This is a genomic window from Marinobacter sp. HL-58 (assembly GCF_001314605.1).
Lineage (GTDB): Bacteria > Pseudomonadota > Gammaproteobacteria > Pseudomonadales > Oleiphilaceae > Marinobacter.
In genome coordinates this window covers 1-57671 of record NZ_LIHP01000012.1, presented here as the reverse complement: position 1 = coordinate 57671, position 57671 = coordinate 1, and the positions used below count along the sequence as shown (strand labels likewise).

Here is a 57671-nt window from a genome sequence, read left to right as displayed (position 1 = left end):
ATGGCCAGTATCATTGTGAGATACTCTCGCAACTGGCGGGTCAGCAGGAAATTTTCCCGCACGAACTGGCGCGCCTTTCCGCCTATCTCAGTCACCCTGCCGGGCCGCTGCAGCAGATAGCGAATTCGCAACGCTGTGCCCTCGGGCGTGTTTACCAGAAAACCGGTGTGGTAGTTGACCACCTGCAGCCGAATGCCACCAGTGTCGCCCCCGATAACCGGTTTACCCTTCCACATGGCTTCGGCGACAGTCAGGCCGAAGCCTTCCCGCAGGGATTTTTGCAACACGATATCGGCACTACGCTGGAGAGCATTAATGGTTCGGTGGGCGTCCGGTTCCAGCAGCAGCAAATGAATATCGGTGTCGCCGTTGGCAGCATTTTCGGCCTCACGATAGACTGCTTCACCTTCCGGGTCGTCACTGGCGGTGCCGCCCGCCAGCACCAGTTGCAGGCCCGGTATGAATTCCCGGGCCAGCCGGTAGGCCTCAATGACACCAAGAGGGTCCTTGAAACGGTCAAAGCGGGATACCTGCAGGATCATCGGCCGATGGGAGTCCAGACCGAATTGCTTCTGAACCGCGGCTATTTCATCCTGGCTCAGTTCCATGTTTTTGTCACTGAGGGGATCGATACTTGGCGGGATCAGGTATTCCGGGTGGGGGAGGGCCTGGGCGAAGCCGGCTAGAGAGAAGACACTGGCGTCATAGCCGGTAAGAAATCCCCGTAAATATCGCCAGATATGGCGATCCGGATGGCTGATGTCGATATGGCAGCGCCATATCCAGGTGCCTTTTCGTGCCGGACACAGCTCCATCAGAGGGGCCGGCTGCGGGTCGTGAATAAAGACAATATCGGCGTCTTCCAGTACCGGCCGCAGCCGCTCGGCCGTCCGGGCGTTGGTCTCTTCATAGGCCCGCAACAGATGTTCCGGGATCATCGTGCGATGGCCCTGCAGGCCATTATGGAAAGACTTGGTGCATTGATAGAAATCACTCTCACCGGTGATCACTTCCCAGCTGGTATCCAGACCGAGTTCGCACATCAGCGGCACAAGCTTGTCGAGGATTTCCGCGACGCCCACGCCGACCCGCGTGGAATTGACATGAACCACCTTCATGCCGCGCAAGGGCTCGGCGAGCTGGCGGAGCTGGTCGACGATATCCGCGCCCACAACTTCAGCGTAGGACTCAAGCAGGTTTGACATGGGTGGACCTCCCGTGGAATTCGGAGAACAGGGCGGCAAGTTGCTCGCGCAGTTCGTGAAGTGAGGCGAAGTAGGGGTCGATGGATGCCAGCCCCTGGCACAATCCGGCGTAGCGTTCCCCCTCTGGTGAGAGCCAGGCCCGGAAGTCGTCTTCACCCCGGGGCGAACGCTGGCGGGCATCAATAAAGTGATAGAACACGCTACCGGGAGACAGGTCGGGAATCACCTCGGCGAGTTGTTCCGGCTGCAGGACACTGCGACCGGTGCCGAACACCACGATCTGGGAACGGATAAACTGAAAATGCCTGTCTGCCGGTCGCCAGAGGTCGGCGCTGGCTTCCTCCAGGCGTTGTTCCACTACGTCAAGCAGTGCCTGGCGCATGTCTTCCGTGTCGTCGAAACTGGAGGGATCGATGACGGCGAGTCTCTCCGCCAGGCTGGCATCGTGGAGGCCATGTTTGGCCCACTCCCCGAGATCGTTGCCATATTCCCGTTCCTCAAAACCCGGGTGCAGAAGGCCGCCCCAGAAATGGTAATAGAGGCTGCTATGAGGAACCACTTCCAGGTGATCCCGCAGTTCCTTGAGATTCTGCACCCTCTTCCCCGTGGCCAGGGCAATAAGGGCACAGTCCTTGATGATAAAGGGTGCCATGGTCGTGGTCGCTTCCCGGATCATGATTCTCTCCCTGTGCGGTTTATGATGGGTTTATCCCAAAATCGCTACGGATTCACCCGGCAGAATAATGTCTTCGTCCTCTACTACCACTCCGTTCCGGGAAGCGAGCAACAGCTGTGCAGACTTCAGCCCCCGATGATGGATTCTCTGTCCGGCCTGATTCAGGTTACAGGCAATGATGACCCCTGACCGTTCCAGAAGCAGCCAGCGGGCACCCTCATCAAAGCTGACTTTAATATTGTCGAAACGATCGTTGCTCAGTGCCGGTATGGTGCGACGTAAATGAATCAGTGCCTTGTGCCAGGCGAGCAGGCCGGCATGGCGCGGATGCTCCTGTTCCTGCCAGTTCAGGCGGCAACGTGCAAAGGTGTCCGGGGCCTGGGGATCGGGAATACTGGTGGTGCCTGCAGCCGCAAAATCTTTGCGCCGGCCCTCCTGCACTTTTTGTGCCAGCTCCGCGTCCTGGTGGTCGGTAAAGTACTGAAAAGGTGTACTTGCGCCCCACTCCTCTCCCTGGAACAACAGGGGCACAAAGGGGGCCGTCAGTACCAGTGCCGCACCTATACGGAGCAACTCCTCTGAAAGAAGGTGAGCACTACGCTCACCGTGGGGCCGGTTGCCTGTCTGGTCATGATTCTGCAGGAAGCCGATAAAGCTGCGCCCTGACAGCCCGGTGGCAGGTCGCCCGTGCCGCAGCTGACGGTATCGGGAATAGCGGCCATCGTAGACCAGTGCTCCGGACAGTGTCCTGGCCAGGTCGGCAATGGGGCCGAAATCCTGGTAGTAGCCGTGCCTTTCGCCAGTCAGCAGGCTGTGCAGGGCATGGTGAAAGTCCTCGTTCCACATGGCGTCCAGGCCGTAGCCACCGGCACCGGGCGGGTGCAGGAGCCGCGGATCGTTGAGGTCGTTCTCGGCGATCAATACCAGGTGTCGTCCCAGTTGTGCTTCCAGTGCCGTTACTGCCTGCTGGAGTTCTTCAAGGAAATGCAGAGCCGACCTGTCGAAGATGGCGTGGACGGCGTCTATGCGCAGCCCGTCAACATGGTAGTCCCGCAGCCACATGAGCGCATTGTCAATCAGGAAGTCGCGGACCTGATCACTGCCGGCCCGGTCCAGGTTGACGGCATCCCCCCAGGGAGTCGTGTAGGCATCGGTGAAGTAGGGGCCAAAGCGGGCCAGGTAATTACCGTCCGGGCCCAGGTGGTTATAGACCACATCCAGCAGCACCGCCAGCCCCTTGCGGTGACAGGCGTCCACCAGGCGCTTGAAGCCCTCGGGGCCGCCGTAGGCCCGGTGGGGAGCGTACAGGTCAACACCGTCGTAGCCCCAGCCGCGATCGCCGGGGAATTCCGCCACCGGCATCAGCTCGACGTGGGTAATGCCCAGGTCAATCAGGTGATCCAGGCGCCCGATGGCACCATCGAAGGTGCCTTCAGGGGTAAAGGTGCCGATGTGGATCTCCTGGATAACGGCCGCAGCAAGTGGTGGTGCGCGCCAGCCGCTATCCTTCCAGGCAAAACGCCGGTGGTCTACATGGCGGGAGGGGCCATGCACGCCCTGAGGTTGCCAGGGGGAACGTGGGTCCGGAAAAGGCCCTTCACCGTCCAGCAGGAAGGCATAGTCTGTGCCGTGGCTCAAGGTGGTTTGCAGTTGCCACCAGCCGCCATTTGCAGGTTGCATTGGCTTGCGGATGCCGGCGAGTTCCGCCTCGACCCGGCGGGCGTTGGGCGCCCATACGCGAAGGTTCACAGTTCCGGCTCCGCCTGGCTGAGCAGGGCCACCGGAAACCGGGCCAGTAGCCTGGCAACAGGAACACTACCCCCTTCAACGGTTTCTCCCGTCAGCAGATTGCGCCAGTGACCGGCAGGCACCCGGATATGAGTGCTGTCCCAGTCATTACCGAGCCCGATAACCAGGCGGGGTACCAGTGTCAGAGCGTTGTTCCCCCGTAAAAAGGCGATGACATGATTGGCCTTGCTGCCGGTAGCCTCAATGGGAGTGTATTCGCCGTTGGCACCGAAAGCCTGCGGACACCGGTGCCGCAGATGCAGTGCCTGGTGAACGAGCCACAGCTTGGGCAGGCCGACATCGGTGCGGGCCATGATCTGTTCGCAATCCAGGTCCGGCAGTTCCGACAGCAGCGCGGTGCGAGTCTCGAAATCTACTGGCCGGCGGTTGTCCGGGTCTACCAGGCTGTGCTCCCACAGCTCGGTACCCTGGTAGATGTCGGGTACCCCGGGTGCGGTGCATTTGAGCAGGGTCTGAGCCAGGCTGTTGATCCGCCCGGCGCTTTGCAGTGGTGCCAGAAAATCCTCAAGGTCAGTACAAAAGGCCTTGTCCGCGAGGATCGACTCAACAAAATCCTGCACCGCCGATTCATAGTCCGCCTGCGGGCAGGTCCACGAGGTATGTTTCTTGGCCTCGCGTACGGCCTTTTCCATGTAGAGGCACATGCGGCTGGTACTGATCGGCCAGGCACCGACCAGCGTCTGGTAGATCAGGTATTCAATGGCCGGATCGGGAAGGCCCTGGCGGCGATGTCGTCGGTTGTGGTGCATCCAGCGGTGCACGGCCTCGCCCCATTGCACGGGGATCTCCGACAGCAACATCAGGCGGGCGCGTACGTCTTCGCTCCGTTTGGTGTCATGGGTGGCCGTCGCCAGCATTGTCCTCGGGTGGCTGCTCAGTGCCTGCTGGCAGGCATTGTGGAACTCGGCCGGAGTGACGCCAAAATGGCTCGGGTCACCGCCCACCTCGTTGAGGCTCACCAGCCGGAAATGCCGGTAGAAGGCGGTGTCTTCCATACCTTTGGCCATGGCGGGGCCTGTCAGTTGCTGGAATCGCAGGGCCAGCTCGGCTTCCAGATCACCGGAATGTTGCAGTAGAAGCAGCTCGTGGAGGAAGGAAAAAAGTTCCGGGTCTATCTCCGGTTGACGGGCGCGTGCTTGTTCGACCGCCTTGAGTATATAGCGTCGGTCTGCATCCGATACGCTCCCGTTTCCACTGCTCACATAGGTGCGGTACACGGGAAAGCAGGTGGCCACCGCCAGCAGCGCCCGGTAGAGTTGGTCACGGGTATAGTCCCGGTGGCGACGGTGCCGCTCACAAATGTCTGTAAACAGAGACGTAAGCCGATTCAGCTCACTTGCCAGCGATTCCCGGAGGATCTGTTCCTTGCAGTCGAGAACCAGGCCGGGGAAGTCAGCGGAGTCGTCGGCTACTTCCCTGAACAGCCGGGTCAGATGCTGCTCCGCTCGGGGATCTACAAACAGTCCGCCAACCAGATTGAGAAAGTCATACCCGGTGGTGCCATCAATCGGCCAGTCGGCGGGCAGGCTTTCGCTTCGCCCGAGAATTTTTCCGCCACGATCCAGGTGTCCGGACAGCTCTGCCGCAGGCGATGAAAGTACTGACCGGGATCCCGCAGCCCATCGGGATGGTCAATACGAAGGCCCTGTACCGTACCCTGTTTCACCCAGGTGAGGGGGAGGGTGTGTACGGCCTGAAATACCTCTTCATCTTCCATCCGCAGACCGGCGAGTTCGTTGATATCGAAGAAACGCCGGTAACCGAGGTCATGTCGCGCGGCACGCCAGAAGGCCAGGCGGTAATTCTGTCTGTCGAGCAGTCCGTCCAGCAGGTCAGGGTCCGTATTGTAGCGGGTCACCTCGGCATCCAGGGCGGCTGTCGTATCTATATCCTCGATACAGAGGCGGGTAAGCAACTGCATGATGACCTGCTCGTCGCGATAGCGGCGCTGGGCAAGGCCCGGATTACGGACGTCGGGACGGGGGAGACGGTTGCAGGACTCGGCAATAAACTCCAGAAGTTCCGAGCCGGCCTGCTTGCCGGCGGCGCCCAGCAACGCCCCCAGGCTCGAAGGGTCCAGAGGAAAAGAATGTTCATGGTAATGGAGTGTGAACATGCCATTCCGCTGTTCCAGCTGCAGTTCCTTTGCTTCAAGGATTCGCCCGTAGTGATCGCCCAGTAATGGCAGCATGACTTTATTGGGCCAGCGCTCTTCCGATGCCATCCAGTCCACGTCAAAGAACCGGGCAAAGCGGCTTGAGGGGCCGTTCTTGAGGACATCCCACCACCAGGGATTCTGGTCACCGGCAATGGCCATATGCTCGGGAATAATGTCCAGCACCAGGTTCATGTTCCATTTCTCAAGTACAGAACACAGGTGCAGGCGACCCGCCTCTCCGCCGAGCTCAACGTCTACCCGAGTGGGATCAGTTACATCATATCCGTGCTCACTGCCTCTGACTGACTGTAGACAGGGAGAGAGATAGACGTGACTTATACCAAGCCGGGCCAGGTAGGGTACAACCCGGGCGGCGTGTTTCAGTCTGAACTGGGGACGAAGTTGCAGACGGTAGGTGGCAATCAGTTCGGTTGACATGTTTTTCATGTCATTCATCTTCGGTTTGGCTTTCTATCTGTCGATAGATATCCTCAACCAGCGCCAAGTTGCTGAGGTGATTGCCCGGTATCTGCACCTTGGCCGCTGCTGCTGCCACACCGTATTGATAAGCTTCCACCAGCGACTTCCCCCGGTGCAACTTGTATACAAGCACCGAAACAAAACTGTCCCCCGCTCCCACATGGCTTGCCACTTCTGTTTTTGGCGGCCGCACATGGAGCCTGTCGCCGGCGCGGGTTGCCAGTAAAGCGCCGTCTGCATCCAGGGTGACAATGAGTGCCTCGGCCATGCCGTCTGCCACCATTTCAGCCATGGCGGCAAGCATGCTCTTGTAGTCCTCGAGGCTGCCGGTATAACCACTGTCAACAAACTCACCACAATTGAGCTTGGCCAGATAGACGCCGGTCTTGAGTGGGGCAGCCAATGCCCTGCCGGAAGTGTCCAATATCGTCCTGATGCCTCTCTTCCTGGCGTCCAAAGCGATACGGCCATAAAAATCATCGGGGGCGCCTTCGGGCAGGCTTCCGCTGAGCACCAGATAACCCGGCGCCGGATCGATGTTATGCAGGAAATCAAGGCAGTTTTGCCATTCGGATTCGTTCAGTTGCTGTCCCGGAAATACCAGGTGGTACATCTTTCCGGTGGATGCTTCAGTAAGGCCGATGTTCTGGCAGGTGTCGTCGGCGATGTCCAAGCAATGAACGGGAACTCCCTCCTGCTGCAGGATTTCCCGAAGGTGTCTGCCGTTTTCTCCGCCGGCCGCGAAAACGGCCAGGACATCCGCCCCCATGCCGTGGAGGTTGCGGGCGACATTGATACCGCCACCGCCGGGCTCGCGGGCCGTAATCCGGCACCGACTCTTGCTGTCGTCGACCAGTCGCTCAGTTTCGCAAAACAGATCGATTGCGGGTTTTATGCAGAGAGTAACGATGGCGTTGATATCAGCTGCTCCTTATCGACAATGGTCTCTTATAAGATCAGGCATCCCGAATGGCGATGCCAGAGACTCAATCCCGGGTAAAGCTCTCGGTAAACCTGTAACGGTAGGCGCCATGCGCTACCAGGTCCTGGAACAGCTTCAATACCAGCGCTGTGCCGGATTCAACAGCACTGTTGTGCTGGCCCAGCTGTTCTCTCAGAGCCCTTTCGGCGGTGTGGCAAATCAGCATTGGTGGATGCACAGGCTGATTGGCTGTAAACAGGTGATTGCGCACTTCGTGCAATTCCTGGAGACAGTCTGCCGCCTCAGGAATATTGCCCAGCACCAGCCGGGTGCGGTTCCGGACATCCTCCAGTGAGTTGAACTGCCGGCAGTCGAGCAGAACCTCTATCTGATACATGACCAGCAGGGCTGTCCGGGCGCTGTACTCGTTTCGTTGCTCGGCCACTTTGAGAAGAGTGAAAAGGCTCTTGTCGATGCTTTTGATCGCAGTATAGGTCTGGCTGACTTCAGTGCCCTCCAGCCAGTTCCAGACTTCACCGAAAGCCAGATTCCGGAGTTTTGGCCACTCGTTTTCAATGGCAGTCTTGTAGGCGCCGTAAAATATCCTGGCGTCAAAGTGCTGTGCTTCATAGAGGTGCGCGTTTTCGCCAAGAAACCGGGCATTTAGGATCTGAAAAGAACCGGGGCAGGCAATGTGGGTAGCCATGACCAGTTGCTGAATAAAGGCTGTTGCTACCTGATAGCTTTCCTCTTCCGCCAGTTCCTGTTTTTCGCTGGCGATGGTAATGATCAGCCCCCCCTCCATGATTTTGCCGGCATCGTCGATGAAGGCTTGCTGATGCTCTGTAAAAGAACCTGACTCGGTTCTTGCGTTCTCCAGTGCCTTCAGCAATGGCCCGGCATCCAGGGTGACGTGATAATCATGGACGTCGCCTCTGAAGTCGCTGCGGCTTGAAAAAGACTTGTCAGCGAAAAAACCGCTGACCTCCTGCCACAGGGCGATAATATCACTGGTTTCTTTCTCGTTTCCCGGCGGGATAGCATTGGCTATATGCAGTTGTATCGAGGCTGATGATGTCATTGAACACTCCTTTATTTAAGTTCCTGACGCCAGAGTCTTTATGGCCTGCTTGACCATTTGGCTAGCATAGCCCCATTCATTATCGTACCAGGCGAAAACCTTGATCAGGTCGCCGTCGACAACACGAGTAGAACGGATATCGACAATGGCTGCACGGGGATCACCAATAGTATCAGATGACACGATGGGATCCTCGGCTATGCCAAGCACTCCCTGATAACGGGAAGTCTGTGCTTCCTGTATGAAGATATTGTTAACTTCTTCAACGGTTGTTTTGCGCCCGGTAACCAGGGTGAGATCAGAAAGGGACCCGGTGGCGACGGGCACCCGGACGGCGGCGCCGTCGAAACGTCCTTTGTGTTCCGGCAGGACATCACCGGTGGCGGAGGCGGCGCCCGTTGTAGTGACAATTATGTTGAGCCCGGCAGTGCGGCCTCTTTCCATGTTCTTGCCCGGCATATCGACAATACCCTGGCTGGCGGTATAGGCATGGACAGTGGTGAGCATCGCCTTCTGTATGCCGATATGACGGTGGAGAATTTCCACCACCGGAGCGATACAGTTGGTTGTGCAACTGGCGGTTGAAAAGCAGGCCGGCGCTCCATCCTCCAGTTCGTTGACTCCGTAAACCACCGATGGAATATTGCCACCTTTGCCCGGGGCGGACAGAATCACGCGTCGGGCGCCGGCCTTGATATGCTTCTCCAGGTCGCTCTGAGTGCGAAAGGCGCCGGTGCATTCGAGAACCAGATCAACATCAAGTTCGCGCCAGGGCAGGGTTGACGGATCGCCGTTTGAAAAGGCACGAACAGGCTGCCCGTCCACCTCAAGATATCCGTCACTGCTCCGCACTTCCTTGTGATACCGGCCATAAACTGAATCATAGCGTAGCAGGTAGACCAGATTGTCCAGCGGCGTCAGGTCATTTACGGCAACTACCTCCAGTTCTGGCTCGTCCATGATGATCCGGAGTGCCATGCGGCCGATCCGGCCCAGACCATTGATCGCTATCTTTTTCATCATTTAATCCTCGTTCCACATTATTTCAATGTTCAGTCAGCCCGCAAACGCCCACATTCCGCTATCAGACTGCGATAGTCAGCGGCCAGATTCCCGGGCATATCGGCCCACTGGAAACGCCAGGTCCAGTTGCCCTTTACAGTGCCTGGCGTGTTCATGCGGGCTTCTGAACCCAGTTTCAGCAGGTCTTGCATGGGAATAATGGCCAGCCTGGCCGGGGAATCCAGCGTGGCGTGGATCAGGGGGGCCGGCATTGCCTGTATCGGCTGATCCAGGCTGTCGAGTACAGTCGCCTGTTGTGCTTTGGATAACGAAAGCCACCACCCCAGTGTGGTGTCGTTGTCGTGGGTACCGGTGTAAACCACCGTGTCCGGGGTATGGTGTTGAAGGCGGTGGGGGTTGTCTGCATCCCCCTCAAAGGCGAACTGCAGCACGCGCATGCCGGGGAAACCCAGGTCCTTGCGCAGGGCAGTCACTTCCCGGGTAATGCTGCCCAGATCCTCCGCAACCAGTTGCAAGGGCCCCAGGGCGTCAAACACCGCATCGAAGAGCGCCCGGCCAGGGCCCGGTACCCAGTGCCCATGCTCGGCGGTATCTGCGTCTGCCGGCACCTCCCAGCAGGATTCGAAACCGCGGAAGTGGTCGACCCGCAGTATGTTGAACAGCATGCTCTGGAGGCGAAAGCGTTCGATCCACCAGCTGTAGCCATCGCTGGCCATTCGGTCCCAGCGGTAGAGGGGATTGCCCCAGAGCTGACCGGTGTCGCTGAAGGCGTCCGGGGGCACACCGGCCTGGGCCAGTTGGCGGCCATCGTCGTCGAAGGTGAAATAGTCCTGCCAGCACCACACGTCGGCGCTGTCGGCAGCCACATAGATCGGCATATCCCCGAAGAGCTCAATGCCATAGCGTTTGGCATAGGCAGATAACCGCGACCACTGGTCAAAGAACAGGAATTGCCCGAAACACTCCTGTTGCAGGGCATCCTCGTGGTCGTTGCGGGCGGCATCAAGCGCCGCTGGCTGCCGGCATCGGAGCGGCGCGGGCCAGCGGTACCAGGGCTGGCCGCCGTGTTGCCGTCGCAGAACCCGGAACAGCGCGTAATCCGGCAGCCAGCCGGCGTGATCCTGTCGGAACTGCTTATACCGGGCCCAGTCCCGGTGGCTGGCGTCGCGCTGGAATGTCTGCCAGGTGTGCTCCACCAGTTCCTGCCGACTGGTCTCATCGCCACCCTTGAATTCCGTGGTTTCCGGCAGTAGCCCGTCTTTCTGGAGCAATTGCGGGCTAAGCAGCCCGATGTGGCCGGCAAAGCTGGACTGGGCATTATAGGGTGACAGATCATCCTTGACGGGGCCGACCGGCAAAATCTGCCAGGTGGAAAAACCTGCGGCTGCCAGGAAATCGACAAAGCGGTAGGCATCGGGCCCCAGATTGCCCAGCTCACCGGTTCCCGGTAGCGACGTTATATGCAGAAGCACGCCGGCTCGCTTGCCCTGCAGCCAGCTTTTGCGGGCGCTCATTGTGTCCCCCGGCGCATAGTGCCACCGGCTTCGGGTTGCCCGGAGCCGTGACCAATTGGGTTGTCCAGGTTATCCGGCGGTGTTTGTTCCAGCAATTCGTAGAGCGCAACGAGTTGGCGACGGTAGAGCGTATCGAACTCTGTTACGGTCCCGGCGGGGTTGTAGTCCCCGAACCACCAGAACCAGTCGGAACCCTCGCACACCGCCAGTTGTCGTTCGACAGCCGCCTGCCGTTCCTCATCTTCTATGTCGGGAAGCGTCTTGTCGACGGCAGCCTTGGCCTGGCAGAGCAGGTCCCAGGCCCTGTTCTTGTCGGGATTGCCGATCCAGGTATCGAAGTTGCCATTGACCCAACTGCCGGCCACCAGTGTTGGTAGCTCATCGACCTGTCCCTCAAGCTCCTTCACGCAATCGGAAAAATGTACCAGCCGCACCTCCGGGCAATCCGCAAGGTCTGTGTACAGCTGCCGGAGAAAGTAAAATCCGTTCTGGGCATAGTGCTCCCAGGGGTTTTCACCATCAAGAATGATGCTGACCACCCGCCCCGGACGAGCCTTCTTGTTGCCGGCAATGGTTCGCAGGTGATGAATCAGGTCGGCAACCGCATCCCGGGCATGCCAGTTCTGATAAGTAAAACCGATCAGGTCAGACAGACCGTCATCCCGGAAAAAACACAGGGGCCCGCCAGCCTGAAGCCGCCGGGGGCGGTGCAGGTCGTCACCGGTGGGCTCCGGTTCTTCAAGACTGTGTCGCAGTACCCCCTGACCACTGGCCGTCCACTGGAAACCGGCCTCTCCAATCAGTGCCACCGTGCGCTCCGACAGCCCCCCCTCCGAGGGCCAGCAACCGGCGGGCTCGAGTTCAAAAAAATCCTGAAACGCTTCGCGGGCCCGTGCCAATTGCCAGATCGCCCGCTCCTCGCCACCGGGATAACAAGGTGACTCGGGTAGCTCGGCGTCGGGCTGGGCTTCGCGAGCGGATTGCAGATCCAGCAGCAGGGGCAGCATCGGATGGGAATAGGGACTTGCGCTCAGCTCGACGGTGCCCTGTTCGGCCAACAGTCGGTAGCGTTCTATCAGATTACCCATCAGTTTGCTGATCAGCGCCAGCAGGTCGCGTCGATTCTCCAGGGAATAGTCACTTTCCTGCTCCATGAGTTCGGCTACCAGAGGTTCTTGGCGCCGCACTGTCTCGCCGGTCCAGGCCAGGTGATACCACACCAGCAAATCCGCCAGTTGGGTGTCAGACAGATAGCGGGGGCCGGGTCCGGTTTCCAGGGCTGCCCGGGTCATGATGACCAGTCTGTCGAAGGCGGGGAGGGGCTCGATCATTCGCGCCTGGTGGGCTTGCAGACATCGCGTGAGCAGATCGTGGCGCTGCTGCTGGTCCTGGGGCAGTTGTTCTGTGATCAGGGCGTCCAGCAGTGGGCCGCCGATCGCGGTTCCGTTATCGAGGAACGACTGCAGCCGACCCCCATAATCCCGGATCTGCTCCAGAAGCACCGGAGGGAAATTGACCGCGACTTTCGTTCCCTCCGGGGCCTCCTCCAGGTGAGACGCCATGTCTGTATAGTCCTTGATGGCGTGAAGATAGACCCATGGTGAAAGATACTGGCCGCTGGCGGGGTCACAGTAGTCGGGTTGGTGCATATGCCAGCACAATACGAGCCGAAGTGGTTTGTCAGACATGGCCAGATTCCTGATTGAGCATTTCCATCATCAAATAAATGCCCGGGTCCCGACTTGACCATGGTCAACTGGGTAGCCTTGATCAGAGACCGAACGGGAAGGTCTCCGGCATACCCTTGCCCGCTTCCGGTCCCAGCGCATCCACCGCCCGGGTTTTGTCAAACCAGATATATTCGTCAAACTGCCTGGACAGGGATGCGATGAAGTAGTGACTGGCTATTTCCGTTTCCGGGCGATAGATCACGCCAATGGCCCGCTCCAGTCTTGGCCGCTGCAGTTCCTTCACAAGGTTCTTTTCGCCATGACGCAGAGGCAGGAAAAATGCGTTCAGGCCAGCGTCATGGCAAAGACGCTCATAACTGTCAGGCGTCGACGGCACAATGTTTTTGACTTCCATGGGTGCGCCCCAGTCAGATGCCGCCGCTACTGTACCCTGATGCGTGCCGAAGCCGATGAGATAGGCGGTCTCCCCGAAACGCTGGCGGCATAGAGAACCCACGTTGATCTCGCCACGAGACCCCATTTCTGTCGCCTCTGCGTTCCCCAGGTGGGAATTATGCGCCCAGACAATCGCCTTGCTGTCAGGGCCATGAAAATCAAGCAGGCTTTCCAGCGTATCGAACATGTGCTGGTCGCGCAGGTTCCAGGATTTGACCGAACCATCGTACATGGAACGATAAAAATGCTCGGCGTTCTTTACCAGACGGGCATTGGATACTGCATCGAGGAACCTGCGACCATCATGGGCTGAATATTCCAGCCGTTTCTGCATCAGCATGTTCAGCATTGCCACGACATCCTGTTCGCAACTCAGCTGTTGCCTGGTGAGCGCTACTCTGCCATAGGTTGCCGGATCCTTTTCCCAGGGTGTCAGGCAGCCATACCGCTCGCGGGCAACCGCGGCTGCCTCTGTGTCCACCTGTTCCAGGTAACCGATGATGGCATTGATGGAGGAATAGAGGCTGTAAAGATCCAGGCCGAAGAATCCCACCGCCTGATCCCCGGTATCTGCTTGCCGGTTATGGTGGCGTAGCCATTGCACAAAATTCGCAACCTGTCGGTTTGCCCACATCCACGTGGGGAAGCGGCTGAAGGTGAGCTCTTGTGTTGGCTCCTTTCGGGTTTCACGGACAAAATGATCGATCTGGGCGGCATCGGGCCAGTCCGCTTCCACGGCCACAAAGTGGAAGCCTTTTTTCTCAATCAGCTCCCTGGTGATGCGCGCACGCATCTCGTAGAACTCCGCGGTGCCATGGCTGGCTTCACCCAGCAGCACCAGGCGGGAATCTCCGATTCGTGACAGCAGGCCGCCGAGATCGACACTCTCTATGGAGGGAATGTGAATCGCCTGGCTCCGGATCTGCTCGGAAAGCGCAGCAGCGGGCTCGACCTTCCCCGGGGGCGGTCTGTTCAACCTGCCTTCCACATCTCGCCAACCCTCTTCACCGATCAATGGAACAAACCTGACCCCACCGAGTTCCTCGGTTCTGATGTCATCTTCGCTGACACGGGTAATACGTTGCAGCTTCTGATCATGCAGAGACTGGCCCACAGGAATGATCAGGCGGCCACCAATAACCAGTTGCCTGGTAAGTGACAGGGGCACCGAGGGCCCTCCGGCTGTCACAACAATGGCGTCAAAAGGGGCATGCTCCGGCCAGCCAAGAGTGCCGTCACCGCACCTGACCGAGACATTGTCATAGCCCAATGATGACAAGCGCTCGCGGGCCTGCTCTGCCAGTCCCCGGTGGCGCTCAATGGTATAAACCTGCTTCACGATCCGGGAAAGAACAGCCGCTGCGTAGCCGGAGCCGGTGCCTATCTCCAGCACAGTGTCTGACGGTCTGAGCTGCATTGCCTCGGTCATCAGAGCCACAATGTATGGCTGGGAGATTGTTTGGCCATTCTCTATGGGCAAGGGGGAGTCATCATAGGCCAGCTCAGCGAGATCAAGGCCGACAAATGCCTCCCGTGGAACAGTCGCCATGGCTTCCAGCACCCGTTTGTCCTGGATACCACGTTTTTTCAACAGATCCAGGAATGCTTGTTTTTTGCTGGAGCGTAGGTCGGTATCCACAATGGGCCTCCTCGATACACTTGTTTTGAGCGATGCACTATCAAGCGTGGCAGTAATCCGCACGGTGAAGTTGATGAGCATCAACTTGCCGCTGAATGTTGTCCTCAACATGCGCTGAATTTCTAGGGTTGTCTGTGCTTACCGGGCATGGGCTGCACATCCATTCCCGCCTTGTAAAGACGGTTGAGGACATCACGATTCTGGTGGTCGGCGAAGAAGTCCGCCACCGACTCTGCCGTCTCCTTGCCGATATCCGGAATATTCCCGATGTCTTGCTGTCCGGCTGCGGCCAGGCTTTCCAGGGCACCGTATTCATTGGCCAACTGACGTGCCACACGTTGCCCCACGTGACGAATGCCGAGGGCATAGAGAAATCGGTCCAGTGGCGGCTTTTTAGCCCCCTGGATGGCATCATGAAGCTGTTTCGCCGACCGCTCCGCGAACCCGTCCAGAGACTCAAGGTCCTCAACGGTGAGGCCATAAAGATCGGCAAGATCGTGCACCAGGCCCCGCTCTACCAACTGGGCCGCGGTGTGTTCACCAAGATGTTTGATATCCATTGCATCGCGGGAAGCGAAGTGCTGCAGACGGGTGACTAACTGTGCGGGGCAGGAAAGGCCTGCGTTGCACAGGTAATAGGCGCCTTTGCGCTGGACCTTCGAACCGCATGCTGGGCAGCGACGGGGCATGGAGAAGGGTGCCGCGCGCTTGCTGCCCTTTTGCCCGATGCGCTTTTCGATTTCCGGGATGACGTCACCGGCGCGTATCACACGGACGCAATCACCGACCCGGATATCCTTGCGCCGTACCTCGTTGGCGTTATGCAGGGTTGCACGGCTGACCGTGACGCCACCGACGTCCACCGGCTGCAGCAGCGCGACAGGTGTCAGTATGCCCGTGCGCCCGACCTGGACGACAATGTCCGCGACTGTAGTGACTTCCTCGCACGGCTCAAACTTCCACGCGATAGCCCAGCGTGGGTTGCGGTGCCGGTTACCCAGCTCGTCGCGCAGGCCATGATCGTCGACCTTGACGACAATCCCGTCGATCTCGTAATCGAGGACGTCCCGGCGCTTGGCCAGATCCTGATGAAAGGCCCGAATGTCCTCCAGAGAGCTGCCAGAGTCGTTCAGGGGGCTGACCCTCAGCCCCCAGCGAGACAACTGATCCAGGACTTCGCAGTGGGTGGGGGGGAGCTGGCTGTCGGCTGCCAGTATCTCGTAGAAAACAATATCGAAGGGCTTGCCGGCGACGTTACGCGATTCCAGCTGCCGCATCATTCCGGCCGCAGCATTGCGGGGGTTGGCAAAGGTATCCTGACCCCGCTCCACTCGTTGTCGGTTCAGTGCAACGAATCCTTCCCTGGACATGTAAACCTCGGCGCGGACCGCTACCCTGCCGGATGCCCCGTCAGCCTCCTGCAGGCAAAGTGGCAGAGAACGTATGGTCTTCAGATTGTGGGAAATGTCCTCGCCCACCATGCCATCGCCGCGCGTGCTGCCATGCTTGAACCTTCCATCGTGGTAGACGACCTCGACCGACAACCCGTCAAACTTCGGCTCCAGGCAGTAGCGGACGGATGTTGTTCCCGACTTGTCGCGTGCGGTTCTCAGAAAGGACTCGACGGCCTTGCACTCCAGGGTCGCCTGCAGGCTAAGCAGCGGTGCCGCATGCCGAATCTTGGTCAGTTTGCTCACCGGCTCGGCGCCGATGCGGACTGTCGGCGAATCTTCGGTTTTCAGGTCGGGAAAAGCGGCCTCCAGATCCTCAAGGCGCTGAAACAATTGGTCATAGACGGCATCCGATATCTTTGGTGCGTTTTTCACGTAGTACAGGTGGTCGTGATAATTGATTCCATCACGCAGGGCACGCGCCTCCTCCGCGGCTTCCTTCTCGGTCAGATCATCAATATTCCGGAAGTTCGTGTCCGGCTTGCTCCTGAAGTCCATCCTGCTCAATCTCCCCACCATGGACCTTGTTTATCGAATAAATGCCCGGGGACGGACTTGACCGGGATCAACTGAAGGCGGATTCGCCGAGAGTAGTGTATTGACATAATCTGGCCAAAAGCGTGAGTTGTTGGGATTTATGTCAATGAAAGTACCGACCGCAAAAAACACGTTCGACCACTCCGGCGAGCTCCGCAGGTCGCGTAGCAGCGGTCCGGCAAAGCGCCCACGGTTCGTGGTTCAAAAGCACGATGCTTCCACTGTGCATTACGATTTTCGCATTGAGGTGGGCAACGTGCTCAAGAGTTGGGCTGTTCCCAAAGGCCCCTCCACTGATCCTGGTAAAAAGCGCCTCATGATTCCTACCGAGGACCATGCGCTGGAATACGCTGATTTCGAAGGCGTGATTCCCGAAGGTAAATACGGTGCAGGGACTGTTCTCGTCTGGGACTGCGGTTGTTACCGCAACATCACCGAAAAGGACGGCGAGATACAGCCAATCGACGAGGCATTAGCGGCGGGTCATGTCTTGATCCAACTGTTCGGGAAAAAACTAAAGGGCGGCTACGCATTGCAACGCACCGGTTCCGGCGCTGATGCACGCTGGCTGTTGGTCAAGATGGATGACCAATACGCCGATGCTCGTCGCAACCCGGTTTCCACCGAGCCGAAGTCGGTGCTCACCGGGCGCACGATCAGGCAGATCGCGACGAATGCAGATGAGGACGCCGCCTCATAGCGTGAGGCGCGAGTTGCCGGGAGGCTTGAAAATGACGGATGCTGTATTGAAAGCGGGTGGACTTGATATTGCGATCGGCAATCCTGAAAAGCTGATGTTCAAGTCTCCGAACATCAGCAAGCTCGAACTGGCGAAGTACTACCTGAAGATCGCGGACGTGGCACTTCCCCATTACCGCAAGCGCGCTTTGACCATGCACCGCTATCCCGATGGCATCGGCGAGCGTGGCTTTTTCCAGAAGCATATTGCTGACTACTTTCCCGATTGGATCGATCGCGCCACTCTGCCCAAAGAGGGCGGTGAGGTGACCTCCGTGGTGGCCAACAATACCGCCACTCTCGTCTATCTGGCCGATCAGGCCTGCATCACTCCCCACCTTGCCCTTTCCCGGACGGACCGACACAACCACCCCGACCGGATGATTTTTGACCTTGACCCTTCTGACGATGACTTTGGCAAGGTCCGCACCACTGCCACTCACCTCAAGACGCTGCTGGACCGTCTGGGCCTGGTTTCATTCGTGCAGACCACCGGTTCCCGTGGCCTTCACGTTCTGGTTCCATTGGACCGAAAAGCCGATTTCCAGCAGGTACGCGCCTTCAGTCATCGCGTTTGCCGCAAACTTGCAGAACAGCATGCCGATTTAATGACTATTGAACAGCGCAGGAACATGCGTGGTACACGGGTTTTTCTCGATGATTTGCGCAACGGTTATGGCCAGACCGCGGTTGCACCCTATGCCGTTCGCGCACTCCAGGGTGCTCCGATTGCGACACCGCTGAAATGGGATGAGGTGGGTTGCGGGAATCTGACGCCCCGTAAATACCACATGGGCAATATATTGAGGCGCCTGGGGCAGACGGATGATCCCTGGGCAGATCTTGCCCGATACGCACAGGGTCTTGATCGCGCAGAACGCCGAATTGCTTGTGCCGATACGATGTGAGGTGACAGCAATGCTGAGAAAGGTCTGAGTAATAAGGTTATAAAATGAATGGACACGCAGGTACCTGTTCTGCAAGACCCTCTCTGGTTCCGCTGGATCCGGCGAAGATTGATGCGGTGATATTCGATCTCGATGGGGTCATTACGGACACCCGTCGTGCTCATGAAGCCGCGTGGAAGCAACTGTTCGATGACTACCTGAAAGAGTATGGGGCGGCACGACAGTCCGGTCTGGCACCATTCAGTCACGAGGATTACAGTGAATACCTGGACGGCAAGCCCCGGTATGACGGCGTGCGGGATTTCCTGGAATCCAGGCATATCCGATTGCCGTGGGGCGATCCTTACGACGCCCCTGACCGGGAAACAGTCTGCGGTCTTGGCAATCGCAAGAACCGGTATTTCCGCGAATGGCTTGAAAGCCATAGGGTGGATATCTTTCCCGATGCCCTGGAGATGCTGCAAAGCCTGAACGAGGCCGGTATCAGCGCTGCGGTTATTTCCGCCAGCAGAAACTGCGAAGCCGTGCTTGCCAATGCGGGAATCTCGGATTTGTTTGCGGTCAAGGTGGATGGCATCGACATGGCCGAGCAAAACCTGCCGGGCAAGCCTGATCCCGCCATCTTTCTGCAAGCTGCGTCCCGCCTTGGGGTTCGACCTGAACGGGCGGTTGTTATTGAGGACGCAGTGGCGGGCGTGGAAGCCGCCGCCGGTGGCGGTTTTGCACTGGTTGTGGGGGTCAGCCGTGGAGAGTCGAGCCACAGTCAGGCGTTACAAACCAGTGGAGCGCATGTCGTAACCGACACACTGGGTGAACTTCTGGAACACCAGAGACGCAGTGTATATGCTGCGCCCCTGCACGACATTCCCTCATTGTGGAAAGCCCGCAAGGACGTGAAAGAACGCTTGCAGGGCAAGCATGTCGCCCTGTTCCTGGATTATGACGGCACCCTGACCCCGATCGTCGAAGACTATCGCAAGGCCGAACTGAGCGGGGAAATGCGGACTGTTATCGACCAACTCGCTCAGACGTGCACAGTGGCTGTTATCAGCGGACGCGACCTGGAAAATGTTCGCGGGCTTGTAGGCCTGGATCAGATCTTTTATGCGGGTAGTCACGGATTCGATATCGCCGGGCCCGAGGGCTGGCATGAAGAGCTTCAGCAGGGAAAGGCATTCCTCCCTGATCTGGATTCCGCCGAAGCCAGCTTGATGAAAGAACTCGCTGATATCGACGGCGCCTCTGTGGAGCGCAAAAAATTCTCCATCGCTGTTCATTACCGACAGGTAGCAGACAATCGTGTGCCTGCAGTGGAGAAAGTCGTGGACCGGGTACTTTCCGATCACCCCCGCCTGCGCAAATCCTCCGGCAAGAAAGTGTTTGATGTGAAGCCCCGTACCGACTGGAACAAAGGACAGGCCCTGTTGTGGCTACTGGAACGATTCGGCCATGAGAAAGGTCCCGATGTGGTGCCGATCTATATTGGTGACGATACTACGGATGAAGACGCGTTCCGTGTCCTCAGGCAGGAAGAAGGGGGCTGTGGGGGCATCGGAATAGTGGTGCGCGACGACAGCGAACGGCAAACCATTGCCCATTACGCGCTGGAGGACACCGATGAGGTGGCGGATTTCCTGAAGTGGCTGTCCATGATCACTGCAACCGGAGGTAACGCATGAGCGACAAGGGCTGGCTGCTTGAGTACGAGGGCTATGAGCCGCAGCATGAGGGGCTGCGCGAGACATTATGCGCGCTTGGCAATGGTTACTTTTGCACCCGCGGCGCGGCCCCGGATGTCACCGCCGGCAAGTTCCATTATCCGGGGTCCTATCTCGCCGGAGGCTACAACCGGCTTACCACCGAAATTGAAGGCCGTGAGATCGAGAATGAGGATCTGGTCAACATTCCCAACTGGCTTGTGCTGATGATTCGCGTGGACGACGGGCCCTGGCTGAACCCGGACCAGTTGACCTTCATGGATTATCGGCAAGTGCTCGATCTTCGTCGGGGAGTGCTGAGCCGCACATTGCGATTTTGCGATGACCAGGACCGTATCACAAGAGTCGAGGAGCGGCGTTTTGTCAGCATGGTGGACGCACACCTTGCTGGCCTGGAGGTAACCATTACTGCGGAAAACTGGTCAGGCTGCCTGACCGTGCGTTCCGGCCTGGACGGAACGGTCACCAATATGGGCGTGGCACGCTATCAAAGTCTGAGAGGACGTCATCTCGAGCCTCTGGATGCGGGGGCGATGGGGAATGAGATCATCTGGCTGAGAAGCCGGACCGTGCAATCCCGGATCGAGATAGCGCAGGCCGCGCGAACCCGCCTTTATCATAACGGCAGAGTCATTCACCCGGATCATGCTGCGGACGTTTGCAAGGGCCTGGTTGCACAGGAGGTCTCGGTGGATGTCGCGCCGGGAGATACCACCAGGGTGGAGAAGATTGCCTCCCTGTTTACCTCCCGGGATCGGGGCATCTCCGAGCCACTGCTTGCGGCAAAGGAAAAGCTTCCTCCGGCCGGTGATTTCGATGCACTCCTTGCCAGTCATGAGAATGCCTGGCAGCACCTGTGGGAATTGTTTGAGCTGGAGATCGATAGCGACGGTGGCGTCGACCTCTCGATGAAACTGCGCCTCCATGTTTTTCACCTGTTGCAGACCGTAACGCGCCACACCAATGATCTGGATGTCGGTGTGCCCCCCCGGGGCTGGAACGGTGAGGCCTACCGTGCTCACATCATGTGGGATGAACTGTTCATATTTCCTCTTATTGTCGCCCATGCCCCCGCCCGTTGCCGCGCGCTTTTGCAATATCGCTATCGCCGATTACCTGCTGCGAGAAGCCTGGCCCGGGAAGCCGGGTTCAGTGGTGCGATGTTCCCGTGGCAGAGCGGGAGCAGCGGACGGGAAGAAAGCCAGGTTCTGCACCTGAATCCGGAATCGGGGCGATGGATTCCGGATAACAGCAACCGCCAGCGGCATGTCAATTCCGCCATTGTTTACAATCTCTGGCACTACTATGAAGTGAGTGGCGATTGTGAATTCATGGAGGAATACGGCGCCGAAATGCTGCTGGAGATCGCCCGTTTCTGGGCCGGCATCGTCTCCTGGAATGCACAGCGGGGTCGCTACGACATTTGCCGGGTCATGGGCCCGGATGAGTACCACACCGCCTATCCTGGCGCAGACCCTTCCACAGAGGGTGGCCTGGATAATAATGCCTACACCAATGTGATGGCGGCCTGGGTGCTCACTCGCGCCTGTCAGGTACTGGAAATTCTGCCACCGGACCGTGCGCGTCAGCTTTGTGAAGAACTGGGTATCACCGGCGAGGAAGTTGAACGCTGGCATGACGTCAGCCGCAAACTGTTTGTTCCTCTCAACGAAGAGGGGATTATCAGTCAGTTTGAAGGCTATGAAGACCTGGAAGAGTTCGACTGGAATGGCGCCCGGAAAAAATACGGCGATATCCACCGGCTTGACCGCATTCTTGAGGCGGAAGGTGATGACACCAATCGCTACAAGGCCTCGAAACAGGCCGATGTCCTGATGCTGTTCTATCTGTTCACAGCGGAAGAGCTGAAGCAAATTTTCGAACAGCTTGGCTATCCGTTTGACCCCCATACCATTCCGAGAAACGTGGATTATTATCTCCACAGAACCTCCCATGGCTCGACCCTGAGCTGGGTCCTGCACTCGTGGGTGCTGGCGCGAAGCGACCGACAGCATTCATGGCAACTGTTTCAGAACGCACTGGACAGCGACATCAGCGATATCCAGGGGGGCACGACACCGGAAGGCATCCATCTGGGGGCGATGGCCGGTACCGTTGATCTGATTCAGCGCTGCTATCTGGGCCTTGAAGTCCAGGGGGATGTGCTGTTTCTGAATCCCACCTTGCCGGACGAGATCCACCGGTTGAAAACATGCCTGTGGTACAGAAGACAGAAGCTGGACCTCGAGGTAACCAAAGACCGACTTCGGGTCAGCAGCCGCCAGTTGACAGCAGATCCTGTCACCATTGCATACCGGGGCCTGTTTCATGCGGTCAGCCCCGGCTCACATTACCAGTTCCGGCTGATCAAACACTGAACAGTCCACGAAGGAGTCAACGCCATGTCAGATGAACAGACCCTCGCTTTATGGTTCGCAGACCTCGGGCGCAGCGATGGCGATAAAGTGGGTGGCAAGAATGCCTCACTCGGAGAAATGGTCAGTCGGTTGCAGGCCTCGGGGGTGAAAGTGCCCTCGGGATTTGCCACTTCAGCAGCTGCCTACTGGCTGTTTATTGACCACAATGAGCTCCGTGAGAAGCTGACAGAGGCAATGGCGGGCCTGAAGAAAGACCACAGCAACCTTGAAGCGGTGGGTGATTCGGTTCGTAAAATGATTCTTAGGGGGAAATTCCCCGGTCCGCTGGCCGAAAGCCTGTGTCAGCATTATCGTGACCTTTCCGCCCACCTGGAGCGGGATGAACCCGACGTAGCCGTGCGCAGTTCCGCAACCGCCGAGGATTTGCCGGAAGCGAGTTTTGCCGGACAGCTGGAGACCTTCCTTAACATTCGCGGTGAGGAAGCACTGCTCGACGCCGTAAAACGCTGCTTTGCCTCATTGTTTACCAATCGCGCCATTGCCTATCGCGAAAACAACGGCTTCGACCACATGCAGGTGGCCCTGTCGGCGGGAGTCCAGCAGATGGTCCGGTCAGACCTCTCTGCTTCTGGAGTCATGTTCTCTATCGACACGGAAACCGGATTCCCCGATATCATCCTGATCACCGGCGCCTGGGGGCTGGGTGAAACCGTGGTGCAGGGGATGGTTGAGCCGGACGAGTTCCATGTCTTCAAGCCATTGCTGGAACAGGCCGGTGTGCGCCCTATCGTCGAAAAGACGCTGGGGGGAAAAGGCCAGAAAATGATTTATGGCACAGGCAAGTCCCCGACAAAACTGGTGGCGACCAGCAAACAGGAGCGCGCCAGCTTTGTCCTTGATGATGATGAAGTCCTGCAGCTGGCGCGCTGGGCCAGGGCCATCGAGGAACACTACGGGCAGCCCATGGATATGGAGTGGGCGAAAGATGGTGAAACAGGCGAGCTGTATATCGTGCAGGCCCGGCCCGAAACCATACAATCCCGCAAAGAGGCCGCCACCCTCAGGTCCTACCAGATGATGGAAGAAGGAAAACGCCTGGTGACCGGCCTGGCCATTGGCGACTCCATCGCGACCGGCAAGGTGCAACAGCTCGACAGCCCTGAGGAGATAGACCGCTTCGAGGAAGGCGCGGTGCTGGTCACCGGAATGACCGATCCCGACTGGGTGCCCATCATGAAGCGGGCGTCTGCTATCGTTACCGATCACGGTGGTCGTACCAGCCACGCAGCCATCGTCAGCCGCGAACTGGGCCTCACCGCATTGGTGGGCGCCGGCAACGCCATGGCAAATCTCAAGGACGGACAGGTTGTCACGGTTTCCTGTGCCGAGGGCGATGAGGGAGTGGTTTACGAGGGTAAACTGGCCTTTGAGGAACGCGAACTCAATCTCGACGACATTCCTGAAACCCGCACCCGGGTTATGGTCAACCTTGCGAATCCATCCTCTGCCTACCGCTGGTGGCGCTTGCCCACGGATGGTGTGGGGCTGGCGCGGATGGAGTTCATCATCGGCAACATGATTAAGATTCACCCGATGGCACTGGTGCATTATAAGACGCTTGAAGACAAGCAGGCCCGGCGCCGGATTGATGAATTGACCCTGGGTTATGAGGACAAGTCCGACTATTTTGTCGACACCCTGGCGCGGGGCATGGCCCGGATCGCAGCCGCGCACCACCCGCATCCGGTTATCGTGCGCATGAGCGATTTCAAAACCAATGAATACGCCCGGCTGATCGGCGGTGCGGCATTCGAGCCGAAGGAGGAAAACCCGATGCTCGGCTGGCGCGGCGCCTCACGCTATTACGATGAGGGTTACCGCGAGGGTTTTGCCCTGGAGTGCCGTGCGGTGCGGCGCGCCCGTGAACAGATCGGGATGGACAATATCGCCATCATGATTCCATTTTGTCGCTCCCCCGCCGAAGCGGACAAGGTGCTCGCCGTGTTGGCCGAGGAAGGTCTTGTGAGGGGACAGTATGGCCTCGATATTTATGTGATGGCTGAACTCCCGGCCAATGTCCTTCGTGCCCGGGAATTTGCCGAACGCTTCGATGGTTTCTCCATCGGCTCCAACGACCTCACCCAGCTGGTACTGGGCATTGACCGCGACAGCGACCGGCTCAAGGCCCTGTTCGACGAACAGGACGAGGCGGTGAAAATTGCAATCGCCGATCTTCTGGAAAAGGCGCAACGGTCAGGAACGCCCGTTGGATTCTGTGGTCAGGCCCCCAGCGACCATCCGGCATTCGCCGGTTTTCTGGTGGGCCAAGGAATCAACTCGATTTCGGTGACGCCCGACAGTTTCCTGGCAGTGAAACAGCAGGTTGCAGAGGCGGAAGAACGACCTGACACAGGTCTGCCCAGTCATTCTTCATGAGAGTATTCAAGATAGTCGTTTACAAAGACACAGATCGACTGAAGAGCCCGGTCTGGACTACGCGATGGGAGCATGCATGGAAGAGCCGACGAACCAATCTTTTCTTCAGGGCATCGAAGAGGTGCTTGACCACTGGGCGGTAGACCCGGAACAGGGCCTGAGCCAAAAGGAATCGGATAAAAGACTGGCACAGTTCGGTCCCAACCGCCTCGAAGCCAGCCGGCGCAAATCGACCTGGCGCATCCTGTTTGACCAATTCAGAAGTCTGGTCATCATCCTGCTGGTGGTGGCCTCGGCCATAGCAGCGGCTTTCGGGGAGTTCATCGAAGCCATGGCCATTGCAGTGGCCATTCTGATCAATGGGGCCATTGGTTTCGGAACAGAGTACGCCGCGACGCGGTCGATGGATGCATTGCGGCGTCTGGGACAGACCACCGCTAGGGTACGCCGGGAAGGCAAGGAACAGGAGCTGCCTGCTGGTCAGTTGGTGCCGGGTGATGTTGTGATTCTCGGCGAGGGCATGGTCGTGCCAGCGGACCTGCGCCTCGCATCGGTCGAAAACCTGCAGTGCAATGAAGCTGCTCTTACTGGCGAATCCGAGCCAGTCTCCAAAACGACTGAAGCCCTGGAAGATCGAGAAGCGCCTCTTGCTGACCGTGTGAATATGGCTTTCAAGGGTACCGCCGTGACCCGCGGTACGGCCGAAGGCGTGGTGGTCTGCACGGGGCAGGACACCGAGATCGGTCGGATCGCTGCCCTGGTTGAAGGCGCGGACAAAGATGCCGCCCCTCTCGAGCGCAGGCTCGAAAATCTTGGCAAGCGATTGATCTACCTGGTTATTATCGTCGGCCTGGTGGTGGCCGCATCCGGAATTATTGCCGGCCAGGAGGTCGGTCTGATGGTCGAAACTGCCATCGTCCTGGCGATCGCTGCCGTACCGGAGGGCCTGCCTGTTGTCGCCACGCTGTCACTGGGACGTGGCATGTGGCGTATGGCCAGACGCGGCGCATTGGTCAAGCGGCTCTCCGCCGTGGAAACCCTGGGCGCGACGACGGTGATCATCACCGACAAGACCGGCACACTCACCGAAAACCGCATGGTACTGAACCGCATAGCGCTGGCTGGCGGTGATATTCATGTCTCGAACCAGGACGATGCTTTCCTTGCGGATGATTCCCCGGTTGATCCGGAAGAGCGACCTGATCTGAAGGCGGCCCTCCGCACCATGGTTCTGTGCAACAACTCGGAGCGTGGAGAGAACGACGAGGAAGGCTCGGGTGATCCGATGGAGGTTGCGTTACTGGATGCCGGTGCACTGGCAGGACTGGATCGGAAGGAGCTTCTTGAGACCTGGCCGGAGGAGCGCGAGGTGAGCTTCGATCCGGATACCAAGATGATGGCCACTATTCACCGTGACGGCAGCGATTATCTGGCAGCGGTCAAAGGTGCGCCGGAGGCTGTTCTGGCAGCGGCGACCCGGTACCGCAACTGCGATTCGGACGAGGGCCTTGATGACGATGCGCGCGACCAGTGGCAGCAACGGAATGAAACATTGGCCGCGGACGGTCTGCGGGTGCTGGCTCTGGCTGAGAAATCCATGACGGACGTTGACTCCGAAGCATACGAAGAGTTGGTAATGCTTGGGCTGGCAGGGCTGTATGACCCTCCCCGGGTTGCCGTGGCGGATGCCATCAGGGCATGCAGAGAAGCGGGTATCCGCATCGTGATGGCCACTGGCGACCATGCTGCCACCGGGCTGAACGTCGCGCGGGAAGTCGGTATGGTGGACCAGGAAAAGGACGTTCTCGAAGGTGTGGACCTTGATCCTGAAGATATTGAACGAATCAGGGAAACCGAGATCTTCGCCCGGGTCAATCCGGAGCAAAAGCTGACCCTGGTGGAGGCTTTTCAGAAAGCCGGGGAAATCGTGGGCATGACAGGTGACGGGGTCAATGACGCGCCGGCACTGAAAAAGGCGGATATCGGTATTGCCATGGGCAAGCGAGGCACAGAGGTTGCTCGCGAGGCAAGCGACATAGTCCTCCATGACGATGCATTCGAGACCATTGTGATGGCCGTCCGCCAGGGACGGACAATCTTCGACAATATCCGCAAGTTTATTATCTTTCTTTTGTCCGGGAATCTTGGCCAGATTCTGCTTGTCTCCGGCGCCGTGCTGGCCGGATGGCCTCTGCCACTGCTGCCGTTGCAGATCCTGTTCCTGAACATGCTGCTGGACGTGTTTCCTGCGCTGGCGCTGGGTGTGGGCGATGACGAGCCAGTGGTGATGCAGAGGCAACCCCGCGACCCATCGGAACCAGTCCTGACCCGCAGTGGTTGGCTGGCGATCCTGGGCTTTGGCGCCACCATGGGGGCGTCTGTTCTGGCAACGTTCGCTATCGCCCGGTCGGTTTTTGACATGGACTATGAGGGTGCCGTGACCGTGGCCTTTTTGACGTACGGTATGGCGAGGCTCTGGCATGTGTTCAACATGCGTTCACCTGAAAGCCATTGGCTGCATAACAATGTGGTCACTAGCCGGTTCGTCTGGGGAGCGATCGTGATCTGCATCATTCTGCTATTGATCGCACTTTACTTTCCTCCGTTGAGCGGGCTGCTGGGGCTGGTACCACTCACGTCCATTTCGCACTGGCTACTGGTGCTGGCCGGCAGCCTGGTTCCGCTTCTGGTCGGCCAGATTGCAATCCAGGTGGCAGCAAAACGTTATGTGCAGAAGTGATATTTCAGCCATTCACAAGAGCGATCTGTTGCCATGAATTTTCCCTCAATAAAGCAAGTTGAACCGACCAGCGATGACCTGCTCTACTTGCGAGACGCACGCCACCATGCACCTCACAAAATTCTGGGGCCCCATTTCCGGGATGGCACGGCAGTTGTAAGGGTGTGGCTGCCCCAGGCGGTAACTGCCTGGTTAGAGGAAACAGGTGCCGCCATGAAAAATGAGGGCTGCGGTCTGTTTACGTGGGCCGGCGATGCGAACGACTTGCCTCACCCCTATTCAGTACGCTACCGGGATGAACACGGAGGAGAGCACAGCCACCAGGACGCCTATGCCTTTGCACCGGATATCGATGAAGCCGCCCTGCAGAGCTTCAGCGAGGGCCGCCATCACCGGGCGTGGCAGATGCTGGGCGCTCATCCCTACGCCAGGGAGGGGGTTGAGGGTACCCGTTTTGCGGTGTGGGCGCCCAATGCCGAGCGGGTCAGCGTTGTCGGTGACTTCAATGCATGGGATGGCCGTCGCCATCCCATGAGTTGCCTCGGGGGCAGTGGTGTGTGGGAGCTGTTTATTCCCGGTGTCGGCCCCGGGGCCCTGTACAAGTACGAAATCCGTCACGGTGAGAGCGGCACGGTTTTTCTGCGCGCAGATCCCTTTGCCCGGGAATTCGAAGCGCCACCGCATCCAGCCTCCATCGTGGTCGGGCCCTCCAGCTATCAATGGGGCGATGACGGCTGGCCGGACCGGAGGCCGGACTGGCAGCAGGCACCCATTGCCATCTACGAACTCCATCTGGGCTCCTGGCAGCGGGGCGATACCGGTGAACTGCTGGGTTATCGCGAGCTGGTGGAGCGCCTGCTGATTCATCTGAAACGCACAGGTTTCACCCATGTGCAGTTAATGCCGGTCACCGAATTCCCATTCGAGGGGTCCTGGGGTTACCAGAGCACCGGGTATTTTGCCGCCACTCGCCGTCACGGTAACGAGGACGACTTGCGCTACCTGGTGGATTGCCTGCACCGGCAAGGCATCGGGGTCTATGTGGACTGGGTGCCGGGCCACTTCCCGAAGGACGACCAGGCGCTGGCGCTTTTCGACGGCACAGCCTTGTACGAGCATCACGACGCCCGGTTAGGCGAGCACAAGGAATGGGGCACTCTGGTATTCAACTATGGGCGCAATGAAGTGCGCTCCTTTCTGATATCCAGTGCTCTCTATTGGCTGGAGCAGTTTCACTTCGACGGATTGCGGGTGGATGCGGTGGCCTCCATGATTTACCTGGATTACGGCCGGGAGGACGACTGGCTGCCTAACCGCTACGGCAGTAATGAAAACCTGGAGGCAATACAGTTTCTCCGGGAGCTCAATACCGTCACCCACCGGGAATGTCCCGGCACTGTCACCATCGCCGAGGAGTCCACCGCCTGGCCACAGGTAACCCGGCCGGTCTGGGTCGGGGGGCTGGGCTTCAGCATGAAGTGGAATATGGGCTGGATGAATGACACCCTTTCCTATATCGAGAAGGAGCCTGTCCATCGTCATTATCACCACGACGCCATTACCTTTGCGCTGTATTACGCCTTTGACGAGAACTTCATCCTGCCTCTGTCTCACGATGAGGTAGTGCATGGCAAACGCTCTTTGCTGAGCAAGATGCCGGGTGACCGCTGGCAGCAGTTTGCCAATCTGCGACTGCTCTACACCTGCATGTACACGTTTCCCGGCAAAAAGCTGCTTTTCATGGGGGATGAGTTCGGTGTCAATCAGGAGTGGGATCACAACGCCGCCCTGGACTGGGGGCTTCTGGACTATCCGGAGCATGCCGGTTTGCTGGCGGTGGTGGCGGATCTGAACCGGCTCTACACGCAGCGTACTGAACTGCACAGGTATGATTTCCAGCGCCAGGGATTTGAGTGGATTGATTGCCATGATGCGGCTCAGTCACTGCTCTGTTACCGCCGCATTGATGACGACCGTTCTCTGATCATCGTGCTCAACTTTACGCCGGTGCCCCGCTATGGCTATCGGGTCGGCGTGCCGGGGCCGGGCCACTACCATGAGCTGTTCAATTCCGATTCGCGATTCTATGGCGGCAGCGATATGGGTAACGGCCAGGGCCTGGAAGCGGAACAACAACCCTGGATGAACCAGCCCTGCTCACTGGCCCTGGATGTGCCGCCTCTGGGTGGAGTGATACTCGAGTGGGAGTGCCGGGCATAACCCCTCCGGTAAGCCTGAGGGGCCAGCCCGGACCCGGGCGGTACTTATCCGGACTTGGCGGGTGGGTACCCTTTGTACTCCTCGATAGGGGAAAATGTTTTGCAATGGTTGCAGCGAACCTGCTCGCCAGCGGCCAGGTTCAGTCTCGATATCATCGATAATTCATGGCAATCCGGGCACTGAACAACGATCAGATTCGAGGGATTTTTATAAGACTCCTGTGACAGCGTTGACCTTATCATGAGGTCTACCTCCGCAATATGCTTGATCCTGAAGGGCGTTCTCTTCAGCCTTTGACCTCGATGCGAGAATTTTGCGACTTCTCTGACCGGGGGATTTCAATTTTCAGAACGCCCTTGTCGGATTTTGCTGTCACCTGCGAGGCATCAGCTGCGCCGGGCAGGTCAAAGCGGCGGAAAAAGCTGCCGGTGAATCGTTCTACCCGGTGCCAGCCCTTGTCGTCATCTTCTTTTTCCTCTTCGCGCTCCCCGCGTATTGTGAGTACCCCGTTTTCCAGATTCACTTCGATGTCCTTGGGATCGACACCGGGAACGTCTGCAGTGACCACGAAACGGTCTTTGTCTTCTTTGACATCCACAGCCGGTGCCCATTGGGCGACACCGGCGTGCTCCCTGTCGTCCAGAGAGAATGGCCACAGGCGTTCGTTAAAAAAGCGCTCCATTTCCTGTTGAAAGGTGGGCAGGGACGGCTTGTCTCTCTTGATCAGGTTTCTCATGCTTTTGGCTCCAATAGTGGCTATGTTTGATTTGAAAGGACGCCTTTACCATGTTGGCTGTCTGCGGTCAGGTCGAGATCCATTGTATCCACTACTTTCTCGCCACTCTCGACCGTCAGCTTCGCATGTCTGGTCAGTGCGACCTTCCTGTTCAAGCCTATCGAACGCCTCTGGATAACTGTTGACGACAGTCAATAACGCAGCCAAAAGCAAATTTCTATCCGGATATCTGTTGTGAAGCCTGGTATGCCCCATCCCTGGGAATTCTAGCTGGCGGCGGCTTCAGCCGCTTTGACCTTCACGTAGCTCCCTGGAGCATCCTCGATTACTGGCAATTTGCCCTCACCCGGTATGCGGGCCGGCACCTGCTCACCGGAGTACGGGGCAATCCATTCCAGCCAGTGTGGCCACCAGGATCCCGGGTGCTGCTCGGAATCCGCCAGCCAGTCTTCAGCGTCCGGCGGCATCCTGTCGTTGGTCCAGAAGCCGTACTTTTCCTTGTAGGGCGGGTTGATTACCCCCGCAATGTGGCCGGAGCCGGACAATACAAACCGCACATCACCTCCGTGGGCCAGCGCACCTTTATAGGTGGTTTTCCATTTGGCGATGTGATCCTGCCGGGCCGACAGGAAGAACGAAGGCACCTCAATCTCTGACAGGTTGATGGATTCCCCGGCCAGGGTCAGGGAGTCCGGCTGAACCAGACGGTTGTTCAGGTACATTTCACGAAGATAGAAGCTGTGCATCTTCGCTGGCAGGTTGGTGCCATCGGTGTTCCAGTAAAGTATGTCGAAGGCGGCCGGCTTTTCACCCTTCAGGTAATTATTGGTCCAGAAGGACCAGAACAGCTCGTTTTCCCGCAGGAGGTTGAAGGTAAACGCCATGGCGCGCCCATCAAGGTAGCCCTTGCGTTCCAGCATCCGCTCAATGCCCTGAATGGAGTGATCGTTGATGAACACGCCGATGCCGCCGGGGTCCGAAAAATCCAGCAGGGTGGTCAGGTAGGTAGCGCTGACCACCGGATTGCGCTGTTTCTTCTTCAGCCAGGCCAGGGTAGACCCCAGCAGGGTGCCGCCGATGCAGTAGCCGATCACATTCATCCGCTCTTCACCGGTGGCTTCGGTGATTGCGTCCATGGCAGCCAGCGGGCCCAGCTGCATGTAATCTTCCCAACCCTTGTCCCGGAGCTCAGGCCCGGGGTTGCGCCAGGAAATGATAAAGACCGTCTGGCCCTGGTCAACGAGCCACTGGATAAACGATTTCTGTGCCGTCAGATCCAGTATGTAGAACTTGTTGATCCAGGGCGGGACAATCAGAAGAGGGCGCTGACTGACCGTTTCCGTGGACGGTGAGTACTGGATCAGCTGCATCAGTTCATTCTGGTAAACCACTTTTCCCGGCGTGGTGGCCAGGTTGCGGCCGATTTCAAATGCCGAGCGGTCCGTCATGCCGACATTGAACAGCGACGGATTCTGCCGCACGTCTTCAAGCAACTGCCGGGTACCGTCAATCAGGTTCATGCCCTTGCGCTCCCAGGTAATCCTGAGAACTTCCGGATTGGAGGCGGGAAAGTTCGAGGGTGACAGCGCACTGGTCAGTTGCCGGGCGTAGAACAGCATCTGGTCACGGCCGGCCGGTGGCAGGCCTTCCATGTTGCCGACCCAGTCCAGAAATGCCCGGGAGTTGATCAGGTAAGCCTGGTGGAGTACATCGAAAGGCAGGTACCTGTGCCAGTCTTCCGCCTGGAAACGCCGGTCATCCGGGTCTGGTTGCGCGGGCGGGTTACTGTCCCTGCCGGTTAACTGGGCAAGGGTGTAGCCACCCAGCGCCAGGTGTTTGCGGGCAAGGCCCAGTTCGGCGCTCGCAAACCTGATCGGGTGCAGCAGGAGATCCTCTGCCATGGCCCGATAAGCGTCGGACATCTCGGACAGGGTGGAGAGTTTGGCGTCATCCATGACGCCGGTCTCCCCAAGCCATTTCTCCAGGTTCTGCTGGCCCTGCCGGACATTGGTTTCAAACTGATTCACCAGCTGGCTGACGGTTTTCCCCAGCGTATCCATACCCAACATAAACAATCCCTACTTGGTGGCCTTCGGGCCGGGTTTTGCCGTTTCTTCCTTTGCCTCGGGGGCCTTCTCGAAAACCTTCTGGACCTCCTCGCGGGTTTCGTTGAAGTAATCCTGCCAGGCTTTCCAGTCGGCGGTGAACTGTTCGCTAAGGGATTTCAGGGTTTCTGCCTGGTCCCCGGTAACGGCCTTCAGTCCTTCCAGGTCCCGCACTTCGGACACCTTTTTCGCCTGTTCCATGGTAACGTCGGCGTAGCGGCGAAACGCGTTCATCTGCATTTCCGCTGCCTTGTTGAACTGCTCGAAGAGGGTTTCGTTAAGGCGGGTGGCTTTTTCAAACAGGTCATTGCTCATTGATACATCTCCTTTGCATACAGGGAATTTGAACTTCTATTTTGCAGCAGGATTCATGACGTAATGTTGACAAGCATCAACCTGAAGAACGGCTGCCCTGTTTTCGGAGGGAGTTTGTTTTTTGCGGTGGCCTTTGGAAACGCAGGAGGCGTGATAAACTGGCGCCCTTTGAAACACTGACGTGGTAATTTTGATGGTACTGACGCATGGGAGCTGCGAAGACGACGAGGCCTGGATGAGCCGCGCCCTGCAACTGGCGGAGCAGGCAGCCGGGGCGGGTGAGGTGCCTGTGGGGGCGGTGGTCGTCCTCGATGGCAAGGAGATTGGTGCCGGCTTCAATGCGCCGATCAGCAGCTGCGACCCGACTGCCCATGCTGAAATCCGGGCCCTGCGGGATGCGGCAAAGCGGGTCGGGAATTACCGGTTGCCGGGTGCCACGCTTTACGTCACCCTTGAGCCTTGCACCATGTGCGTTGGCGCTATTGTTCATAGCCGGGTCAGCCGACTGGTGTATGGCGCAGCCGAGCCAAAGGCCGGGGCCGTGGCATCCACCCGGCGGACGCTGGACGAGGACCATCTGAACTGGCGTGTTGAATGTCACAGTGGCATCCTTGCGCACCAGTGCAGCCGGGTAATCAGCGAGTTCTTCTCCGCGCGCCGGGCACAGATCCGGCGCCGGAAACAATCAATTTCAGGGAAGGAGTGACGACAGACAATGAAAGTACTGGTCACCGGCGGAGCCGGGTACATAGGCAGCCACGTTGTCAGGCAGCTCGGCGAAGCCGGGCACGACATTATTGTTTTCGACAACCTGTCCACCGGGTATCGCTGGGCGGTCACCTGCGGTGAGTTGGTTGTGGGCGACCTGGCTGACGAGCAGGCTATTGCGGACCTCTTCAGCGGGCATCGTTTCGACGCGGTTTTGCATTTTGCGGCCAATATCGTGGTGCCGGAGTCGGTTGAAAATCCCCTCAAGTATTACAGCAACAATACCCGTAACACGCTGAACCTGCTGAAAGCGGTTGAGCAGCACCGGGTTCCCTACATGGTGTTCTCGTCCACTGCCGCGGTTTATGGCATGCCGGAAGAAACGGTGCTGACGGAAGATCTGCCCCTGGCCCCGATCAACCCCTATGGCGCATCCAAGATGATGAGCGAGCGGATGATCATGGACCTGGCTGCCGCGTCGTCGCTGAATTATGTGATCCTGCGCTACTTCAACGTGGCCGGGGCCAACCCCGATGGATTGCTGGGGCAGGCAACGCCGGAGGCAACCCACCTGATCAAGGTGGCATGCGAATGCGTGACGGGCAAGCGGGATGGCATGAGCGTGTTCGGCACCGACTACGACACCCGTGACGGCACCTGCATCCGCGACTACATCCACGTGGAGGACCTGGCCAAGGCCCACGTGATGGCGCTGGATTACATGGCAGACGGCGGTGAGTCCCGGGTACTCAATTGCGGTTATGGGCGGGGCTTTACCGTACGGGAAGTGATCGACGTGGTGAAGCGTAAATCGGGCAAGGATTTTTCCGTGCAGGAAACCGGCCGGCGGGCAGGGGATCCGGCTGCGCTCATGGCCGACAACACGCGAATCAAAAACGTTCTTGGCTGGCAGCCGGACTACGATGACCTGGATACCATCGTGGGCACGGCGCTGGCCTGGGAAAAGATCTGGCAGGAAAAACAGGGTTGAGACAATCCTTCCTGGCACTAAAAACGAATTGCAGACATCAGGGTTTTAACGGATGAAGATTACTATTTTTGGTACCGGTTACGTGGGACTTGTGACAGGCGCTTGCCTGGCCGATGTGGGCCATCATGTGCTGTGCATGGACGTGGATCAGGGCAAGATCGAAAAACTCAAGAACGGCCAGATCCCCATCTATGAGCCGGGGCTCGAATCCATCGTCAGGCATACTGTCGAAGCTGGACGACTGGCATTCACCACGGACACCGAAGAAGCCGTTGCTCATGGCGTGCTGCAGTTCATAGCCGTGGGCACACCGCCGGATGAGGACGGTTCCGCCGACCTGCAGTATGTAACAGCCGTGGCCAAATCCATTGGCCAGTATATGGACGACTACAAAGTTGTTGTGGACAAGTCCACGGTGCCGGTTGGTACCGGAGACAAGGTCAGGGATGCCGTGCGCTCACAACTCGACAAGCGCGGTCTGGAGCTGGAATTCGACGTGGTTTCCAATCCGGAATTCCTGAAGGAAGGCGCTGCCATAAACGACTTCATGAAACCGGACCGTATTATCGTTGGCACCGACAGCGAGCGGGCCATGGAACTGTTGCACGAGGTTTACTACCCGTTCAACCGCAGCCATGACCGGATGATCTTCATGGATATCCGCTCTGCAGAGCTGACCAAGTACGCCGCCAACTCCATGTTGGCCACCAAGATCAGCTTCATGAACGAAATTGCCAATCTGGCGGAGCGCCTGGGTGCGGACATTGAGAACGTACGTCGAGGTATCGGTTCTGATCCCCGCATTGGTTACCACTTTATCTATCCCGGCTGTGGTTACGGCGGGTCCTGTTTCCCGAAAGATGTTCAGGCGCTGGCCCGCACGGCCAGGGACTGTGAATACGACTCCCGCCTTCTGAACGCGGTCGAAGCCGTCAACAATGCCCAGAAGCATGTGCTGTTCGACAAGATCAGCCACTATTTCAATGGCGACCTGAAAGGCAAGGTCATCGCGCTCTGGGGGCTCGCCTTCAAGCCGAACACAGACGATATGCGTGAAGCCGCCTCCCGCACCCTGATGCAGGATCTCTGGAACGCCGGTGCCACCGTGCAGGCTTTTGACCCGGAAGCCATGGAGGAAACCCAGCGTATCTATGGAGATCAGCCGGGGCTGACACTGTGTGGTACCAAGGAACAGGCGCTGAAAGGTGCGGATGTGCTGACCATCTGCACCGAGTGGAAGGAATTCCGGTCGCCGGACTTTGCGGCCATCGCAGCAGCCCTCAGGGAACCGGCAGTATTTGACGGTCGCAACCTGTACGAACCGGAAATGCTGGAACGCCACGGCATGATCTACTACGCCATAGGCCGTGGCCGGAACCAGTTCCACGGAGGTTGATATGAGCGGGCCGGATAAGTCTTTCGTGCTACATGAGCGCCTTGAGGCAGACACTGTCAGCCTCGGCCGCAGCGGGCTGTGTGAAGTGCGGCTGATGAACGACAGCAACTGGCCCTGGATTCTCCTGGTACCCCGGATTGCGGGTGTGCGGGAGATCTATGAGCTGGCGCGGGAACAGCAACAACAGTTGCTGGCCGAGTCCTCCGTGCTTGGCAAGGGCATGATGGAACTGTTTGGCGGCGACAAGCTGAATGTGGCCGCGCTGGGCAACATGGTGCCGCAGCTTCACCTGCATCATATCGTGCGTTTTGAAGGTGATCCGGCGTGGCCGGGGCCGGTGTGGGGAAAGCTTCCTCCCAGGCATTATGGCGAGGCTGAACTGGCAGAGCTGAAGAGCCGGCTGGCTCCGCTCCTGGATAGCCTGCAGAAGCCCTGATAAAAAAGCCCGCCAATTGGCGGGCTGGAGGGTCGCCCTGGTAGGGCAACGAAACAACAATGGAGGATAGGCTCTATCCCGGTTCTCTGACGGGTCGGGAATCAATAAGGTTCCAGAAAGTTTCTATCCCTTGCGTCGGGAAGTCGTTTCCTTGCCCAGCGCGTGCCTGCTGAGGGTCCGCGAGCCCACCAGGACCATTCTGAGTTCCGTTTTAAGTCTCACCTTGAGCTCGTCCCGTTCCTTTGGGGTGGCATCCAGGGCTTCGGCGCCCTGGTTGAACACCAGAGTAACCATGGCCTCTGCCACCAGTTTCGGGTCGGAGAGGGGTTTGTTCTGTTCTTCGGCAATCCGAGCCAGGTCTGCTGCCAGTTCGGTCACAAAGTGATCGATTTCAGCCTTGATGGCGGTACGGAAGGATTTCGACACGCCGGTACTCTCCCTGAGCATCAGGCGGAACAGGTTGGAGTTGTTGCCCAGGTACTCCATGAAGGTATCGACTGAGGTGCTGATGGCGCTGCCATTCCTCGCAATCCGCTTGCGGGCCTGACGCATCAGCTGCCGTAGCGCCACGCCGCCTTCGTCCACCAGTGCCAGCCCCAGCTCATCCAGTTCGGAAAAGTGCCGGTAGAAGGAGGTGGGCGCGATACCAGCCTCCCGCGCCACTTCCCGCAGGCTCAGGCTGCCAAAGCCACGGTCCGCGCTCAGTTGGGCGAGGGCGGCATCCATAAGGGCGCGGCGGGTTCGAAGTTTCTGTTCTGCGCGTGCTGACAAGGGTGGCTCCGGAAGCTGGTAAATCGCACCATTCTAGCGGTCAAAGGATTTAGCGTCACCCGCTGTAACGGAAGCCTGATTTTCACGCCTATTGTGTTTATAATGTGCGGCTTATCCAGTATCCTCGCCAGTTAATTTTTGCGGCTATGACTTGGTCTGACAGAGCAGGTGGGGATGGCTTTCCGAAACCGTGCGGAGCCATGGATGGCGGAGCCCGAGCGTACAGGGATGTATTCACAGCGTGTTTCGGAAAGCCATCCCCACCTGCTCGCCCGCACCTCAGACGCAAGCCAAAACATCAGAACACATCAAACGTAACGGGAACCGGTATGCGCAGTCATTATTGCGGTGGAATCAACGAATCTCACATTGATCAGGAAGTCACACTTTGCGGGTGGGTACATCGCCGCCGCGATCACGGCGGGGTGATTTTTCTGGACCTGCGTGACCGGGATGGCATTTCCCAGGTGGTGTTCGACCCGGATACCCCCGAGAGCTTCAATCTGGCGGAGAAAGTCCGCAGTGAATTCGTCATCCAGGTGACAGGCCGGGTACGTCGCCGTCCCGCCGGTACCGAGAACGCCAACATGCCCACCGGCCAGGTGGAATTGCTGGGCAAACAGCTGAACATCCTGAACGCCGCGGCCACACCGCCGTTCCCCCTGGACGAGCACGTGGATGTGGGCGAGGACGTTCGCCTGAAGTACCGTTTTGTGGACCTGCGCCGACCGGAAATGCTGAACCGCCTGCGTTTTCGCTCCCGGGTAACCAGCTACATCCGTAACTTCCTGGACAGCAACGGCTTCATGGACGTGGAAACTCCGATCCTGACCCGTGCCACCCCGGAAGGCGCCCGCGATTACCTGGTGCCTAGCCGTACCCATGAAGGTTCCTTCTTCGCGCTGCCACAATCTCCCCAGCTGTTCAAGCAGCTGCTGATGGTGTCCGGTGTTGACCGCTACTACCAGATTGCCAAGTGTTTCCGCGATGAGGACCTGCGGGCCGATCGTCAGCCGGAATTCACCCAGGTGGATGTGGAGGCCTCGTTTATTGACGAGGAAACCCTGATGAGCCTGAACGAGGATATGATCCGCTCACTGTTCAGGGACGTGCTGGAAGTTGACCTGCCCGAATTCCCGCGCATGCCGTATTCCGAGGCCATGCAGCGCTACGGCAGTGACAAGCCGGACCTGCGTATCCCGCTTGAACTGGTGGATGTGGGCGATCTGGTTGCCGGTGTTGATTTCAAGGTATTTGCCGGCCCGGCCAACGATCCGAAGGGCCGTGTTGCCGCGCTGCGTGTTCCCCGGGGCGGCGAGCTGACCCGCAAGCAGATTGACGACTACACCAGGTTTGTCGGCATCTACGGCGCCAAAGGGCTGGCCTACATCAAGGTCAACGACCTCTCCAAAGGTGTTGAAGGGCTGCAGTCGCCGATCATCAAGTTCCTGGGGGACGATGTGGCCCTGGCGGTGATCGAGCGCGCGGGTGCGGAAGATGGCGACATTGTGTTCTTCGGTGCCGACAAGACCAACGTTGTGAACGAAGCCCTGGGCGCCCTGCGCATCAAGGTGGGCCATGACCTGGATATGCTGACCGCCGAATGGGCACCGCTGTGGGTCGTTGATTTCCCGATGTTTGAGGAAACACCGGACGGCGGCCTGACCGCTATCCACCATCCGTTTACCGCGCCTTCATGCTCTGCGGAAGAACTGGAAGCGTCACCGGCAACGGCATTGTCCCGTGCCTACGATATGGTCCTGAACGGCACCGAACTCGGTGGTGGTTCCATCCGTATCCATGACGAGTCGATGCAGGAGAGCGTGTTCCGCACCCTGGGTATCGGCCACGAAGAAGCCCGCGCCAAGTTCGGGTTCCTGCTGGACGCTCTCAAGTACGGTTGTCCTCCCCACGGTGGCCTGGCATTTGGCCTGGACCGCCTGATCATGCTGATGACCGGCGCCAGCTCTATCCGCGATGTGATTGCTTTCCCGAAAACCCAGAGCGCCACCTGTCTGATGACACAGGCGCCCGGGGAAGTGGACGACAAGCAGTTGCGCGAGCTGCATATCCGCCGTCGCAAGCCGGTGGCAAAGGCCGGTGAGGGCAAAGAAGAGACATCAGGTAACGAGTAAAGTAAGCCGGAGCACGCCCCTGGCGTGCTCCGGGACTGAACGGAGTTGATCATGGCTGGACACAGTAAATGGGCCAACATCAAACACCGTAAAGCGGCTCAGGATGCCAAGCGCGGCAAGATCTTCACCAAGATCATCCGCGAGTTGACGGTCGCAGCCCGTCAGGGTGGCGGTAATCCCGACGACAATCCGAGGCTGCGCGGGGTGATCGACAAAGCCCTGACTGCCAACATGAAGAAAGATACCATCGAGCGCGCCATTGAACGGGGTGCGGGTGATGGTGATGACAGCAATTACGAAGAGCTGACCTACGAAGGCTATGGCCCCGGCGGCGTTGCCATTTTCGTGGAAGTGATGACGGATAACCGTAACCGGACGGTGGCCGAGGTTCGTCACGCCTTCAGCAAGATGGGCGGCAATCTGGGGACCGACGGTTCGGTAGCGTATCTTTTCAGCAAGCAGGGTATTATCAGTTACAGCCCGGAAATGGACGAGGACCGGCTGATGGAGGCTGCTCTGGTGGCGGGTGCCGAGGACCTGGCAACCCTCGGCGACGGATCTTTCGAAATCGTCACCACCCCGGAGCAGTTCCTCGACGTCAAGCAGTCCCTGGTGGAATCCGGGCTGGTGCCGGACAACGCCGAAGTTACCATGGTGCCATCGACCACGGTGGAGCTGGATGAGGAAGGCGCCGGGCCGGTACTCAAGCTGATTGATATGCTGGAAGACCTGGATGACGTACAGAACGTCTATCACAACGCTGAAATCCCCGGCGAGGTGATGGAGGCGCTTCACCATTAAGGATGCAATGTGCCGATAATCATGGGTGTCGACCCGGGTTCACGCATTACCGGTTACGGCATTGTCCGTGCCGATGGCCGGGTGATCGAGTATATCGACAGCGGCTGTATCCGGGTTGGTGAAAAGCCCATGGCGGAACGCCTGCAGACCATCTTTCACAGTCTTGCAACATTGATCGGGGAGTATCGCCCGGCAGAGTTCGCCATTGAACAGGTGTTCATGGCCCGCAATCCGGATTCAGCCCTGAAGCTGGGGCAGGCCAGGGGCGCGGCTATCGTGGCAGCCGCCAACAGCGGGCTGGAGGTTCACGAGTACTCTGCCCGGCAGGTCAAGCAGGCGGTGGTGGGCAAGGGCGGTGCCGACAAGACCCAGGTGCAGCACATGGTACAGGTACTGCTGGCCCTGTCCCGCAAGCCCCAGGCGGACGCCGCCGACGCGTTGGCCATTGCCCTCTGCCATGCCCATATGAGCCAGAGCGTGGCGCGGCTTGCAACCGGTGGCGGTGGCAAGGTACGCAGTGGCCGGGTGAGAAGACACTAGCCGATTCATTGAAGTCCAGGGAGAAACCCGTTGATAGGTCGTATCCGAGGCATTCTGATCGAGAAATCACCCGCCCAGGCGCTGGTTGAGTGCGCCGGGCTTGGTTACGAAGTTGATATTCCCTACACCACGTTTTTCAACCTGCCTGAAACCGGTGAAGAGCTGGTTCTTCATACCCACTTCGTGGTTCGCGAGGACGCCCAGAGCCTTTATGGATTTTCCTCCCGTCTCGACCGCGACCTGTTTCGCCTGCTGATCAGGGTGAACGGAGTCGGGCCGAAGCTCGCCGCGGGGATTCTCTCCGGCCTTGATGCCAATCAGTTTATCCGCTGCGTGGAAGCCCGCGACGCCAATGCCCTGGTGAAGCTTCCGGGTGTCGGTAAGAAAACCGCCGAGCGACTGCTTATTGAAATGACCGATCGTATAGGGCAACTTGAAGGGCAGTTCACACCGGCGTCGCGGAATGCGACAGCGGGCGCTGGCGCCTCGGGCACCGGAACCCCGGCGGTTCATCATCCTGCGGAAGAGGCGGAAGCTGCGCTGATCGCCCTTGGCTACAAGCCGCAGGAGGCATCGAAAGCCATCAGCAAGGTGGCGGAGGATGGCATGTCGAGCCAGGAGTTGATCCGGCTTGCCTTGAGGAACATGATTCCGGCCAGTTAACACCCCGTCATTCCAGGCGATGTGGCGTGCATTGTGTAGAGAGCGTAACGTGACAGCAAAAGAACGGTTTGTACAATTGGGGCATCATTAACCCGAGACGAGTGTACAGGCATGTTGTTGATTCCCTCCGAGCGGGTAGTGCAATGATTGAGTCGGATCGCCTGATTTCATCCCAGGCCGGACAATACGAGGAAGTTCAGGACCGTGCCATCCGTCCCGGTATCCTGGCGGATTACGTGGGCCAGCCCGCCGTTCGGGAACAGATGGAAATTTTTATTTCCGCAGCACGCGGGCGCCAGGAAGCGCTGGACCATGTGCTCATATTTGGCCCGCCCGGTCTGGGCAAAACCACCCTGGCCAATATCATCGCCAACGAAATGGGCGTATCCATCAAGACCACCTCCGGTCCGGTGCTTGAAAAAGCCGGTGACCTGGCCGCCATGCTTACCAACCTCGAAGAAGGCGACGTTCTCTTTATTGACGAGATCCACCGCCTCAGTGCGGCAGTGGAGGAAGTACTCTATCCGGCCATGGAAGACTATCAGCTGGATATCATGATCGGAGAGGGCCCGGCCGCACGTTCCATCAAGCTTGACCTGCCACCGTTCACACTGGTTGGCGCAACCACCCGGGCCGGTTTGCTGACGTCTCCGCTGCGGGATCGCTTCGGCATCGTCCAGCGTCTGGAGTTCTACAATACGAAGGACCTGACCGACATCATTCTTCGCTCTGCCCGGCTTTCCTCCGTTACTATCGATCACAGCGGCGCCTATGAAATTGCCCGCCGCTCACGGGGCACACCCCGCATTGCCAACCGTTTGCTCAGAAGGGTGCGTGACTTTGCCGAAGTAAAGGCGGATGGTTGCATCAGTGAATCCATTGCCGATCAGGCCCTGAACATGCTTAAAGTGGATGCCCTGGGCTTTGATCATATGGACCGGCGGCTGTTGCTGGCCATGATCGAGAAATTCGACGGCGGGCCGGTGGGCGTGGAAAGTCTGGCTGCTGCGATCAGTGAGGAGAGGGGCACGATTGAAGATGTGCTGGAGCCGTTCCTGATTCAGCAGGGCTACATGGTGCGAACGCCCAGGGGCCGGATGGTGACATCCAATGCCTACCAGCATTTCGGCGTTGTGCCTTCAGGGCCGAAGGGGGAGGACCTCTTTGACTGACCGCTATAAGTCGTCATTCGGGCTGCCGGTCCGGGTCTATATTGAAGACACCGATGCCGGGGGCATCGTGTACCATGCCACCTATCTGCATTACATGGAGCGTGCCCGCACAGAGTGGGTGCGAAGCCGGGGTGTCGGGCTCAGGGCAGGTCTGGCGGACAATGTCAGTTATGTGGTTCAGCGGTTGTCGATTCATTACGGGATGCCAGCAAAGCTGGATGACGAACTGCGGGTAACAGCGGAACCGGTGGCGTTTGGCAGGGTATGGATGGATTTCCGGCAGCAGGTGGTGAGGATCGCGGATGAGGCCGTTCTGGCCACCGCGGATGTCCGCGTGGCCTGTATTGCACTGGATTCTGGCCGGCCGCGCCGGCTACCTGCGAATATGCTGGAGTTGCTAGAGAGCGACAGCAAAACCAATTCACAAGTCGAATAATCCGGGAGTAGAAGGTGGAGTCAGAAGTTTCTGTTTGGTATCTCATCGCCAATGCCGGGGTGCTGGTTCAGCTGGTTATGCTGTTACTTGCCCTGGCATCCATTGTCTCCTGGGCGCTTATCTTCCAGCGCCTCCAGGTGTTCCGCAAGGCAAAGCAGGCACAGTACGCCTTTGAAGAGCGGTTCTGGTCGGGTATGGACCTGGGGCAGCTGTACCGGGAAGTGAACAGCAGTCCCACGCCTTTTTCCGGTATGGAATCCGTATTCCGTGCGGGTTTCAAGGAGTTTTCCCGCCTTCGCCAGCAAAGTCGCGATGCGGATGCTGTTATGGAGGGCACGCAACGGGCGATGCGAGTGGCATTCTCACGCGAGCAGGAACGGCTGGAAATGCATCTTCCATTCCTGGCAACGGTTGGTTCCACCAGCCCCTATGTGGGCCTGTTTGGTACCGTCTGGGGCATCATGAACTCATTCCGGGGTCTGGCACAGGTGCAGCAGGCGACACTGGCAACGGTCGCGCCCGGTATTTCCGAAGCACTGATCGCCACCGCCATGGGTCTGTTCGCGGCCATTCCGGCGGTTATCGCCTACAACCGTTTCTCTTCGATTTCGGACGCTTTGCTGAAAAACTACGAAACCTTTGCGGAAGAGTTTTCCAGTATTCTCCATCGTCGGGTTCACAGCAGCGAGCAGTCAGCCACGTGATCAACGTCGTCAGTAACAGACAGACAACCGGGAGTGCAGGAACATGAAAGGCATGGGAATGATGCCGGCCAACCGCCGCAAGCCGATGTCGGAAATCAACGTTGTACCCTATATCGACGTGATGCTGGTGTTGCTGATTATCTTCATGGTAACAGCGCCAATGTTGACCCAGGGCGTCAAGGTGGACCTGCCGGAGACAACCTCCGAGCCGATCCAGTCCGAAAAGGACGTGGAATCCATCGTGGTGTCAGTGGACAGCAACGGAGCGTATTTCATGGATGTGGGAGACGAGAGCAGCGACCCCATGTCACTGGAGGATGTTCGTGAGAGCTTGTCCAAGATCCTGTCCCAGCGTACGGACCGCGAAGTTCTGGTGCGCGGTGACGAACACGTGGAATACGGTACGGTGGTGCGTCTGATGTCCCAGCTGCAGGCGGCCGGCGCCACCAATGTGGGTCTGATTACCGAAGCACCCGACAACGATGAGTGAGTACAGGCAGGCAGGTTTTTGTGAGAGGTCATGAGCGTGATGTAACCAGTACCGGGCACCCCCCCTGGAAGTCGCCTGTTGCACTGTCGGTTCTGATGCATGGGCTGATCCTGGGCGTGGCGCTGGCGGGCTGGTCGTGGTCGGTTCCCAGGGACGAACCGCAACCGCCCAGTATTTCGGCACGGCTGGTGACCCAGAATGAGCCGGAGCCCAGCCCGGTTACTGAACCGACAGACCAGCCCGACCGGGATGAAGAGCGCCGGCAGGAGGAAGAAGAAAGGCAGCGCCAGGAAGAGGCGGAACGGCGCCAGGCCGAGGAAGAAGAGCGTGCCCGTGAGGAAGCCCGCCGGATCCAGCAGGAGAAAGAACGGGAGCAGCAACGCCAGGAAGAGGCTGCCGAACGGGAGCGTGAGGAGCAGCGGAAGGCCGAGGAAGAGGCGGCACGCCAGAAGGCCGAAGCTGAGGCCAGGGAGCGTGAGCGCCAGAAGGCCGAGGAGGAAAAACGGCGCCAGGAAGAGGCCGCCCGCAAGGCTGAAGAGGAAAAGCGCCGGGCTGAGGAGCAACGCCGTAAAGAGGAAGCTGAGCGCAAGGCCCGGGAAGAAGAGGAACGACTGGAGGCTGAGCGTAAACGCAGGGAGCGTGAGCGCCGACTGAAAGAACAGCAGCTCGAAGCGCTGGCCGATGAGGCAGAGCAGCAGCGCGAGGCAGAAGAGCGACAACGTAAGGAGGCGGCAGCTGCCAAGGCCCGTGAAAGCCAGATGTTGTCGGAGAGTCAGAAATACCAGGCGCTGATTCGCGAACGGTTAAGCCAGGCCTGGTATCCACCGTCGTCTGCAACAGAGGAAATGACAGCGAGGTTGCAGATTACCCTGCTGCCCACGGGTGAACTTGCCGATGTAAAGCTTGTCTCCTCCAGTGGTAATACCGCGTTCGATAATTCGGCGCTGGGAGCAGTGAAATCACTGAACCGGTATCCGATTCCGGATGATCGTGACACATTTGAACGCTATTTCCGCCAGTTTACGATTGAATTCAATCCCCGGCGGTTGAGATAAGGATGATGGGAACACAGATGACGAACCGGACCAATACAGGCACAAGACTCCCTGCAGTGGCATGGCTGTTGATGATCGCGGTAATGGTCGGAAGCAGCCCCGCCAGTGCTGAATTGCTGATAAGGATTACCGAGGGGGCAGACTCCGCCATTCCGGTGGCTGTTGTTCCTTTCGCGGAATCCGGGGACATGCCGTCAGGTGACAAGATAAGCAGCATTGTTCAGGACGATCTAACCATGACCGGGGAGTTCCGTCCACTGCCAGCAGAGAAGATGCTCAGCCTGCCCTCGAAGGGCGATGAGGTTTACTACCGGGACTGGCGCCTGCTTGGCCAGCGCTACGTGCTTGTCGGCCAACTGACACGCAAAGGCGACAGGATAGAAGCCCGCTACGAGTTGTTCGATGTAAACCGTGAAGAACGGGTGATGGGCGCTACCGCGTCCTCTTCGGTGAACAGCACCCGGAGCCTTGCCCATCACATCAGTGACCGGGTTTACGAGGCCATTACCGGTGTGCCCGGTGCATTCTCCACCAAGCTTGCTTATGTCACTCTTGAGCGTGCTGGCGGAAAACCGCGGTATCGTCTGCAGGTGAGTGATGTTGACGGCAAGCGCGCCAGAGTCCGGCTGGAGAGCGAGGAGCCCATTCTGTCTCCGGCCTGGTCGCCGGACGCGAAGAAACTCGCCTACGTGTCGTTCGAAACCGGCAAGCCGGCGATATACATCCACGAGCTTTCATCAGGTGACCGCACCCGTGTTGCGGATTACCGGGGCCTGAACTCGGCACCGGCCTGGTCGGAAGACGGCAGGTCGCTGCTGGTGACCCTGTCGAAGGACGGCAATGCGGAAATCTACAAGCTGGATATTGAGAGCCGCTCCCTCAAACGTCTGACCAACCACTGGTCGATCGACACCGAGCCCACATGGGACCACACCGGCGAAGGCTTCTTCTTCACGTCTGACCGCTCTGGTGGCCCGCAGATCTATCACAAAGCCACTGAGGATGCGGAGCCCCGCAGGATCACCTTTGGCAGCCGTTACAATGCCCGGCCGCGCCCCGACAACGATGGGAAATACGTCTATTATGTCCATCAGCGGGACAAGGCCTTTCATATTGCACGCACTGATCTGAGAACCGAAGAGGAGACAGTCCTCACCCGGACAGAATCTGATGAGTCGCCCAGTCTTGCGCCCAACGGCCGAATGTTGATCTATGCCACCAAACAGGGCGGGGACAGTGTACTGACTGTAATTGCGGCAGACGGTGGAGCAGCCTATAGTTTGCCGGCTTCGCAGGGCGACGTTCGCGAACCGGCATGGTCACCAATTGCCCGGTAGACTGGAACCCCGGGCCCGAAAACTTCGTTTGCATTCATGACTAACCGATGATCAACAGAAAGGAAATGACTATGAAACTGGCAACACAGCAAAAAGCATTGGCCCTGGTGTTTTCACTTGGACTGGTGGCAGGTTGTAGCAGCACCGGTGGTACCGCTGAAGATGGTAGTGACGATTCAGATGTTTCAGCGGTAGATCAGGAAGGCGGCAGCACCGTTTACGGCGGTGATGACGAAGACGGCGTATCTTCCGCGGACATGACCGAGGAAGAGCGTCGTGAGGCGGAAGCACGTGCAGAGCGTGCCGAAGAAGAAGCCATGCGTGAAATAACCACCTTCTACTTCGACTTTGACACCGCAGAGATCAAGTCAGAGGCCCGCGAAGTACTGGTTGCGCATGCCCGCTATCTGCAGGCTAATCCGGATCAGGACGTTCGTATCGAAGGTCATGCCGACGAGCGCGGTACCAAGGAGTACAACCTTGCCCTGGGCGAGCGTCGTGCGAACGCCGTCGAGCGCTTCCTGGTTGTGAATGGTGCATCCCGTAGCCAGACAGAAACCATCAGCTACGGCGAAGAAAAGCCGGCCGTTGACGGGTCCGATGAGAGTGCCTGGGCCCAGAACCGTCGCGTCGAACTCGTTTTCCAGTAACAGGCGATTCCCATGAGACATCTGCTCATGGCGACAGTGCTGCTCCCGCTGGCCTTCGGGCCGGTGGGTAGTGCTCTGGCGCAATCCGTATCCCCGGCATTCCAGAACAATTCGTCGGAAGCCGAACGCAAGGCCGGAAACAGTCAGGCGAACGCAGAGTTGTTCTACATGATCCAGCAGTTGCAGGGCGAAGTCCGCCGCCTGCAGGGGCAGGTGGAAGAACAGCAGAACCTGATTGACCGGCTGACCAGGCAGTCCCGGGACCGTTACATTGATCTGGACCAGCGGGTACTGAAGTTGTCGGAAAAGGTTGAGAAGGGGCCGCCTGACAATGGTCGGAATGACAGCTCTTCTTCTGACGACGGAGAGAGCGACTCGGAAATCGTTGCCAAAATCTACCGTCAGCCTTCGGGGGAAGAACGTGAGGCGTATCAGCAGGTTCAGAAGCTGATTCATGACGACAAGGACTATGATCAGGCCATTAACGGGCTGTACGACTTTATTGACGAGTATGAGGAAGGCGACCTGACGGTCAATGCCTATTACTGGCTGGGAGAGGTCTACCTGGCTGAGGAGCAGCTGGATCAGGCCCGGCAGGCGTTCACCATCGTTGCCACCCGTTATGGCGATCACCGCAAGGCTCCTGATGCCGTCTACAAGCTGGGCGTTACCCTGGACCGGCAAGGTGACAAGGATCAGGCCCGGTCGCGCATGGAATCCGTTGTTCGTGATTACCCCAATTCCAGTGCCGCATCGCTGGCGAAGAAGTATCTGGATTCTGACAACAGCTGATCCGTGCCGGCACAATGAATGTTGAGAAACCTGGGATTTAGGGGTTGATCGGCGCTGAAAAATCATTACTATATGCGCCTCGTTTGGGTCGTTAGCTCAGTTGGTAGAGCAGTTGGCTTTTAACCAATTGGTCGAAGGTTCGAATCCTTCACGACCCACCATATTGAAAACGAAACGGTGGGCTGAGTCATCGTTTGGTTTCAGGTCCGGAAGCGGGCTGACAGTTACGGGTCGTTAGCTCAGTTGGTAGAGCAGTTGGCTTTTAACCAATTGGTCGAAGGTTCGAATCCTTCACGACCCACCAATATACCGGCAGACCGGTTGTCTGCTGCAAAAAAGAGCCCCAGGGCTCTTTTTTTTTGGCTGTACGGTCATACATCTGTAGGTAGGGAGCGTAACCGACACTAGATGATATACTCCGCACGTTAACGCAATACAGAGATGCTGTGATGACTCGAGGTGAAGACCGTATTCTGGTTCAGGAGCACCTGGCACACCAGGCTGAGCCCAAGAGCCTCAGTGAGGCGGAAAAAGCCGATCTTGAAGCCCGTATCCGTGCTGCGCTGAAGGCGCAGGATGCCGTGCTTGTGGCCCACTATTACACCGATCCGGATATTCAGCGCATCGCCGAGGAAACCGGTGGGTGTGTCGCAGATTCCCTTGAGATGGCCCGTTTCGGTAATCAGCACGAGGCTTCCACCGTCGTGGTTGCCGGTGTGCGCTTCATGGGCGAGACCGCAAAAATCCTCAATCCCGAGAAACGGGTGCTGATGCCAACACTGGAAGCCACCTGCTCACTGGATATCGGCTGTCCGGCGGATGAATTTTCAGAATTCTGCGATCAGCACCCGGACAGAACCGTCGTGGTGTATGCCAATACCTCCGCCGCAGTGAAGGCGAGGGCGGACTGGGTGGTTACCTCCAGCTGTGCCCAGGCCATTGTTGAATCACTGGACGCCCGTGGCGAAAAAATCCTGTGGGCACCGGACAAGCACCTGGGCCATTATGTGCAGAAGACTACCGGTGCGGACGTCCTGTTGTGGGACGGTTCATGCATCGTGCATGAAGAGTTCAAATTCCGGGGGCTGGAAGATCTCAGGGCATTGTACCCGGATGCCGCGGTACTGGTTCATCCGGAATCCCCCGACGCGGTAGTGGAAATGGCGGATGTGGTGGGTTCCACGTCGCAGCTGATTCACGCCGTGCAGACACTGCCCAACGAACAGTTCATCGTGGCGACCGATAATGGCATCTTCTACAAGATGCAGCAGCTGGCGCCCAACAAGACCCTTATTGAAGCGCCTACAGCGGGGAATGGCGCCACCTGCCGAAGCTGTGCCCATTGCCCCTGGATGGCCATGAACGGGCTGGAAAATCTGTTGTCGGTGATTGAAAACGGCGATCAGGAAGTGCACGTTGATCCTGAGCTACGGGAGCAGGCTCTCCGGCCTCTCAAGAGAATGCTGGATTTCACCGCCAACATGAACCTCAAGGCCGCCGGCAACGCCTGATATCAGCTGCGTTGCTGTGTCAGCCTGGCGGACACCTGCGAGAGGCGCTCCGTGACCACCTGTCGCATAGGGGCTCCGGGTGGCAGCTTTTCCTGCGCCTGGCGCAACTGACGCTGGGCCGACTCCAGATCACCCATCAGTACGTCATGCTCGGCCCGGGCCCTGTGCACACCCACGATGTCCCGTGCCATGCCCTGGGCTTCCGCAAGCCTTAGCCAGAGGTGCTCCTTGTGCGGTAAGTCACGTGTCAGCCGGTGCAGATAATCTGCTGCCCTCTCGCCATTGCCGGCTTCGGTTTCCACCCGCGCGAGCATGTCCGTTATCGGGTAGTTGCCAGGATTCCTGTCCAGCGCCTCATGCAGAATGCCCCTTGCCTGGTCCAGCCGGTCCTGTTCAATCATCGCCTCGGCAAGGGTGACCTGGTAGGTAATGCGTCCTGGCGAATCCTCGAGTAACTGTTCAAGCTCCTTGATGGCATCATCATGGTTGCCACTGCGAATCAGGGCGACGGCAAGCCCGTAACGGATGGCATCGGGCTTTTCGGTATCCGGTCGCTGCAGGTAATCCCGGAAGGTTTCCACAGCCACCTCCGGCGCCTTGGCGTAACGCACCTGCAGCCGCGAACGGACCAGGTGGTATTCCTGGGCGTCAGCGACATCCCGGCGGGGGTACTGCTCGGCCCGGTTTCGGGTATCCGATACCCGGTTCTGCGTGAGGGGGTGGGTGGACAGGTATTCAGGAACCCGGTTTCCCTGAAGTCGGTTCTGCCGCATCATGATTTCAAACATTTCCGGCATGCCGCGAGGATCCAGGCCGGCATCCGCCAGAATCTCCATGCCGACACGGTCGGCTTCCTGTTCGTGAGCGCGGCTGTAGGCGAGCATATTCTGAATCGCCATAGCCTGGGTGCCGGCGATGGCTGCAATACCGATGTCAGACTGTGTCACAGCCGACAACACAATGCCTGCGATCATGCCCGCGATGGTCATGGGGGTGCTGGCTTCCTGTTGCTCAACGCGCCTGGCGAAATGACGCTGGCTGAGGTGGGCCAGTTCGTGGGCCAGTACTGATGCAAACTGTTGCTCGCTGCTGGCGTTCAGGAACAGCCCGCCATTGACACCGACTATATTGCCGGGCACTGCAAAGGCATTGATGTCCGGGCTGTCGATGATCGCCAGCGTCAGGTTGCGGTCGGAAAGCGGAGCCGAGGGAACCAGCTTGTAAATGATCGAACTGAGGTAGTCGTAGACCAGTGGGTCGGTAATCTGCGGCGCCGAGCGGCGGATGGATGTCATGACCTGGCGGCCGATATCGGCTTCCTGCTGTCCTGAGATGAGGCCGCCCCCGGCTCCGCCAATGGAGGGCAGGGTGCTGTCCGGGGATTGAGCCAGGGTGCTGCCGGTGAACACCGCCATCATCAGCATCATTATCAATGCCGGTATCCCCCGCCGGGGAGCAGGGCTTCGATCAGTCGGGTTCATGGATGAGCTGTGTCCCTTGTCGTATGATTTCTTCAGACAGTATTGTGCCACTGAAAGTTCGTTCCTGTGTGGCCTGTTACGATTGTGATGCATTAAAGTAACACTGTCGGCATAATGCCGGCTCTTCTTTTGACCATACGGGTATCTGGTTGTCATGGCTGACCGAACACTTGATGCATCGGGGCTTCGTTGCCCCATGCCATTACTGAAAACCAAGCTCGAACTGAACAGCATGTCACCTGGCCAGGAGCTGGAAGTGATTGCCACTGACGCCGGCTCGGCAAGGGATATCCCGGCATTCCTCCGGCTGTCTTCACACGAGCTTGTCAGTTCATCCGAACAGGGTGGCTGCTTCACCTTTGTGATAAAGTGCGGCGGCTAAGCCTGCAGTGGTGACCGTTCGGAGTTGTTCATGATAAGAATTTTACGTGGTCTGGCGCACAAATACTTTTCAGATGAAGAAGCTGTCATCCTGTTCCTGTTGATCCTGGCAGCGATAGTCTTCGTCATTCTGTTCGGTTCCATGCTAGCACCGGCCATTGCAGCGGTCATTGTTGCCTTCATTCTGCAGGGGCTGGTCACCAAGCTTAACCGTATGGGGGTTCCGGAAATCGTCGCCATAATGGGCGTGTTCCTGGTATTCTTGGGCGTCCTTGTCGGCTTCCTGTTCGGGCTTCTGCCGTTGCTCTGGACTCAGGTTGCGTCTCTTGCCAGCGAGGCGCCCCGTATTTTCAGAGAGATGCAGTCCTATCTTGAAGTGCTTCCTCAGCAATATCCGACGCTGATTTCCATGGAAGGCATCAATACCATCTACAACCAGGTGACCACCGAAGCCGGGCGTATGACCCAGTGGCTGGTTTCGTTCTCGCTGGCCAGTATTCCGGATCTGGTGGCACTGCTGATCTACATGGTGCTGCTTCCCATACTGGTGTTCTTCTTTCTCAAGGACCGCCGGGTCCTGCTGGAATCCATCTCGCGGCTGCTGCCGTCCCAGCGCCCGATGATGTTGGCAATCTGGCACGAAGTGAACCTGCAGTGTGCCAACTATGTACGGGGCAAGGCGGTGGAAATCCTGATCGTGGGCGGGGTCACCTATGTCTCGTTCAAGCTGCTGGGCATGCCCTATGCCGCGCTGCTGGCGCTGATGGTCGGCCTGAGCGTGGTGATTCCCTACATTGGCGCCGCCGTTGTTACCATACCGGTGGCCATCATTGCCCTGTTTGCCTTTGGCTGGGGTAGCGAGTTTATCTGGGTTATGGTGGCCTATGGCATTATCCAGGCGCTGGACGGTAATGTACTGGTGCCGCTGCTGTTCTCGGAAGTGAACAACCTGCATCCGGTGGCTATCATTGTGGCAGTATTGTTCTTCGGCGGCATCTGGGGGTTATGGGGTGTTTTCTTTGCGATTCCCCTGGCCACCATGCTCAAGGCCATATTTTCGGCCTGGCCGGTGAAGGAGCATCAGGAACCAACATGACATCTGCTTTAATTCCCTTGTGTCAGTTGGTGCCCAACATTACCATATCGTTTTTATTCGTACGGAGCTTTTATGATTACGGGGAGCCTTGTCGCACTGGTCACGCCCATGCATTCCGATGGCAGTATCCATTGGGAGCACCTTGATAAGCTGGTGGACTTCCATCTCGACAACGGGACACACGGTATTGTCGCCGTTGGAACGACGGGCGAATCCGCTACGCTGGACCCGGAAGAGCACATGCGGGTTATCGGCCACATCATCAAGCGTGTCGACGGCCGTATTCCGGTCATCGCAGGCACCGGCGGTAACAGCACCCGTGAAGCCATAGAATTGACGGAAGAAGCTCACAAGCTGGGTGCAGACGCCTGTCTGCTTGTAGTGCCGTATTACAACAAGCCGACCCAGGAAGGGCTGTATCGTCATTTCAAGACCATTGCTGAGGCTGTTCCGGTCAACCAGATTCTGTACAACGTGCCCGGCCGTACTGCCTGCGACATGCTGAACGAGACCGTCGAGCGGCTCGCGGATATCCCGAACATCATCGGCATCAAGGATGCGACCGGCAACATTCCCCGTGGAACTGAGCTGATCGAGGCTGTCAAGGGCAGGCTGGTTGTCTACTCCGGTGACGACGCGACCGCGGCCGGGCTGATGCTGGCCGGTGGCAAGGGCAATGTCTCGGTAACCGCCAACGTTGCGCCGGGTGCCATGGCGGCATTGTGCGAGGCTGCCATTGCAGGCAATGAAGAGGAAACCAACAGGCTCAACGAATTGCTGATGCCTCTGAACCGGAAACTCTTCCTGGAAGCCAACCCCATTCCCGTCAAGTGGGCGCTGCATCGCATGGGCATGATTGGCGAAGGCATTCGTCTGCCCCTTACCCCGCTAAGCGAAAAGTTCCACGTTGAAGTGGAAGACGCACTGAGGGCCTCTGGCGTACTCTGAGTCGGGCTGTATCATCTATCGAAACTGGAGTCGCCTGATGGCGTTTACGTTCAGGACAGAAAGCAAAAAATCCGTATCTTTCATCAGGCCCCTTCCGGGCCTGATGCTTGTTTTGGCCATTACCGGCTGTAGTGTGATCGACGATCGTTCCGAGCGATACGTGGATGAACCCGAGGGCAAGCCGCTCAAGCTGCCGGAAACCGCAGACGAGGGCAAGTTCAGCCAGGTCATGCCAATCCGCGAGATCAGCTCTGCGGATTCAGGCCGGATGTACCGCGACAGCATCCCCAATCCGCCCGATATGACGTCGGATATTCTTGACGAGAATTACGTCGTGGAAGAGCTGGATGGCCAGGTCTGGCTGCTGGTGAATGATGTGCCTGGCCGGTTGTGGCCGGCGGTCACTGCCTACATGAATGAGAACGGGCTAGGAGTTGCCTACGACAGCCCGCAGCTGGGACTGATCCAGAGTGAACTGGTCAATTTCAGCAAACAGGCCAGGGAACTTCTGAACCTGCCGGACAACCCGGAGGGCGAGGAGGCCAGGCTGGTCGTACAGGCCCGAATCGCCCCGGGCGTGCGACGCAAGACGAGCGAAATCCAGTTCCGCACCTTCGAAGTGGATAGCGACCCCGACGAGTTGCTGGCATGGGGAAGCGGGGAAGAACGCAGTGCAGAGCAACTGGACACCAGTAAACGGCTGCTGGATGATCTTGCCGGGCACCTGCGTAACCGTGAAGACAGCAAATCCTACTCCCGCGCAGCCCTGGGTATGGTCAGCGAACCCCTCGTGCGGCTGGTTTCCGATAACGAAATTCCCCGCCAGATAGAGATGAGCCTTGACTATGGCCGCGCCTGGGCCGAGGTGAGCCGGGCACTGGACGAAGCAGGCGTTCCCGTCGTGGATCTGAACCGGGACGAGGGTTATTTCTTCGTGGATTTCCGCCCGGAATCAGAGCGTGAATCCGGCTGGTTCAGCTGGTTCTCCAGCGATCCGGAACCCGAGCACACCTTTGATGTTCAGCTCGGGGAAGACGACGGGAATATCGTTGTCACGGTTGAGCGTGCGGATGACTACGACGGCGAAGACCGCTCGCCCGAGCTGCTTTCCGAACTGTTTGAATACCTCTATTAATGCTAGCAGTGCCCGCGCAGTGCGGGCACGCCCGGAGACCCGAGATGGAAAAGCGTGAAGAACTTTACGCAGGCAAGGCAAAATCTGTTTACCGTACGGACGACCCCGATCGCTTTGTCATGGTGTTTCGAGACGATACGTCTGCGTTCGACGGCGAGAAAAAAGAACAGCTGAACCGTAAAGGCATGGTCAACAACCGTTTCAATGCCTTCATTATGGAAAAGCTGGAAGCCGCCGGCATTCCCACTCACTTCGAAGGCCTGATCTCGGGTACCGAATCCCTGGTCAAGAAGCTGGACATGATTCCGGTGGAGTGCGTGGTTCGTAACCTGTCCGCAGGCAGTCTGTGTCGTCGTCTGGGCGTTGAAGAAGGGCTGGAACTGAATCCACCCACCTTTGAACTGTTCCTGAAAAACGACGCCATGCACGATCCGATGATCAACGAATCACTGGCTGTCAGCTTTGGCTGGGCGAAAGCCGAAGAACTTTCGAAAATGAAGGAACTGACCTACCGGGTGAACGATGTCCTCAAGGCCTTGTTTGATGAAGCCGGGATGCTGCTGGTGGATTACAAACTCGAGTTCGGCCGCTCAGGTGGCGAGATCGTCCTGGGTGACGAGTTCAGCCCCGATGGCTGCCGCATCTGGGACAAGGAAACCCGCAAAAAAATGGATAAAGACCGTTTTCGTCAGGGACTGGGCGATGTCATAGAAACCTACGAAGAGGTTGGTCGGCGCCTGGGAATCAGGTTCGACTGACTGGTCAATACCAACAAACATAAAACAGGTGCTTTATGCGTAAACTGATTCTTGCCCTCGGCGGCTCCCTGATTATTGCAGCCCCCGTTGCCTCTGCGGACGTGCTCGGCGTGGGTGCCAACGTCAGTTACTGGGACTCCGACCTGTCCGGTAAAGCCGGCAAAAACAACGACCTGGTCGACGTTGAAAATGATCTCGACCTGGACAGCGACACCAACGCCAATCTGAGCGCCTATTTCGAGCACCCGGTACCGGTGCTTCCCAACGTACGGCTGAACTACACGCGGATCGAGCAGAGTGGGCGCGGGGAGCTGTCTACCGAGTTTGATGCGATTCCGGGCGGCGTGGAAGTGGATTCTGATCTGGACCTGAGCCAGTTCGATGTCACTCTTTATTACGAAGTGCTTGATAACTGGGTCAATCTGGATCTTGGCCTGACGGCCCGTAACCTTGATGGTGAGCTGATTGTCCGGGAGCAGACGACCAACGGCCAGGCCAGCGAAACTGAAATCGACGGCGTGGTTCCCATGGGTTACCTGGCGGCCCGCTTTGACCTGCCGTTCACCGGTGTATCAGTCGGCGGCGAAGCCAACCTGATCAGCTTTGATGGTGATTCCGTCTACGACTACAACGCTTACGGCCAATACGAGGTATCATTGTTGCAGCTTCGCGCTGGCTATCGCCAGATGGGCATAGATTACGAAGACAGTGACGACCGCCTGGACGTCGAACTCGGTGGCCCGTTTGTGAGTGCCGGGCTGACCTTCTGAAGGAACAGGGAGAAAAGACGTTGAAAATTCTGGTTACGGGTACGGCGGGCTTTATCGGCTCCCATCTGGCGCACCGGCTGCTTGATCGCGGTGATGAAGTGATCGGCGTGGATAACGTCAATGATTATTACGATCCCACATTGAAAGAAGCACGCCTGGAACGCCTGACCTGCAAGCCGGGATTTACCGAAGTCCGCAAGGATGTGGCCGACAGGCCGGCCATGGAAGCCCTGTTCCGGGAGCATAAACCGGAACGGGTGGTTCATCTGGCCGCCCAGGCGGGCGTCCGGTATTCGCTGGAGAATCCCCACGCCTATATCGACGCCAACCTGGTGGGCTTCACCAACATCCTGGAAGGCTGTCGCCACAACGACGTAAAGCACCTGGTGTATGCGTCCAGCAGCTCTGTGTACGGCGCCAACGAAACCATGCCCTTCTCCGTGCATGACAACGTGGACCACCCCCTGAGCCTGTATGCGGCCTCAAAGAAAGCCAACGAGCTGATGGCCCACACCTACAGCCATCTGTACAACATGCCCACCACCGGGCTGCGGTTCTTTACCGTATACGGCCCCTGGGGCCGTCCGGATATGGCGCTGTTCATATTCACCAAAAAGATCCTCGCCGGTGAGCCCATCGACGTGTTCAACCACGGTCACCACAGGCGCGATTTCACCTACATCGACGACATCGTGGAGGGCGTGATCCGGACCCTGGACAACGTAGCCACTTCCAACCCAGATTGGAGCGGTGAAACCCCGGACCCCGGCACCAGCAAGGCGCCGTACCGCCTCTACAATATCGGCAGCAACAACCCGGTGGAACTGTCCCGCTTTATCGAAATCATCGAAGAGCGCGTTGGCAAGAAAGCCGAGAAAAACCTGCTGCCCCTGCAGCCGGGTGACGTACCGGCCACTTACGCCAATGTGGACGACCTGATCAACGATGTCGGCTACAAGCCATCCACCACCGTTGAAGAGGGCATTGCCAATTTCGTGGATTGGTATCGGGACTTTTACAAGGTTTGAACTGAAGAATTCCCTGGCATGTTCGTTGTAAACAGGTAGCTGCCGCTCTTTTACTGTTGGCTACACTTCGCCACCAGCGCTTGGTGAACGTCCGGTGAATGTCTACCGGTGCCACTGGCAAGTTCTCTACAGGCGGGATTGCCAAGGTTGTGTTGTTTACTAAGGATTGCGCAGGTCTGGGCGTTAAGTCTGGCCCGGTCCGGACTGACAGATCTGTTCCTGCAGGGATGCATCAGGCCCTCCGGTCTGATCGTTTGCGAGTGTGTCGGGTTGCCCCGCAAATCCGCATAGGCCTTGACCGCAGTTGAATCAAAATTCATTCCTATCTCCGCGCCTATATCCGGTACCTGTTCGTCTGTTCGATTGCGATCAGTCATCAGGCTGACCGGAAAAACGTAACCAGCCGAACTGTCAGCTGCCTCATAATAGGCCATGGCCATTGTGCCGAAAAGAAGACACAAAAAACTGAATGCTAAGGAAGGTCTGAATAACTGCTGATATTTGCCGATCTTGGGTTTAACCGGCAAAAAATCGAAGATTCAGACACTATTTTCCCGTTATTTGTGTGTTT

At 58.1% G+C, this 57671-nt stretch carries 48 protein-coding genes, 2 tRNA genes and 1 pseudogene (1 of these 51 running past the window's edge); 33 read left to right on the top strand and 18 right to left on the bottom strand.

Annotation, left to right across the window (positions count from 1 at the left end; genetic code table 11):
- The 13 genes and pseudogenes from HLUCCO03_RS10815 to ligA form a co-directional block, all read right to left on the bottom strand.
- Positions 1-1205: the 5' portion of a glycosyltransferase gene (locus HLUCCO03_RS10815; protein WP_027832301.1), read on the bottom strand. The gene continues 37 nt to the left of window position 1, outside the view; 1205 of the gene's 1242 nt are visible here — the first part of the coding sequence; its start codon is at positions 1203-1205; its stop codon lies beyond the left edge, outside the window.
- Entirely contained in the window at positions 1189-1881 is a 693-nt protein-coding gene (locus HLUCCO03_RS10810) for a DUF5752 family protein (RefSeq protein ID WP_027832300.1), read from the bottom strand. Before HLUCCO03_RS10810 ends, HLUCCO03_RS10815 begins: the two co-directional genes overlap by 17 nt.
- Positions 1882-1911: 30 nt before the next feature.
- Positions 1912-3630, bottom strand: a complete 1719-nt coding sequence (treZ, locus tag HLUCCO03_RS10805; RefSeq protein WP_027832299.1) for a malto-oligosyltrehalose trehalohydrolase — start codon at positions 3628-3630, stop codon at positions 1912-1914.
- Entirely contained in the window at positions 3627-5198 is a 1572-nt protein-coding gene (gene treY / locus HLUCCO03_RS10800; protein ID WP_292016702.1) for a malto-oligosyltrehalose synthase, read from the bottom strand. Before treY ends, treZ begins: the two co-directional genes overlap by 4 nt.
- Positions 5144-6295 (bottom strand): alpha-amylase family glycosyl hydrolase, encoded by a 1152-nt coding sequence (locus HLUCCO03_RS10795; protein ID WP_197025680.1) that lies wholly within the window; start codon positions 6293-6295, stop codon positions 5144-5146. The genes treY and HLUCCO03_RS10795 overlap by 55 nt, the downstream gene beginning before the upstream one ends.
- 1 nt (position 6296) lies before the next feature.
- Positions 6297-7184, bottom strand: a complete 888-nt coding sequence (locus HLUCCO03_RS10790) for a 1-phosphofructokinase family hexose kinase (RefSeq protein ID WP_292016701.1) — start codon at positions 7182-7184, stop codon at positions 6297-6299.
- 130 nt (positions 7185-7314) lie between these two features.
- Positions 7315-8331 (bottom strand): hypothetical protein, encoded by a 1017-nt coding sequence (locus HLUCCO03_RS10785; RefSeq protein ID WP_027832297.1) that lies wholly within the window; start codon positions 8329-8331, stop codon positions 7315-7317.
- A 15-nt stretch (positions 8332-8346) separates the two neighbouring features.
- Positions 8347-9354 carry a type I glyceraldehyde-3-phosphate dehydrogenase gene (gap, locus tag HLUCCO03_RS10780; RefSeq protein WP_197025679.1) on the bottom strand — a complete coding sequence of 336 codons (1008 nt, stop codon included), beginning with the start codon at positions 9352-9354 and terminating at the stop codon, positions 8347-8349.
- A gap of 29 nt (positions 9355-9383) precedes the next feature.
- Positions 9384-10868 carry a 4-alpha-glucanotransferase gene (malQ, locus tag HLUCCO03_RS10775; protein WP_027832295.1) on the bottom strand — a complete coding sequence of 495 codons (1485 nt, stop codon included), beginning with the start codon at positions 10866-10868 and terminating at the stop codon, positions 9384-9386.
- On the bottom strand, positions 10865-12556 hold the full coding sequence (locus HLUCCO03_RS10770) for a glycoside hydrolase family 57 protein (RefSeq protein ID WP_027832294.1): 1692 nt from the start codon (positions 12554-12556) through the stop codon (positions 10865-10867). The genes malQ and HLUCCO03_RS10770 overlap by 4 nt, the downstream gene beginning before the upstream one ends.
- An 82-nt stretch (positions 12557-12638) precedes the next feature.
- Complete coding sequence (locus HLUCCO03_RS10765; RefSeq protein ID WP_367142356.1) at positions 12639-13982, bottom strand: erythromycin esterase family protein; 1344 nt, start codon at positions 13980-13982, stop codon at positions 12639-12641.
- Positions 13983-13997: 15 nt separating this feature from the next.
- Positions 13998-14633, bottom strand: a pseudogene (locus HLUCCO03_RS19410) (protein-L-isoaspartate(D-aspartate) O-methyltransferase); the annotation flags it as partial.
- A gap of 122 nt (positions 14634-14755) precedes the next feature.
- Complete coding sequence (ligA, locus tag HLUCCO03_RS10760) at positions 14756-16582, bottom strand: NAD-dependent DNA ligase LigA (protein ID WP_051603878.1); 1827 nt, start codon at positions 16580-16582, stop codon at positions 14756-14758.
- A gap of 145 nt (positions 16583-16727) precedes the next feature.
- Between ligA and HLUCCO03_RS10755 the strand changes: the two genes are divergently transcribed.
- The 7 genes from HLUCCO03_RS10755 (at position 16728) to glgB (ending at position 29759) form a co-directional block, all read left to right on the top strand.
- Positions 16728-17321 (top strand): DNA polymerase ligase N-terminal domain-containing protein, encoded by a 594-nt coding sequence (locus HLUCCO03_RS10755; protein ID WP_292016689.1) that lies wholly within the window; start codon positions 16728-16730, stop codon positions 17319-17321.
- Positions 17322-17352: 31 nt separating this feature from the next.
- On the top strand, positions 17353-18267 hold the full coding sequence (ligD, locus tag HLUCCO03_RS10750; RefSeq protein ID WP_027832292.1) for a non-homologous end-joining DNA ligase: 915 nt from the start codon (positions 17353-17355) through the stop codon (positions 18265-18267).
- A 44-nt stretch (positions 18268-18311) separates the two neighbouring features.
- Complete coding sequence (otsB, locus tag HLUCCO03_RS10745; protein ID WP_155939958.1) at positions 18312-19946, top strand: trehalose-phosphatase; 1635 nt, start codon at positions 18312-18314, stop codon at positions 19944-19946.
- On the top strand, positions 19943-22363 hold the full coding sequence (locus tag HLUCCO03_RS10740; protein WP_155939956.1) for a glycosyl hydrolase family 65 protein: 2421 nt from the start codon (positions 19943-19945) through the stop codon (positions 22361-22363). The genes otsB and HLUCCO03_RS10740 overlap by 4 nt, the downstream gene beginning before the upstream one ends.
- Before the next feature lie 24 nt (positions 22364-22387).
- Positions 22388-24799, top strand: coding sequence for a phosphoenolpyruvate synthase (gene ppsA, locus HLUCCO03_RS10735; RefSeq protein ID WP_027832291.1), 2412 nt, complete (start codon positions 22388-22390; stop codon positions 24797-24799).
- Between the two features lie 76 nt (positions 24800-24875).
- Positions 24876-27539, top strand: coding sequence for a cation-transporting P-type ATPase (locus HLUCCO03_RS10730; protein WP_027832290.1), 2664 nt, complete (start codon positions 24876-24878; stop codon positions 27537-27539).
- 33 nt (positions 27540-27572) lie between these two features.
- Positions 27573-29759: a 1,4-alpha-glucan branching protein GlgB gene (glgB, locus tag HLUCCO03_RS10725; protein WP_051603877.1), complete on the top strand. Its 2187-nt coding sequence runs from the start codon at positions 27573-27575 to the stop codon at positions 29757-29759.
- A gap of 286 nt (positions 29760-30045) precedes the next feature.
- Here glgB and HLUCCO03_RS10720 read toward each other — a convergent pair whose 3' ends face one another.
- The 3 genes from HLUCCO03_RS10720 to HLUCCO03_RS10710 all read right to left on the bottom strand — a co-directional run bounded on the left by HLUCCO03_RS10720 (position 30046) and on the right by HLUCCO03_RS10710 (position 32915).
- The gene (locus HLUCCO03_RS10720; protein ID WP_027832288.1) at positions 30046-30495 is read right to left on the bottom strand and encodes an Hsp20/alpha crystallin family protein; all 450 of its coding nucleotides are present in this window, start codon (positions 30493-30495) and stop codon (positions 30046-30048) included.
- Positions 30496-30761: 266 nt separating this feature from the next.
- A complete protein-coding gene (locus HLUCCO03_RS10715) occupies positions 30762-32564 on the bottom strand; it encodes a class I poly(R)-hydroxyalkanoic acid synthase (RefSeq protein ID WP_027832287.1) in 1803 nt (600 codons plus the stop codon).
- 9 nt (positions 32565-32573) lie between these two features.
- On the bottom strand, positions 32574-32915 hold the full coding sequence (locus tag HLUCCO03_RS10710; RefSeq protein ID WP_027832286.1) for a phasin family protein: 342 nt from the start codon (positions 32913-32915) through the stop codon (positions 32574-32576).
- A gap of 193 nt (positions 32916-33108) precedes the next feature.
- On the opposite strand from HLUCCO03_RS10710, the gene tadA reads away from it, so the two are divergent.
- The 4 genes from tadA to HLUCCO03_RS10690 are packed head-to-tail and all read left to right on the top strand — an operon-like array spanning position 33109 to position 36446.
- The gene (gene tadA, locus HLUCCO03_RS10705; protein WP_036198142.1) at positions 33109-33621 is read left to right on the top strand and encodes a tRNA adenosine(34) deaminase TadA; all 513 of its coding nucleotides are present in this window, start codon (positions 33109-33111) and stop codon (positions 33619-33621) included.
- Between the two features lie 9 nt (positions 33622-33630).
- A complete protein-coding gene (gene galE, locus HLUCCO03_RS10700; protein WP_027832284.1) occupies positions 33631-34614 on the top strand; it encodes a UDP-glucose 4-epimerase GalE in 984 nt (327 codons plus the stop codon).
- 52 nt (positions 34615-34666) lie between these two features.
- Positions 34667-36010, top strand: a complete 1344-nt coding sequence (locus HLUCCO03_RS10695) for a UDP-glucose/GDP-mannose dehydrogenase family protein (protein ID WP_027832283.1) — start codon at positions 34667-34669, stop codon at positions 36008-36010.
- A 1-nt stretch (position 36011) separates the two neighbouring features.
- The gene (locus HLUCCO03_RS10690) at positions 36012-36446 is read left to right on the top strand and encodes an HIT domain-containing protein (RefSeq protein WP_027832282.1); all 435 of its coding nucleotides are present in this window, start codon (positions 36012-36014) and stop codon (positions 36444-36446) included.
- Positions 36447-36569: 123 nt separating this feature from the next.
- Here the strand turns inward: HLUCCO03_RS10690 and fabR are convergent, their stop codons facing one another.
- Positions 36570-37217 (bottom strand): HTH-type transcriptional repressor FabR, encoded by a 648-nt coding sequence (fabR, locus tag HLUCCO03_RS10685; RefSeq protein ID WP_051603876.1) that lies wholly within the window; start codon positions 37215-37217, stop codon positions 36570-36572.
- A 329-nt stretch (positions 37218-37546) separates the two neighbouring features.
- Here fabR and aspS point away from each other — a divergent pair, with 329 nt between their 5' ends.
- From aspS to nadA, 15 genes are all read left to right on the top strand, one after another.
- Positions 37547-39352 (top strand): aspartate--tRNA ligase, encoded by a 1806-nt coding sequence (gene aspS / locus HLUCCO03_RS10680; RefSeq protein WP_027832281.1) that lies wholly within the window; start codon positions 37547-37549, stop codon positions 39350-39352.
- A 51-nt stretch (positions 39353-39403) separates the two neighbouring features.
- On the top strand, positions 39404-40153 hold the full coding sequence (locus tag HLUCCO03_RS10675) for a YebC/PmpR family DNA-binding transcriptional regulator (RefSeq protein ID WP_027832280.1): 750 nt from the start codon (positions 39404-39406) through the stop codon (positions 40151-40153).
- Positions 40154-40162: 9 nt separating this feature from the next.
- Positions 40163-40693, top strand: coding sequence for a crossover junction endodeoxyribonuclease RuvC (gene ruvC, locus HLUCCO03_RS10670; RefSeq protein WP_027832279.1), 531 nt, complete (start codon positions 40163-40165; stop codon positions 40691-40693).
- Positions 40694-40723: 30 nt separating this feature from the next.
- Positions 40724-41356 carry a Holliday junction branch migration protein RuvA gene (gene ruvA, locus HLUCCO03_RS10665; protein WP_292016688.1) on the top strand — a complete coding sequence of 211 codons (633 nt, stop codon included), beginning with the start codon at positions 40724-40726 and terminating at the stop codon, positions 41354-41356.
- A 143-nt stretch (positions 41357-41499) separates the two neighbouring features.
- Entirely contained in the window at positions 41500-42528 is a 1029-nt protein-coding gene (gene ruvB / locus HLUCCO03_RS10660; protein WP_027832278.1) for a Holliday junction branch migration DNA helicase RuvB, read from the top strand.
- The gene (ybgC, locus tag HLUCCO03_RS10655) at positions 42521-42964 is read left to right on the top strand and encodes a tol-pal system-associated acyl-CoA thioesterase (RefSeq protein ID WP_027832277.1); all 444 of its coding nucleotides are present in this window, start codon (positions 42521-42523) and stop codon (positions 42962-42964) included. The genes ruvB and ybgC overlap by 8 nt, the downstream gene beginning before the upstream one ends.
- A gap of 14 nt (positions 42965-42978) precedes the next feature.
- Positions 42979-43668, top strand: a complete 690-nt coding sequence (tolQ, locus tag HLUCCO03_RS10650; protein ID WP_027832276.1) for a protein TolQ — start codon at positions 42979-42981, stop codon at positions 43666-43668.
- 43 nt (positions 43669-43711) lie between these two features.
- Positions 43712-44158, top strand: a complete 447-nt coding sequence (gene tolR / locus HLUCCO03_RS10645) for a protein TolR (protein WP_027832275.1) — start codon at positions 43712-43714, stop codon at positions 44156-44158.
- A gap of 20 nt (positions 44159-44178) precedes the next feature.
- Complete coding sequence (gene tolA, locus HLUCCO03_RS10640) at positions 44179-45213, top strand: cell envelope integrity protein TolA (protein ID WP_081813558.1); 1035 nt, start codon at positions 44179-44181, stop codon at positions 45211-45213.
- 17 nt (positions 45214-45230) lie between these two features.
- Positions 45231-46550 (top strand): Tol-Pal system beta propeller repeat protein TolB, encoded by a 1320-nt coding sequence (gene tolB / locus HLUCCO03_RS10635; protein ID WP_027832273.1) that lies wholly within the window; start codon positions 45231-45233, stop codon positions 46548-46550.
- 71 nt (positions 46551-46621) lie between these two features.
- Entirely contained in the window at positions 46622-47200 is a 579-nt protein-coding gene (gene pal, locus HLUCCO03_RS10630) for a peptidoglycan-associated lipoprotein Pal (protein WP_027832272.1), read from the top strand.
- A 12-nt stretch (positions 47201-47212) separates the two neighbouring features.
- Positions 47213-47992 carry a tol-pal system protein YbgF gene (gene ybgF, locus HLUCCO03_RS10625; protein WP_027832271.1) on the top strand — a complete coding sequence of 260 codons (780 nt, stop codon included), beginning with the start codon at positions 47213-47215 and terminating at the stop codon, positions 47990-47992.
- A gap of 85 nt (positions 47993-48077) precedes the next feature.
- A tRNA-Lys gene (locus HLUCCO03_RS10620) sits at positions 48078-48153 on the top strand.
- 67 nt (positions 48154-48220) lie between these two features.
- Positions 48221-48296: transfer RNA gene (locus tag HLUCCO03_RS10615), tRNA-Lys, on the top strand.
- Positions 48297-48441: 145 nt separating this feature from the next.
- On the top strand, positions 48442-49503 hold the full coding sequence (nadA, locus tag HLUCCO03_RS10610) for a quinolinate synthase NadA (RefSeq protein WP_027832270.1): 1062 nt from the start codon (positions 48442-48444) through the stop codon (positions 49501-49503).
- A gap of 2 nt (positions 49504-49505) precedes the next feature.
- Here nadA and HLUCCO03_RS10605 read toward each other — a convergent pair whose 3' ends face one another.
- Positions 49506-50984, bottom strand: coding sequence for a M48 family metalloprotease (locus tag HLUCCO03_RS10605; RefSeq protein WP_027832269.1), 1479 nt, complete (start codon positions 50982-50984; stop codon positions 49506-49508).
- 154 nt (positions 50985-51138) lie between these two features.
- Here HLUCCO03_RS10605 and HLUCCO03_RS10600 point away from each other — a divergent pair, with 154 nt between their 5' ends.
- The 7 genes from HLUCCO03_RS10600 to HLUCCO03_RS10570 all read left to right on the top strand — a co-directional run bounded on the left by HLUCCO03_RS10600 (position 51139) and on the right by HLUCCO03_RS10570 (position 57100).
- Positions 51139-51366, top strand: coding sequence for a sulfurtransferase TusA family protein (locus HLUCCO03_RS10600; protein ID WP_027832268.1), 228 nt, complete (start codon positions 51139-51141; stop codon positions 51364-51366).
- 30 nt (positions 51367-51396) lie between these two features.
- Positions 51397-52461 carry an AI-2E family transporter gene (locus HLUCCO03_RS10595; RefSeq protein WP_027832267.1) on the top strand — a complete coding sequence of 355 codons (1065 nt, stop codon included), beginning with the start codon at positions 51397-51399 and terminating at the stop codon, positions 52459-52461.
- Positions 52462-52533: 72 nt separating this feature from the next.
- A complete protein-coding gene (dapA, locus tag HLUCCO03_RS10590; protein WP_027832266.1) occupies positions 52534-53409 on the top strand; it encodes a 4-hydroxy-tetrahydrodipicolinate synthase in 876 nt (291 codons plus the stop codon).
- A gap of 37 nt (positions 53410-53446) precedes the next feature.
- Positions 53447-54544: an outer membrane protein assembly factor BamC gene (bamC, locus tag HLUCCO03_RS10585; RefSeq protein ID WP_027832265.1), complete on the top strand. Its 1098-nt coding sequence runs from the start codon at positions 53447-53449 to the stop codon at positions 54542-54544.
- Between the two features lie 44 nt (positions 54545-54588).
- Positions 54589-55302: a phosphoribosylaminoimidazolesuccinocarboxamide synthase gene (gene purC, locus HLUCCO03_RS10580; protein ID WP_027832264.1), complete on the top strand. Its 714-nt coding sequence runs from the start codon at positions 54589-54591 to the stop codon at positions 55300-55302.
- A 35-nt stretch (positions 55303-55337) separates the two neighbouring features.
- Positions 55338-56072, top strand: a complete 735-nt coding sequence (locus tag HLUCCO03_RS10575; RefSeq protein WP_027832263.1) for a TIGR04219 family outer membrane beta-barrel protein — start codon at positions 55338-55340, stop codon at positions 56070-56072.
- Positions 56073-56092: 20 nt separating this feature from the next.
- Positions 56093-57100: an NAD-dependent epimerase gene (locus tag HLUCCO03_RS10570; protein WP_027832262.1), complete on the top strand. Its 1008-nt coding sequence runs from the start codon at positions 56093-56095 to the stop codon at positions 57098-57100.
- The last annotated feature ends 571 nt before the right edge of the window (positions 57101-57671 follow it).

Excerpts from the sequence above, each read along its gene's own strand:
- pal (WP_027832272.1), top strand. The coding sequence starts at position 46,622 with ATGAAACTGGCAACACAGCAAAAAGCATTGGCCCTGGTGTTTTCACTT.
- HLUCCO03_RS10795 (WP_197025680.1), bottom strand. The coding sequence starts at position 6,295 with ATGAAAAACATGTCAACCGAACTGATTGCCACCTACCGTCTGCAACTT.
- HLUCCO03_RS10715 (WP_027832287.1), bottom strand. The coding sequence starts at position 32,564 with ATGTTGGGTATGGATACGCTGGGGAAAACCGTCAGCCAGCTGGTGAAT.
- HLUCCO03_RS10730 (WP_027832290.1), top strand. The coding sequence starts at position 24,876 with ATGGAAGAGCCGACGAACCAATCTTTTCTTCAGGGCATCGAAGAGGTG.
- ligA (WP_051603878.1), bottom strand. The coding sequence starts at position 16,582 with ATGGACTTCAGGAGCAAGCCGGACACGAACTTCCGGAATATTGATGAT.
- HLUCCO03_RS10595 (WP_027832267.1), top strand. The coding sequence starts at position 51,397 with ATGATAAGAATTTTACGTGGTCTGGCGCACAAATACTTTTCAGATGAA.
- HLUCCO03_RS10690 (WP_027832282.1), top strand. The coding sequence starts at position 36,012 with ATGAGCGGGCCGGATAAGTCTTTCGTGCTACATGAGCGCCTTGAGGCA.
- tadA (WP_036198142.1), top strand. The coding sequence starts at position 33,109 with ATGGTACTGACGCATGGGAGCTGCGAAGACGACGAGGCCTGGATGAGC.
- otsB (WP_155939958.1), top strand. The coding sequence starts at position 18,312 with ATGAATGGACACGCAGGTACCTGTTCTGCAAGACCCTCTCTGGTTCCG.
- ppsA (WP_027832291.1), top strand. The coding sequence starts at position 22,388 with ATGTCAGATGAACAGACCCTCGCTTTATGGTTCGCAGACCTCGGGCGC.
- HLUCCO03_RS10600 (WP_027832268.1), top strand. The coding sequence starts at position 51,139 with ATGGCTGACCGAACACTTGATGCATCGGGGCTTCGTTGCCCCATGCCA.
- ybgF (WP_027832271.1), top strand. The coding sequence starts at position 47,213 with ATGAGACATCTGCTCATGGCGACAGTGCTGCTCCCGCTGGCCTTCGGG.
- dapA (WP_027832266.1), top strand. The coding sequence starts at position 52,534 with ATGATTACGGGGAGCCTTGTCGCACTGGTCACGCCCATGCATTCCGAT.
- galE (WP_027832284.1), top strand. The coding sequence starts at position 33,631 with ATGAAAGTACTGGTCACCGGCGGAGCCGGGTACATAGGCAGCCACGTT.
- HLUCCO03_RS10785 (WP_027832297.1), bottom strand. The coding sequence starts at position 8,331 with ATGACATCATCAGCCTCGATACAACTGCATATAGCCAATGCTATCCCG.
- purC (WP_027832264.1), top strand. The coding sequence starts at position 54,589 with ATGGAAAAGCGTGAAGAACTTTACGCAGGCAAGGCAAAATCTGTTTAC.
- HLUCCO03_RS10755 (WP_292016689.1), top strand. The coding sequence starts at position 16,728 with ATGAAAGTACCGACCGCAAAAAACACGTTCGACCACTCCGGCGAGCTC.
- aspS (WP_027832281.1), top strand. The coding sequence starts at position 37,547 with ATGCGCAGTCATTATTGCGGTGGAATCAACGAATCTCACATTGATCAG.
- malQ (WP_027832295.1), bottom strand. The coding sequence starts at position 10,868 with ATGAGCGCCCGCAAAAGCTGGCTGCAGGGCAAGCGAGCCGGCGTGCTT.
- HLUCCO03_RS10575 (WP_027832263.1), top strand. The coding sequence starts at position 55,338 with ATGCGTAAACTGATTCTTGCCCTCGGCGGCTCCCTGATTATTGCAGCC.
- HLUCCO03_RS10710 (WP_027832286.1), bottom strand. The coding sequence starts at position 32,915 with ATGAGCAATGACCTGTTTGAAAAAGCCACCCGCCTTAACGAAACCCTC.
- glgB (WP_051603877.1), top strand. The coding sequence starts at position 27,573 with ATGAATTTTCCCTCAATAAAGCAAGTTGAACCGACCAGCGATGACCTG.
- ruvB (WP_027832278.1), top strand. The coding sequence starts at position 41,500 with ATGATTGAGTCGGATCGCCTGATTTCATCCCAGGCCGGACAATACGAG.
- tolR (WP_027832275.1), top strand. The coding sequence starts at position 43,712 with ATGAAAGGCATGGGAATGATGCCGGCCAACCGCCGCAAGCCGATGTCG.
- HLUCCO03_RS10810 (WP_027832300.1), bottom strand. The coding sequence starts at position 1,881 with ATGATCCGGGAAGCGACCACGACCATGGCACCCTTTATCATCAAGGAC.
- ligD (WP_027832292.1), top strand. The coding sequence starts at position 17,353 with ATGACGGATGCTGTATTGAAAGCGGGTGGACTTGATATTGCGATCGGC.
- gap (WP_197025679.1), bottom strand. The coding sequence starts at position 9,354 with ATGATGAAAAAGATAGCGATCAATGGTCTGGGCCGGATCGGCCGCATG.
- HLUCCO03_RS10675 (WP_027832280.1), top strand. The coding sequence starts at position 39,404 with ATGGCTGGACACAGTAAATGGGCCAACATCAAACACCGTAAAGCGGCT.
- tolB (WP_027832273.1), top strand. The coding sequence starts at position 45,231 with ATGACGAACCGGACCAATACAGGCACAAGACTCCCTGCAGTGGCATGG.
- HLUCCO03_RS10720 (WP_027832288.1), bottom strand. The coding sequence starts at position 30,495 with ATGAGAAACCTGATCAAGAGAGACAAGCCGTCCCTGCCCACCTTTCAA.
- HLUCCO03_RS10770 (WP_027832294.1), bottom strand. The coding sequence starts at position 12,556 with ATGTCTGACAAACCACTTCGGCTCGTATTGTGCTGGCATATGCACCAA.
- HLUCCO03_RS10605 (WP_027832269.1), bottom strand. The coding sequence starts at position 50,984 with ATGAACCCGACTGATCGAAGCCCTGCTCCCCGGCGGGGGATACCGGCA.
- nadA (WP_027832270.1), top strand. The coding sequence starts at position 48,442 with ATGACTCGAGGTGAAGACCGTATTCTGGTTCAGGAGCACCTGGCACAC.
- HLUCCO03_RS10695 (WP_027832283.1), top strand. The coding sequence starts at position 34,667 with ATGAAGATTACTATTTTTGGTACCGGTTACGTGGGACTTGTGACAGGC.
- bamC (WP_027832265.1), top strand. The coding sequence starts at position 53,447 with ATGGCGTTTACGTTCAGGACAGAAAGCAAAAAATCCGTATCTTTCATC.
- HLUCCO03_RS10740 (WP_155939956.1), top strand. The coding sequence starts at position 19,943 with ATGAGCGACAAGGGCTGGCTGCTTGAGTACGAGGGCTATGAGCCGCAG.